This is a genomic window from Brevundimonas sp. 357, from assembly GCF_003938605.1.
GTDB lineage: Bacteria > Pseudomonadota > Alphaproteobacteria > Caulobacterales > Caulobacteraceae > Brevundimonas.
In genome coordinates this window covers 1-43,431 of sequence record NZ_RHWX01000020.1, presented here as the reverse complement: position 1 = coordinate 43,431, position 43,431 = coordinate 1, and the positions used below count along the sequence as shown (strand labels likewise).

The 43,431-nt window shown below is 67.4% G+C and carries 37 protein-coding genes and 1 tRNA gene; 24 read left to right on the top strand and 14 right to left on the bottom strand.

The window, feature by feature from the left end; all coding sequences use genetic code 11:
- The first annotated feature begins 186 nt into the window (after nucleotides 1-186).
- The 13 genes from EGK63_RS15240 (at nucleotide 187) to EGK63_RS15180 (ending at nucleotide 12,863) form a co-directional block, all read left to right on the top strand.
- Complete coding sequence (locus EGK63_RS15240; RefSeq protein WP_125902181.1) at nucleotides 187-483, top strand: YerC/YecD family TrpR-related protein; 297 nt, start codon at nucleotides 187-189, stop codon at nucleotides 481-483.
- Between the two features lie 9 nt (nucleotides 484-492).
- Nucleotides 493-1,374, top strand: a complete 882-nt coding sequence (gene hisG / locus EGK63_RS15235; RefSeq protein ID WP_125902180.1) for an ATP phosphoribosyltransferase — start codon at nucleotides 493-495, stop codon at nucleotides 1,372-1,374.
- Nucleotides 1,374-2,681, top strand: a complete 1,308-nt coding sequence (gene hisD, locus EGK63_RS15230) for a histidinol dehydrogenase (protein ID WP_125902179.1) — start codon at nucleotides 1,374-1,376, stop codon at nucleotides 2,679-2,681. The genes hisG and hisD overlap by 1 nt, the downstream gene beginning before the upstream one ends.
- 160 nt (nucleotides 2,682-2,841) lie before the next feature.
- Nucleotides 2,842-4,275 carry an imidazoleglycerol-phosphate dehydratase HisB gene (gene hisB, locus EGK63_RS15225; RefSeq protein ID WP_125902178.1) on the top strand — a complete coding sequence of 478 codons (1,434 nt, stop codon included), beginning with the start codon at nucleotides 2,842-2,844 and terminating at the stop codon, nucleotides 4,273-4,275.
- A gap of 163 nt (nucleotides 4,276-4,438) precedes the next feature.
- Nucleotides 4,439-5,038: an imidazole glycerol phosphate synthase subunit HisH gene (hisH, locus tag EGK63_RS15220; protein WP_125902177.1), complete on the top strand. Its 600-nt coding sequence runs from the start codon at nucleotides 4,439-4,441 to the stop codon at nucleotides 5,036-5,038.
- Nucleotides 5,035-5,793: a HisA/HisF-related TIM barrel protein gene (locus EGK63_RS15215; protein WP_125902176.1), complete on the top strand. Its 759-nt coding sequence runs from the start codon at nucleotides 5,035-5,037 to the stop codon at nucleotides 5,791-5,793. Before hisH ends, EGK63_RS15215 begins: the two co-directional genes overlap by 4 nt.
- A complete protein-coding gene (hisF, locus tag EGK63_RS15210) occupies nucleotides 5,783-6,550 on the top strand; it encodes an imidazole glycerol phosphate synthase subunit HisF (protein WP_125902175.1) in 768 nt (255 codons plus the stop codon). Before EGK63_RS15215 ends, hisF begins: the two co-directional genes overlap by 11 nt.
- Nucleotides 6,551-6,710: 160 nt before the next feature.
- Nucleotides 6,711-7,337, top strand: a complete 627-nt coding sequence (gene hisIE, locus EGK63_RS15205; protein ID WP_125902174.1) for a bifunctional phosphoribosyl-AMP cyclohydrolase/phosphoribosyl-ATP diphosphatase HisIE — start codon at nucleotides 6,711-6,713, stop codon at nucleotides 7,335-7,337.
- 41 nt (nucleotides 7,338-7,378) lie between these two features.
- A complete protein-coding gene (gene zwf, locus EGK63_RS15200) occupies nucleotides 7,379-8,845 on the top strand; it encodes a glucose-6-phosphate dehydrogenase (protein WP_125902173.1) in 1,467 nt (488 codons plus the stop codon).
- 71 nt (nucleotides 8,846-8,916) lie between these two features.
- On the top strand, nucleotides 8,917-9,618 hold the full coding sequence (gene pgl, locus EGK63_RS15195) for a 6-phosphogluconolactonase (protein ID WP_125902172.1): 702 nt from the start codon (nucleotides 8,917-8,919) through the stop codon (nucleotides 9,616-9,618).
- Nucleotides 9,618-11,507, top strand: a complete 1,890-nt coding sequence (gene edd, locus EGK63_RS15190) for a phosphogluconate dehydratase (RefSeq protein WP_125902171.1) — start codon at nucleotides 9,618-9,620, stop codon at nucleotides 11,505-11,507. Before pgl ends, edd begins: the two co-directional genes overlap by 1 nt.
- A gap of 11 nt (nucleotides 11,508-11,518) precedes the next feature.
- Nucleotides 11,519-12,487, top strand: a complete 969-nt coding sequence (gene glk / locus EGK63_RS15185; protein WP_125902170.1) for a glucokinase — start codon at nucleotides 11,519-11,521, stop codon at nucleotides 12,485-12,487.
- Between the two features lie 73 nt (nucleotides 12,488-12,560).
- The gene (locus EGK63_RS15180) at nucleotides 12,561-12,863 is read left to right on the top strand and encodes a hypothetical protein (RefSeq protein ID WP_125902169.1); all 303 of its coding nucleotides are present in this window, start codon (nucleotides 12,561-12,563) and stop codon (nucleotides 12,861-12,863) included.
- Nucleotides 12,864-12,937: 74 nt separating this feature from the next.
- On the opposite strand, the gene hmgA is transcribed toward EGK63_RS15180, so the two are convergent.
- The 4 genes from hmgA to EGK63_RS15160 form a co-directional block, all read right to left on the bottom strand.
- Entirely contained in the window at nucleotides 12,938-14,230 is a 1,293-nt protein-coding gene (gene hmgA, locus EGK63_RS15175) for a homogentisate 1,2-dioxygenase (RefSeq protein WP_125902168.1), read from the bottom strand.
- Nucleotides 14,231-14,353: 123 nt separating this feature from the next.
- Entirely contained in the window at nucleotides 14,354-15,472 is a 1,119-nt protein-coding gene (locus EGK63_RS15170; protein WP_125902167.1) for an acyl-CoA dehydrogenase family protein, read from the bottom strand.
- A 141-nt stretch (nucleotides 15,473-15,613) separates the two neighbouring features.
- Entirely contained in the window at nucleotides 15,614-16,798 is a 1,185-nt protein-coding gene (locus EGK63_RS15165; RefSeq protein ID WP_125902166.1) for an acyl-CoA dehydrogenase family protein, read from the bottom strand.
- Nucleotides 16,799-16,862: 64 nt separating this feature from the next.
- Entirely contained in the window at nucleotides 16,863-17,120 is a 258-nt protein-coding gene (locus EGK63_RS15160; RefSeq protein ID WP_040347054.1) for an Lrp/AsnC ligand binding domain-containing protein, read from the bottom strand.
- Nucleotides 17,121-17,170: 50 nt separating this feature from the next.
- Here EGK63_RS15160 and EGK63_RS15155 point away from each other — a divergent pair, with 50 nt between their 5' ends.
- Entirely contained in the window at nucleotides 17,171-18,010 is an 840-nt protein-coding gene (locus EGK63_RS15155) for an alpha/beta hydrolase (protein ID WP_125902165.1), read from the top strand.
- A 29-nt stretch (nucleotides 18,011-18,039) separates the two neighbouring features.
- Nucleotides 18,040-18,711, top strand: a complete 672-nt coding sequence (locus tag EGK63_RS15150; RefSeq protein WP_125902164.1) for a bifunctional 4-hydroxy-2-oxoglutarate aldolase/2-dehydro-3-deoxy-phosphogluconate aldolase — start codon at nucleotides 18,040-18,042, stop codon at nucleotides 18,709-18,711.
- A 165-nt stretch (nucleotides 18,712-18,876) separates the two neighbouring features.
- Here the strand turns inward: EGK63_RS15150 and ppa are convergent, their stop codons facing one another.
- Nucleotides 18,877-19,434, bottom strand: a complete 558-nt coding sequence (gene ppa, locus EGK63_RS15145; RefSeq protein WP_125902163.1) for an inorganic diphosphatase — start codon at nucleotides 19,432-19,434, stop codon at nucleotides 18,877-18,879.
- Nucleotides 19,435-19,561: 127 nt separating this feature from the next.
- Between ppa and EGK63_RS15140 the strand changes: the two genes are divergently transcribed.
- Nucleotides 19,562-20,248: a DUF599 domain-containing protein gene (locus EGK63_RS15140; RefSeq protein WP_125902162.1), complete on the top strand. Its 687-nt coding sequence runs from the start codon at nucleotides 19,562-19,564 to the stop codon at nucleotides 20,246-20,248.
- 240 nt (nucleotides 20,249-20,488) lie between these two features.
- Here the strand turns inward: EGK63_RS15140 and EGK63_RS15135 are convergent, their stop codons facing one another.
- On the bottom strand, nucleotides 20,489-21,310 hold the full coding sequence (locus EGK63_RS15135) for an N-formylglutamate amidohydrolase (protein ID WP_125902161.1): 822 nt from the start codon (nucleotides 21,308-21,310) through the stop codon (nucleotides 20,489-20,491).
- A 129-nt stretch (nucleotides 21,311-21,439) separates the two neighbouring features.
- Here EGK63_RS15135 and cpdR point away from each other — a divergent pair, with 129 nt between their 5' ends.
- Both cpdR and EGK63_RS15125 read left to right on the top strand, forming a co-directional pair.
- The gene (gene cpdR, locus EGK63_RS15130; protein WP_125902160.1) at nucleotides 21,440-21,796 is read left to right on the top strand and encodes a cell cycle two-component system response regulator CpdR; all 357 of its coding nucleotides are present in this window, start codon (nucleotides 21,440-21,442) and stop codon (nucleotides 21,794-21,796) included.
- Nucleotides 21,797-21,912: 116 nt separating this feature from the next.
- Nucleotides 21,913-21,987 (top strand) — tRNA-Val (locus EGK63_RS15125).
- A gap of 86 nt (nucleotides 21,988-22,073) precedes the next feature.
- Here EGK63_RS15125 and EGK63_RS15120 read toward each other — a convergent pair.
- Both EGK63_RS15120 and EGK63_RS15110 read right to left on the bottom strand, forming a co-directional pair.
- Complete coding sequence (locus EGK63_RS15120) at nucleotides 22,074-23,192, bottom strand: site-specific integrase (RefSeq protein WP_125902159.1); 1,119 nt, start codon at nucleotides 23,190-23,192, stop codon at nucleotides 22,074-22,076.
- A gap of 403 nt (nucleotides 23,193-23,595) precedes the next feature.
- The gene (locus EGK63_RS15110; protein ID WP_243637720.1) at nucleotides 23,596-24,084 is read right to left on the bottom strand and encodes a hypothetical protein; all 489 of its coding nucleotides are present in this window, start codon (nucleotides 24,082-24,084) and stop codon (nucleotides 23,596-23,598) included.
- 166 nt (nucleotides 24,085-24,250) lie between these two features.
- On the opposite strand from EGK63_RS15110, the gene EGK63_RS15105 reads away from it, so the two are divergent.
- The 4 genes from EGK63_RS15105 to EGK63_RS15090 all read left to right on the top strand — a co-directional run bounded on the left by EGK63_RS15105 (nucleotide 24,251) and on the right by EGK63_RS15090 (nucleotide 30,282).
- Entirely contained in the window at nucleotides 24,251-24,556 is a 306-nt protein-coding gene (locus EGK63_RS15105; protein WP_003166169.1) for a hypothetical protein, read from the top strand.
- 101 nt (nucleotides 24,557-24,657) lie between these two features.
- Nucleotides 24,658-25,446 (top strand): ImuA family protein, encoded by a 789-nt coding sequence (locus EGK63_RS15100; RefSeq protein ID WP_125902157.1) that lies wholly within the window; start codon nucleotides 24,658-24,660, stop codon nucleotides 25,444-25,446.
- Nucleotides 25,337-26,896, top strand: coding sequence for a DNA polymerase Y family protein (locus EGK63_RS15095; RefSeq protein ID WP_125902156.1), 1,560 nt, complete (start codon nucleotides 25,337-25,339; stop codon nucleotides 26,894-26,896). The genes EGK63_RS15100 and EGK63_RS15095 overlap by 110 nt, the downstream gene beginning before the upstream one ends.
- Nucleotides 26,893-30,282: an error-prone DNA polymerase gene (locus EGK63_RS15090; protein WP_125902155.1), complete on the top strand. Its 3,390-nt coding sequence runs from the start codon at nucleotides 26,893-26,895 to the stop codon at nucleotides 30,280-30,282. The genes EGK63_RS15095 and EGK63_RS15090 overlap by 4 nt, the downstream gene beginning before the upstream one ends.
- Before the next feature lie 68 nt (nucleotides 30,283-30,350).
- On the opposite strand, the gene EGK63_RS15085 is transcribed toward EGK63_RS15090, so the two are convergent.
- From EGK63_RS15085 to EGK63_RS15060, 6 genes are all read right to left on the bottom strand, one after another.
- Entirely contained in the window at nucleotides 30,351-31,433 is a 1,083-nt protein-coding gene (locus tag EGK63_RS15085) for a PepSY domain-containing protein (RefSeq protein ID WP_040346201.1), read from the bottom strand.
- On the bottom strand, nucleotides 31,433-33,601 hold the full coding sequence (locus tag EGK63_RS15080) for a TonB-dependent receptor (RefSeq protein ID WP_003166172.1): 2,169 nt from the start codon (nucleotides 33,599-33,601) through the stop codon (nucleotides 31,433-31,435). The genes EGK63_RS15085 and EGK63_RS15080 overlap by 1 nt, the downstream gene beginning before the upstream one ends.
- Nucleotides 33,602-33,895: 294 nt before the next feature.
- The gene (locus EGK63_RS15075; protein ID WP_040347066.1) at nucleotides 33,896-34,819 is read right to left on the bottom strand and encodes a LysR substrate-binding domain-containing protein; all 924 of its coding nucleotides are present in this window, start codon (nucleotides 34,817-34,819) and stop codon (nucleotides 33,896-33,898) included.
- 3 nt (nucleotides 34,820-34,822) lie between these two features.
- Entirely contained in the window at nucleotides 34,823-36,679 is a 1,857-nt protein-coding gene (locus EGK63_RS15070; RefSeq protein ID WP_003166174.1) for a CocE/NonD family hydrolase, read from the bottom strand.
- Complete coding sequence (locus tag EGK63_RS15065; protein WP_003166175.1) at nucleotides 36,676-38,274, bottom strand: AbgT family transporter; 1,599 nt, start codon at nucleotides 38,272-38,274, stop codon at nucleotides 36,676-36,678. Before EGK63_RS15065 ends, EGK63_RS15070 begins: the two co-directional genes overlap by 4 nt.
- Before the next feature lie 15 nt (nucleotides 38,275-38,289).
- Nucleotides 38,290-41,160, bottom strand: coding sequence for a TonB-dependent receptor (locus EGK63_RS15060; protein ID WP_040346203.1), 2,871 nt, complete (start codon nucleotides 41,158-41,160; stop codon nucleotides 38,290-38,292).
- Between the two features lie 607 nt (nucleotides 41,161-41,767).
- On the opposite strand from EGK63_RS15060, the gene EGK63_RS15055 reads away from it, so the two are divergent.
- Both EGK63_RS15055 and EGK63_RS15050 read left to right on the top strand, forming a co-directional pair.
- The gene (locus tag EGK63_RS15055) at nucleotides 41,768-43,186 is read left to right on the top strand and encodes an ATP-binding protein (RefSeq protein ID WP_125902154.1); all 1,419 of its coding nucleotides are present in this window, start codon (nucleotides 41,768-41,770) and stop codon (nucleotides 43,184-43,186) included.
- Nucleotides 43,176-43,358 carry a hypothetical protein gene (locus tag EGK63_RS15050; protein ID WP_243637719.1) on the top strand — a complete coding sequence of 61 codons (183 nt, stop codon included), beginning with the start codon at nucleotides 43,176-43,178 and terminating at the stop codon, nucleotides 43,356-43,358. The genes EGK63_RS15055 and EGK63_RS15050 overlap by 11 nt, the downstream gene beginning before the upstream one ends.
- Nucleotides 43,359-43,431 lie beyond the last annotated feature (73 nt).

Below are 43,431 nucleotides of genomic sequence, written 5' to 3'. Positions count from 1 at the left end.
CGCCCTCATGCCCATACTGCCTCAGCAGCGCCGCCGCCGAGCCCCCCGCGTGTCCCGCGCCGATGATCACTACCTTGCTCATGACAGCGCAGATAGAGACGCCGGAAGCGAAGCGCCACCGCCTTTGCACCCATTCCCCACGCGACAGATCGGAAAGCGGGTTGACCGTTCCATTGTTACATCATAATGGAACACGCCATGAGCACCGACGCCGCCAAGACCGCCCTGCTGGACGCCCTGCTCTCGCTGAAGACGCGAGCGGAGGCCGACGCCTTTCTGGCCGACCTGTGCACCCCGGCCGAGCTGCGCGCCATGGCCGAGCGGTGGCAGGTGGCGCGGATGCTGGACGCCGGGGACAAGACCTATCGCGAGATCGCCGCCGAGGCCCCGGCCAGCCCGACCACCGTCGTGCGCGTCGCGCGCTCCCTGAAGGACATGCCGCACCAGGGCTATCGGCTGGTGCTGGACAGACTGAAAGCCTGAGTTGAGATCATGAGTACGGTTCAGGGGCGGCTGCGCATCGCCGTCCAGAAATCCGGCCGTCTGGCCGAACGCAGCCTCGATCTGGTCCGCGATGCGGGCCTGCGCGTGATCAAGGGCAACAACGATCTGCTGTATCGGATCGAGAACTATCCGATCGACCTACTGCGGGTGCGCGACGACGACATCCCGACCTTCGTGGCGGACGGGGTCTGTGATCTGGGTATCGTCGGCGAGAATGTGCTGGAAGAGGTCAGGAACGGCGGGCCGAACGCCGAGGTCGTCATGCCGCTGGGCTTCGGCCGCTGCACGCTGAAGATCGCGACGCCGCCGGGGCTGGACTACGCCGGACCGTCGTCGCTGCAGGGTCTGCGGATCGCCACCTCATACCCCAAGATCCTGCGCCGCTTTCTGGATGAGGCGGGGGTACAGGCCGACATCGTCACCATGCGCGGCGCGGTCGAAGTGGCGCCGCGGCTGAAGCTGGCGGCGGCCATCTGCGATCTGGTGTCGACCGGGGCGACGCTGGAGGCCAACGGCCTGAGCGCGCGCGAGACGGTGCTGGACAGCCAGGCGGTGCTGATCAAGGCGCCGACGCCGCCCGAGGCTGGGCTTCAGCACCTGCTGGACTCCATCGTCGAGCGAATGGCGGGCGTGGTGTCCTCGCAAGGGGCCAAATACGTGATGCTGAATGCGCCGCGCGCGGCGCTGGACCGGATCACCGCCCTGCTGCCCGGCGCCGGATCGCCCACCGTCATGCCGCTGTCCGGACGCGACGACGCTGTGGCCGTCCACGCCGTCTGTCAGGAGGCGGTCTTCTGGGAGACGTTGGAGAAACTGAAGGCGGAAGGGGCTTCGGCCATCCTGGTCCTGCCCATCGAGAAGATGATGTGATGAAGCGTATCGACTGGAACCAACTCGACGCCGCCGGACGCAAAGCCGCCCTGGCCCGCCCGCAGCGCCGCACTGAAGGCTTCGTCTCCAGCGTGGTGCGCGAGATTTTCGACGACGTGCGGGCGCGCGGCGGCGAGGCCGTGACCGACTGGGCGACCCGACTGGACGGCGCCGCCCCGCGCCGCATCGAAGTCACCGAGGCGACCGCCGCCCAGGCCCGCCGCGACCTGCCGCCCGCCGCCGCCCGCGCCCTACGCGTCGCCGCCGACAATGTGCGCGTCTTCCACCAGGCGACGAAGCCCGAGGACACGCCCTTCATCGAGACGACGCCCGGCGTGAAGTCGAAGCTGGTCTGGCGCCCCATCGGCTCGGCCGGGCTTTATGTTCCGGGCGGGACGGCGCCGCTGTTTTCATCGCTGCTGATGCTGGCCATACCGGCGGACGTGGCCGGGGTCGGGCGGCGGGTCGCCGTCACCCCGCCGTCGAAGGAGGGCTCGGTCCACCCCGCCATGATCGCCGCCGCCGCCGAGGCGGGCCTCGATGAACTCTGGCTGCTGGGCGGGGCGCAGGCCATCGCCGCCCTGACCTTCGGCGCCGAACTGGAAGACGGCGTCATCGCGCCGGTCGACAAGCTGTTCGGGCCCGGCAACGCCTATGTGGCCGAGGCCAAGCGCTACGCCTCCTCCTTGCCCGGCGGCCCGGCCTGCGACCTGCCTGCGGGTCCGTCGGAACTGCTGGTCATCGCCGACCGCGACGCCGATTTCGAGATCGTCGCGGCGGACCTGCTCAGCCAGGCCGAACATGACGCCGACGCCCAGGTGATCCTCGTGTCCGACAGCGGCACGGCCCTGAGCGAGATCATCGCCGAGGTCGAGCGTCAGGTCGAAAGCCTGCCCCGCGCCGCCATCGCCCGCGCGTCGCTGGCCGAGGCCCGCGCCATCCGCGTGCGGGACATGGCCGAGGCGTGCGAGGCGGCGAACCTCTACGGCCCCGAACACCTGTCGATCCAGACGCAGGAGGCCGAACGGCTGGTCGAGCGCATCACCGCGACGGGCGCGGTTTTCGTCGGGCGCTGGGCAGCCGAGACGTTGGGCGACTATGCGGCGGGGCCGAGCCACGTCCTGCCGACCGACGGCGCGGCGCGGACGCTGGGCGGCGTCACCACCGCCAGCTTCATGACGACCATGTCGGTGCAGACCGTCAGTGAACAGGGCGCCGCCGCCCTGGCCCCCGTCGCCGCCGCACTGGCCCGGCTGGAGGGGCTGGAGGCCCACGCAAGAGCCGCCGATCTGAGGAGCGCGGGATGACACAAAATCTCTTCCTTCTCCCCTTGAAGAAGAAGGTGGATGCCGGAGGCGCTCGGATGAGGGGTGTGCTGGCTTCGCCCTCCTCCGTCGTGTGCGCGGACACAGCCCCCTCATCCGTCTCGCTGTGCAGGCTGCCTTCTCCCCCGAGGGGAGAAGAATCATGACGCTGCCCGCCCCCTATCCTCCGCTGGTTTGCGGCGGCGAGGGTCTGGATCGTTATCCGGCCGAGCCGACCGCGCTGACGGCTCGCATGGCCGCACTTTACGGCGTCAGCGCCGATCAGGTGCTGCCGACGCGCGGGCTGACGCACGGGCTGGAGCTGGTCTGGCGCCTGTCCGCGCGCGACGGGCTGAAGGTGCAGGCGCCCGACGCCGAGCCCTATACGCAACTGGCCGCCCTCTACGCTCGCCCGGCCGACGACGCCGACACCGTCGCTGTAATCATCCGCGCCCTCGGCTCGCCCGAGGCCGTGGCCGAGATGGCCGAGCGCGTCGCCCCCGCCCTGCTGGTCGTGGACGAAGGCCTGGTCGAGTTCGCCGAGGCGCCGTCCGCTGTGGCGGTGGTGAAGGATCACGCCAATCTGGTCGTGCTGCGCAGCCTGTCGTTTGCCTATGGGCTGGCCGGGGCGCGGGTCGGGGCGGCGATCGCTCAAGCGCAGACGCTGGCGCGGCTGGCCGAGGTGCTGGAGCCCTACGCCCTGCCCGAAGTCTCGGTGCGGCTGGCGATGCAGGCGCTGGACCCGTCGCGGATGATGGAGACGGCCGAACGCATCAGCGCCGTGCGCCGCGAGCGCGCACGCGTGGCCGAGGCCCTGTCGCGCATCATGGCGCTGGAGGCCGGGGTCGGGCCGGTCATCATCGCCAGACCCTCCGACCCGGCAGGCGCCGTGGAGGCCCTGCGCCGCTATGGTCTGGCCGCCGATCCGGCGGGCGAGCGGGTTCGCCTGCCCGTCTCGCTGAAGCCCGAGGTCAACGACCGCCTGCTGGCCGCGCTGGGCGCCGCCAGCCCCGCCGCGCGGCGCAACCGCACGGGTCAGGCCATCCGCGATACGAAGGAGACGCGCATCGTCTGCGCCGTCGATCTGGACAGGGCCGGGCCGGTGAAGATCGAGACCGGCGTCGGCTTCTTCGACCACATGATCGAACAGGTGGCGGCGCACGGCGGATTTTCGATCCGCCTGTCGTGCGAGGGCGACCTGCACATCGATCCGCACCACACGATCGAGGACTGCGCCATTGCGCTGGGTCAGGCGCTGAAACAGGCGCTGGGCGAGCGGCGCGGCATCGGCCGCTACGGCTTCGTCTTGCCCATGGACGAGGCTGAGGCGGCGGTGTCGATAGACCTGTCAGGGCGGCCCTATCCGGTGTTCGAGGGGACGTTCGCCACGCCGATGCTGGGCGATTACCGTACCGACCTGACGGCGCACGTCGTGCGGTCGCTGGCCGAAAATCTGGGCGCGGCGGTCCATGTCCGTGTCACCGGCGACGACGACCACCACAAGACCGAGGCCGTGTTCAAGGCGCTGGGCCGCGCCCTGCGACAGGCGATCCGGGTCGAAGGCGATGTGGTGCCCAGCACAAAGGGGGTGCTGTGATGAAGGCGACGGCTTTCCTTCTCCCCCTGTGGGAGAAGGTGGGCGCCAGAGGCGCTCGGATGAGGGGTGTGCTGGCTTCGCCCTCCTCCATCTCATGCGCGGACACAGCCCCCTCATCCGTCTCGCTCCGCGAGCCACCTTCTCCCACGAGGGGAGAAGGGCGATGAACGTCACCCTGATCGGTTATGGCTCGGGCAATGTGGCCTCGGTGCGGTTCGCGCTGGAGCGGCTGGGCGCGCGGGTGCGGATCACCGACGATCCGGCCGATGTGGCCGAAGCCGAAAGAGTCATCCTGCCCGGCGTCGGCGCGGCCGGTTACGCCATGCAGAGGCTGAAGGCGTTGGACCTGATCGAACCGCTGCGCCGGTTTCCACGTCCGCTGCTGGGCGTCTGCCTGGGCCAGCAGCTGCTGTTCGACGCCAGCGCAGAGGATGGCGGGGCCGACCTGCTGGGGCTGATCCCCGGCCGGGTCGAGGCCATCCTTCCCGCCCCGTCGCGCCCCTCGCCCCACATGGGGTGGAGCCGCCTGACGATCCGTCGCGACGACCCGCTGCTGGACGGGGTGAAAGACGGCGACTGGGCCTATTTCGTCCACGGCTTCGTCTGCCCCGACGGTCCGGCGACCCTCGCCGCCGCCGACTACGGCGCGCCCGTGCCCGCCGTGGTCAACAGCGCCAACCGCTGGGGCTGCCAGTTCCACCCGGAACGGTCGGCCGCGCTCGGCGCGCGTATCTTGAAGAACTTCCTGGAGCTGCCCGCGTGATCATCTATCCCGCCATTGACCTGATCGAGGGCCATGCGGTTCGCCTTCTGCACGGCGATTTCAATCACGTGACCCGCTATGATTCCCACCCCGCCAACCGGCTGGCGGCCTTTGCCGCCGAGGGCGCCGAGTGGATTCACGTCATCGATCTGGATGGGGCCAAGGCAGGCGAGGCGCGTCAGTATGACCTGATCGGCGACATGGCCCGGGCCGTGCACATCAAGGTCCAGTCGGGCGGCGGCGTCCGCTCGGGAAGGGATATCGAGCACCTGCTGGGCGCCGGGATCAGTCGTGTCGTCATCGGCTCGCTGGCCGTCACCGACACGGATCAGGTGCTGAAATGGCTGGAGCAGTTCGGCCCCGACGCCATCGCCCTGGCCCTGGACGTCCGCTACGAGGACGGCTTGCCCGTGCCTGCCCTGAAGGGCTGGACCCAGTCGTCGGGCGTGGATCTGTGGAGCGTGCTGGATCGTTATCCGGTCGGAATGCTGCGCCACATCCTGATCACAGACGTCGGCCGCGACGGCGCCCTGACCGGCCTGAACCAAGAGCTGCTGTCCCAGGCCATCAGCCGACGCCCCGACCTGGACATTCAAGCCTCAGGCGGGGCGGCCAGTCTGAACGACCTGATCGCCGCCAAGGCGATCGGCTGCGCCGGGGCCATTACCGGCCGCGCCCTCTACGCCGGCCGCTTCACCGTGGCCGAAGCCATCAAGGCCGTGAACATGGCTCCGGTCTCGGCCAATGACCGCTAGACGCATCATCCCCTGCCTCGACGTGAAGGACGGCCGCGTGGTCAAGGGCATGCGGTTCGAGGGCCACGTCGACATGGGCGACGCCGCCGAACTGGCCGCGCGCTATCGCGATCTGGGCGCGGACGAACTGGTCTTCTATGACATCACAGCCAGCCCTGAAGGGCGGACGCTGGACTTTGGCTGGGTGCAGGACATCGCCCGGCTGCTGGACATTCCCTTCTGCGTCGCGGGCGGCATCCGCACGGTGGAGCAGGCGGCGCGGTGCCTCGATCACGGGGCGGACAAGGTGTCGATCAACTCGCCCGCGCTGGAGCGACCCGAACTGATCGGCGAGATGGCCGCACGTCTGGGGCGCCAGTGCGTCGTCGTCGGCGTCGACAGCGCCTTTCAGGACGGCGAATGGCGGGTGCACAAATACACCGGCGACCCGAATGCAAGGCGCGGCGCCGGGCGGCTGACCATGGAGTGGATCGTCGAGGCTCAGAGGTTGGGCGCAGGCGAGATCGTGCTGAACTGCATCGATCAGGACGGGGTGCGGCGCGGCTATGACCTGGACCAGTTGGCCGAAGCGCGGCGGCGGCTGACCATTCCGCTGGTGGCGTCCGGCGGCGCGGGCGCGGTGGAGCATTTCCGCGACGTGTTCGTGGAAGCGGACGTGTCAGGCGCGCTGGCGGCCAGCGTGTTTCACTCAGGCGCGATCACGATCCCGGAACTCAAGCGTTACCTGGATGCGCAGGACGTGGAGGTGAGGATATGACGACCATCTGTATCCTTCTCCCCTCGTGGGAGAAGGCGGCTCGCGGAGCGAGACGGATGAGGGGGCGGCCTGCCTCATCTCCCGCCGTCTCGCGTGCTGACACCGCCCCCTCATCCGAGCGCCTCCGGCGCCCACCTTCTCCCACGAGGAGAGAAGGAAGATGAGTCTCGACATCACCTCCATCGACTTCGCCAAAGGAAACGGCCTGATCCCCGCCGTGGTGCAGGACGCCGACACCCTGCAGGTGCTGACCCTCGCCTATATGGACGAGGCGGCGCTGCGCGAGACGCTGGACAGCGGACAGGCGACCTTCTTCTCGCGCTCGCGCGGCGGGCGGTGGAGGAAAGGCGAGACGTCGGGGAATTTCCTCAACGTCGTCTCGGTGACGCCCGACTGCGACGGCGACGCCGTGGTGGTGAAGGTGCGCCCGGTCGGCAACGCCTGCCATCTGAACCGCATCAGCTGCTTCGGCGACGAGGACGCGCCGGGCCTGGGCCGCATCGGGCGGCTGGAGCGCACCATCCATGTCCGCGCGCAGGCCGATCCCGATGACAGCTGGACCGCGCGCCTGATCGCCCAGGGTCCGAAACGCGCGGCCCAGAAGGTCGGCGAAGAGGGCGTCGAAACGGCCCTGGCCGGGGCGGCGGGAGATAATGCGGAACTCGCCAGCGAGGCGGCGGATTTGATCTATCACCTGCTGGTGCTTCTGCACGCGCGTGACATGGTGTTTCAGGATGTACTGGACGTTCTGGGCCGGCGGGCGAAACCGGCTACAGATCAAGGCTGACGGCCCGCTGTGCGGGTCGGCCTCGGACGAAGGAGACCTGAATGGCGGCGCTGATACTGTTCGGAGGCGGGGGCGACCTCGCCATGCGGATGCTGCTGCCGTCGCTGTACTTCCTGGATCACGACGGCCTGCTGCCGGACGGGCTGAAGATCATCGCCGCCGCCCGCACCGAAGAAACGACCGAGGCCTATCTGGAGAAGGCGCGCGCGGCGGTGCAGCCCCGCGCCGAGACCGACGACGCCTGGAGCGAGGACAGCTGGCGCCGATTGACTGAGCGGCTGGAATACGTGGCCGTCGACGCCACCGACGCCGAAAGCCTGAAGCCGTTGAAGGCGCGCTGCGGCAAGGGCGCGATCACGGCCTTCCTGGCGGTGTCGCCGTCCCTCTACGGCCGCATCGTCACGGCCATGAAGGCGGCAGGCCTGGCCGAGAAGAACGACCGCATCGTGCTGGAGAAGCCGGTCGGGCGCGATCTGGAAAGCTTCCGCGAAATCGACGACGCCGTGGCCGACGCCTTTGACGAACGGCAGGTATTCCGCATCGACCACTACCTCGGCAAGGAGACGGTGCAGAACCTGATCGCCCTGCGCTTCGGCAACGCCATCTTCGAGCCTTTGTGGAACAATCTGACCATCGACCATGTGCAGATCACGGTCGGAGAAACGGTCGGTGTCGGCGACCGCTGGCCCTATTATGACGAGTACGGCGCCCTGCGCGACATGGTGCAGAACCATATGCTGCAACTGCTGTGTCTGGTGGCGATGGAGCCGCCCAGCGATCTGGACCCCGACTCGGTACGCAATGAGAAGGTGAAGGTGCTGCGTTCCCTTCGCCCCATCATGGCCGAGGACGCCGAGCGCGTGACCGTGCGCGGCCAGTATACGGCCGGGGAGGTCGAGGGCCGCCCTGTCGACAGCTATGAGACCGAACGCGGCCAGCCGTCGGATACCGAGACCTTCGTCGCCATCCGCGCCGACATCGACAACTGGCGCTGGGCGGGCGTGCCCTTCTTCATGCGCACCGGCAAGCGGCTGGCCGAAAAGCGCACCGAGATCGTCATCCAGTTCAAGCCCGTGCCCCACTCCATCTTCGGCCACGGCGCCAGACACGGGATTGGGGGCGACATCTATGACAACCGACTGGTGATCGAACTGCAGCCGGACGAGGACATCTCCCTGTCGGTGATGAACAAGAAGCCGGGGCTGGAGCAGCGCATGCAGCTTCAGCCGATCCGGATGAGCCTGTCGTGGGGGCAAGACGGCAAGGACGCCGCCCCGCCGCGACGCCGCGTCGCCTATGAGCGGCTGCTGCTGGACGCCCTCAACGGCGACTCCACCCTGTTCGTGCGCCGGGACGAGGCCGAGCAGGCTTGGAAATGGGTCGATGAGGTGGCCGACGCCTGGACGTGTCGCGAGTGCAAGCCGCTGGACTATGCGGCGGGCAGTTGGGGACCGGAGGCGGCCGACCTGCTGCTGTCGCGCACGGGACGGAAGTGGAACGTGCGATGAGAACCCCAAGCACTCTTCCTTCTCCCCTCGCGAGCAGCCTTCTCCCACCAAGGGAGAAGGGAAGTGTCGGCATGATCCAGAGTTTCCCAATCCTCGACGTATGGGCCGAGGCCGTCGCCGATCGCTTGGCCGGGGCGCTGGCGGGAGCTCTGGCCGCCGACGGGCGCGCCCTGTTCGCCGGGTCGGGCGGGTCGACGCCTTCGCCCATCTATGCGCGGTTGGCGCAGGCCGATCTCGACTGGGCCAAGGTCACGACGACGCTGGTGGATGAGCGTTATGTGTCCGAAACGTCGCCGGACTCGAACGCGACCCTGCTGAAAGGCGCCCTGCTGACCGGCCCGGCCGCCGCCGCGCGGTTCATCCCGCTCTACAGCCCCGCCGTGACGGTGGATCGGGCGGCCGTTCTCGCCTCTCGCGCGCTGGACGCCGAGGGCCGCCCGCTGGACGCCGTCCTGCTGGGCATGGGCGAGGACGGGCATATCTGCTCCATGTTCCCCGGCAGTCCGACGCTGACCACCCTGCTGACCCCGAGCCTGAAGCCCGCCGTCTACGGCGTGCCAGCCGGGCGCGACGGCGCGGCACCGCCGCAGGAGCGGCTGACGCTCAACCTGCCGTGGTTGGCCTCGGCGCGGTGCGTCGTGCTGGCCCTGACCGGGGCCAAGAAGCGCGCCGTGTTCGAGCGGGAAGCGGCGGGCGATCCGGCCGTCAGCCCCATCGCCGCCCTGATCGCGGCGAACGCCCCCCTTGAAGTGTTCTGGACGGAGGCCGACTGATGGCGCTCAATCCTGTGGTGGCCGAGGTCACCGCCCGCATCGCCGAACGCAGCCGCAAGACCCGCGCCGACTATCTGCGCCGCATGGACGCGGCGACGGGATCGGGGTCGGGGCGGGCCAAGCTGTCGTGCGCCAACTGGGCCCACGCCTTCGCCGGGCAGACGGTGGCGGACAAGCTGACCGCCATGACCGGCGCCCAGCCGAACCTCGGCGTCGTCACCGCCTATAATGACATGCTGTCGGCGCATCAGCCGTTCGAGCGCTTCCCCGAGATCATCCGTCAGGCCGCGCGCGAGGTCGGCGCCACAGCCCAGGTGGCGGGCGGAACCCCGGCTATGTGCGACGGCGTCACGCAAGGTCGCCCCGGCATGGAGCTGAGCCTGTTCAGCCGCGACGTCATCGCCATGTCGACGGGGGTGGCCCTGACCCACGACGCCTTCGACGCCGCCCTGATGCTGGGGGTGTGCGACAAGATCGTGCCGGGGCTGTTCATGGGGGCGCTGGCGTTCGGACACCTGCCGGTCGTCTTCGCCCCGGCCGGGCCGATGCCCAGCGGTCTTCCCAACGCCGAAAAGGCCCGCGTCCGCGCCGAATATGCGCAGGGGCTGATCGACCGCGCCGAACTGTTGAAGAGCGAGATCGCCAGCTATCATTCGCCCGGCACCTGCACCTTCTACGGCACGGCCAATTCCAACCAGATGATGATGGAGATCGCCGGACTGCACCTGCCCTCGACCGCCTTCGTCCACCCGGACACCGGCTTGCGCGACGCCCTGACGGCGGCGGCGGCCAAGCAGGCGATCGAGCTGGCGCGCGAGGGGCGCGGACGCATGGCCGACGTCGTGTCTGAGAAGACCATCGTCAACATGATCGTCGCCCTGCTGGCCACCGGCGGCTCGACCAATCACGCCATCCATCTGGTCGCCATGGCGCGGGCGGCGGGGGTGCTGATCGACTGGACCGACATGGATCAGCTGTCGTCGGTCACCCCGCTGCTGGCGCGGGTCTATCCGAACGGGTCGGCCGATGTGAACGCCTTTCAGGCGGCGGGCGGGGTAGCCTTCGTCACCCGCGAACTGGTCCAGGCGGGCAACCTGCACGCCGACGTGACCACCGTCATGGGCCAAGGGCTGGAGCATTATTTCAAGGAGCCCCAACTGGAGGACGGCGAATTGGTCTGGCGCGACACAGTGAAGGAGAGTCTGGATCTGAGCATCCTGCGCCCGGCCTCGGATCCGTTCGACCACGAGGGAGGCCTGCGGCTGGTGCAGGGCGATCTGGGCCGGGCGGTCATCAAGATCTCGGCGGTGAAGCCTGAGAACCGCATCGTCGAGGCCCCCGCCGCCGTGTTCGAAACGCAGGAAGACGCGCTTCAAGCCTTCAAGGACGGCAAGCTGAACCGCGATGTCGTGGTAGTGCTGCGCTTCCAAGGACCGCGCGCCAATGGGATGCCCGAACTGCACAGCCTGTCGCCGGCTCTATCCGTGCTGCAGGACAAGGGTTTCAAGGTCGCCTTCGTCACCGACGGCCGCATGTCGGGCGCCAGCGGCAAGACGCCCGCCGCCATCCATGTCAGCCCCGAGGCCCTGGCGGGCGGCCCCCTGGCCCACGTGCGCGACGGCGACGTGATCCGGCTGGACCCTGAGGCCGGTGTGCTGACCACGGTCGGCGTCGGCGACATGGCCGCGCGCCCGGCGGCGACGCGCTCGCGCGCCCATGCCGAGGGCTCGTCCTGGGGCTATGGCCGCGAACTGTTCGGCGCCTTCCGTCAGGCGGTGTCGACGGCGGAGGAAGGCGCCAGCGTCTGTTTCGCCGCCCCCATCGGCGCGAACGGCCACGACGACGGCCCGCCCGATCCCAACCTGGTCGACCGCGCCGTGGACGCCTGAAGGAGAGCCGCATGACCGATCCCCTGCTTCTGGTCGGCGACGTCGGCGGCACCAACGCCCGCTTCGCCCTGGCCCGCATGGTCGACGGTCGCCCCGTTCTGGAGCATTTCGAGAGCTTCCCCGCCGAGATCCACCCGACCTTTCTGGACGGCGTAAAGGCCTATCTCGACGGCTGCCCGGTCAAGCCGACCGGCGGCGTCATCGCCGTGGCGGGGCCGGTGACGGACGGCGCCATCGAGCTGACCAACTCGCCCTGGCGCGTGTCGGAGGGCGAGCTTCAGACCCTGGGGCTGAACCCGATCCGGCTGATCAACGACTTCGAGGCCCTGGCCTGGGGCGCGCCGGTCGTGCCCGAAGACGAACTGGCGTCCCTGGGCGGCCCGGCCCAGGGGGATCCCCACGCCGCCATCGCCCTGGTCGGACCGGGCACGGGCTTCGGCGTCTCCGCCCTGGCGCGCGACGCCCACGGCCGCGAGATGGCCCTGCCCAGCGAGGGCGGCCACGCCTGTTTCGCGCCAGGCGACGAAGTCGAGGATGAAGTCCTGCGCATCCTGCGCCGCCGCTATGACCGCGTCTCGATCGAACGGCTGATCTGCGGGCCGGGCCTGCTGAACCTGCACCGCGCCCTGGCCGAGATCGACGGCCGCGAGACCCACATCGACGACCCCGCCCAGATCACGGCCCAGGCGCTGGACGATCCGAACAGCCCCTGCGGCGCCACCCTGGCCCGTTTCTGCGCCATGCTGGGCGCTGTCGCCGGGGACATCGCCCTGACCACCGGGGCGCGCGGCGGGGTCTATATCGCCGGCGGGATCGTACCGCGCATCCTGCCCTTCATCCAGGCCAGCCCCTTCCGCCGACGGTTCGAGCGCAAGGGTCGGTTCCAGGACTATATGGCCGCCATTCCGACCAAGGTGATCCTGCATAAACACGCCGCCCTTCTGGGCGCCGCGCGCGTGGTCTTCGCCGAGGCGGGCTGAAAATGTGATCACAGGCGCGTGAACCGAATGTGATCCAGCGAGTTTCCTAGGCTCAACCATCTGGAGCACCATCATGCGCAAACTCGTTCTCGCCGCCGTCTCCGTCGCCGCCCTGACCGGCCTGGCCGCCTGCCAGAATCCGGCCGAAAAGGAAGCGGACGCCCGCGCCGACGCCGTCGAGGCTCAGGCCGATGTGACGGCGACCCAGCTTGAGAACCAGGCCGACGCCGCCCCGACCGCAGCCCAGGCTGACGCCCTGAACGCTCAGGCGGACGCCGTGGAGAAGAAGGCCGATGAAAAGGCCGACGCCATCAAGGCCGAGGCCGGCAACGTCGATGGCGGCATGACCACCTCGAACACGCCGCCGAAGTCCTAAGCAGGTCTCACATAGAACAAGGGCCCCGTCGCGATCGCGGCGGGGCCCTTTTCATATCGGATTTGAGGAAGGCTTCAGACCTTGCCCTTTTCGAAGCCGGTCCAGCAGTCGTCGTAGTCCAGTTGCATCAACGGCGTCTGTTCCGCCCAGGCCGTGGTGCGGATCGGCATCCGCGTCTCGAACATGAAGGCCAGGGTGTTCTCGATCTTGTGCGGCTTGAGGTCCGCCTTGGTCGCGCCGTCCCAGCTGGCCTGATCCGGGCCATGGCCGCTCATGCGGTTGTGCAGGCTGGCGCCGCCGGGGGCGAAGCCGCCCGCCTTGGCGTCATACTCGCCGAAGATCAGCCCCATGAACTCGCTCATGACGTTGCGGTGGAACCACGGCGGACGGAAGGTGTTCTCGGCTACCATCCAGCGCGGCGGGAAGATGACGAAGTCGCAGTTGGCCGTCCCCGGCGTGTCGCTGAGCGAGGTCAGAACAGTGAAGATCGACGGGTCCGGGTGGTCGAAGCTGACCGTGCCGATGGTGTTGAACCGCGCCGTGTCATAGCGATAAGGGGCGTAGTTGCCGTGCCAGGCCACCACGTCCAGCGGGCTATGGTCGAAGGTCGTGGCCCACAGCTGGCCGCCGTATTTCTGCACGCACTCAGTCGAGCGATCCACATCCTCGAAGGCGGCGACCGGCGTCTCGAAATCACGTGGATTGGCCAGGCCGTTGGAGCCGATGGGGCCGAGATCCGGCAGGCGGAAGGGCGCGCCGTAGTTCTCGCAGACATAGCCGCGCACCTCACCGTCGACCTCGACGCGGAAGCGCACGCCGCGCGGGATGACGACCACGTGGCCCGGCGCCGCCTCGATAATGCCCATCTCGGTGACGAAGCGCTGCGCCCCCTGCTGCGGCACGATCAGCAGCTCGCCGTCGGCCGAATAGAAGACGCGATCGACCATCGAACGGTTGGCGACATAAAGGTGAACGCCCACGCCCGTCCCGGAATCGGCGTCGCCGTTGCCGCCATAGGTGGTCAGCCCCTCGACCCAGTCGGTCGGCTGGTCCGGCATGGTCAGCGGATCCCAGCGCATCCGGTTGGGATTGGGCGGCGTCTCGGTGAAGGGGCCGGAGCGCACGCGGCCTTGCGCGAACGGCTGATACGGCCCGTGCTGGGCCGAGGGCCGCAGGCGATAGAGCCAGCTGCGCAGATTGTGGTCGCGCGGAGCGGTGAAGGCCGCGCCCGACAGCTGTTCGGCATAGAGGCCCAGCGCCGGGCGCTGCGGCGAGTTGCGGCCGACCGGCAGGGCGCCGTCCACCGCCTCGGTGGCGAAGTGGTTGGCGAAGCCTGTCTGATAGGCGGGCGCGTTGGATCGCGTCATGTCGTTTCTCCCTTGCCGGGAGGTGTAAGCGATCCTCGCCCCACCGTCACCCCGAGCCGCACGGCTTTGCCCTGGATCAAACGAGAGTCAGCATCATCCTTTTCCCTCAAGGGGAGAAGGGGTTCAGAAGCCTTTCGCGCGAGCGAGGCGTTCGGCGTGGAAGCAGGCGTCGCCGAGAAGTTCGTTCAGCACCCGCACGCGCTTCATGAACAGGCCGACGTCGAACTCGTCCGTCATGCCGACGCCTCCGTGCATCTGGACCGCCTCCTGCACCGCCAGTTCGGCGACGCGGCCCGCCTTGGCCTTGGCGATGCCGGCGGCCTGTTCGGCGTCGGGGCGGCCCGCGTCGATGGCCTGAAGCGCGGCCAGAGTGGCGGCCTTGGCCAGCTCCAGCTCGGTGAACAGGTGGGCGGCGCGGTGTTGCAGGGCCTGGAACTCGCCGATCAGCTTGCCGAACTGCTTGCGGGTTTTCAGATAGTCGAGGGTGATCTTGAACGCCTGATCGCCTGCCCCAACCAGCGACGAAGCAGCGCAGGCGCGGCCCAGCGTCAGGGCGGCGTCCAGCGGCCCCCGTCCGTCGCCTACAGCGCGGATCACGGCGTCGGCGTCGACCTGAACCTCGCTCAAGGTCACGCGGGCGGCGTTGTGGGCGTCGACCATGACCGTGCGCTCGACCGACACGCCTGGCGTCGCCGGGTCGATCAGGAACAGGGTCAGGCCCTCATCCGTTTGCGCGGCGACGATCAGGGCGTCGGCGATATGGCCGTCCAGCACGAAGCTCTTGGCGCCATTTAGCTTGAAGCCGTTGCCGGACCGTTCGGCGCGCGCAGCGATCTTGGTCGGGGCGTGTTTCGGCCCTTCGTCGACGGCGAGACTGAGGATGGCCTCACCCGCCGCGATCCTGCCCAGCCATTGCTTCTGTGTCTCTGATCCCGCCGTCTTCAGCACCGTCGCCGCCAGCACGGACGAACCCATGAAAGGCGAGGGCGTCAGGGTGCGGCCCAGACTTTGAGCGATGACGCCCGCCTCGACGGCGCCGAGGCCCGATCCGCCGTCTTCCTCAGGAATGACGACGCCGGCGAAACCCATCTCGCCGAAGGCCCGCCACAGGTCGCGTGAGACGCCGTCCGGGTCGCGGCTGTCGCGCAGTTTCCGCAGGTGGGCGATGGGCGCGTTTTCGCTCAGAAAGCCGTCGGCGGCGTCCTGAAGCATAGTCTGCTCTTCGGTCAGGATCAGGGGCATCAATCCTACTTTCTCTTCGTCATGCCCGGACTTGATCCGGGCATCGGGCGTGGTGGCGAGCGGGCGGCGTCCAGTCCGGCACAGCCCTCGATCCTCGGGTCAGGCCCAAGGATGACGGCGGCCATGGAGGCGGGTTGGGCGTCACGCCCCCGGCAGTTGCAGCAGGTGTTTGGCGATGATGTTCAGCTGGACTTCGCTGGTGCCGCCCTCGATGGAGTTGGCCTTGGTGCGCAGCCAGTCGCGGGCGGCCTGACCGTCGTTCGAGCGCTCGCCTTCCCATTCCAGCGCGTCCGATCCGCCCGCCGCCATGGCCAGTTCGTGGCGGCGCTTGTTCAGTTCGGAGCCGTAGTATTTCAACATGGAGGCGATCGCCGGGTGGGCCTGTTTCGCCTTCATCTGATCGCCCGCCCGCTCCATCGCCAGACGGAAGGCGGCGGCGTCGATGTCGTAGTCGGCGATGCGGGCGCGCAGCAGCGGCGCGTCCAGTCGCCCGGCCTCGTCCAGCCCCAGATTATCGGCCGCGACCTGTCCCAGCGGGCGGCCGACGCCAGTGTCGCCCATGGCGCCGATCATGGTCCGCTCATGCGCCAGCAGGGCCTTGGCCACGTCCCAGCCGCGGTTCAGCGCGCCGATCAGGTTCTCCTTCTCGACCCGCACGTCGTCGAAGAAGGTCTCGCAGAAGGGCGACTTGCCGCTGATCAGTGTGATGGGCCGCGTCGTCACGCCCGGCGTCGCCATGTCGAACAGGACGAAGCTGATGCCCAGATGCTTGGGCGCCTCGGGGTCGGTGCGGACCAGGCAGAAAATCCAGTCGGCCTTGTCGGCGTAGGAGGTCCAGATCTTCTGGCCGTTGACGATCCAGTGGTCCCCCTGATCGACAGCGCGGGTCTGGATGGAGGCGAGGTCGGACCCGGCGCCCGGCTCGGAATAGCCCTGACACCAGCGGATCTCGCCGCGCACGATGGGCGGCAGGAAGCGCTGCTTCTGTTCTTCCGTACCGAAGGCCAGCAGGGCCGGGCCCAGCATCCAGACGCCGAAGCTGTAGAGCGCTGGATGGGCCTTGATGCGGCGCAGCTCGGCGGCCAGCACCTTGGCCTCTTCGCGGCTCAGCCCGCCGCCGCCGTACTCGCGCGGCCATTCCGGCGCAGTCCAGCCGCGTTCGGCCATGTGCTCCAGCCAGGCCTTATGCGCAGGGGTCGGATAGACGGCGTTGCGCCCGCCCCAGACCATATCCGCCTCAAGCGGCGGCGCGCCGCGACATTCCGGCGGACAGTTCGCCTCCAGCCAGGCGCGCGTCTGCGCGCGGAACGTCTCCAGATCGGCCATGGCCGCCCTCCCTCGCGTTCTTGCTTGGAGAGGACGCTAGCCGGTCCTTTTTGGAAACGGAACCCTACTTCTTCGAGGGCAGGAAGGGCGAGAAGGTGATGACGGTGAAGGTGTCGCGGATGTGCGGGCGCGTCTGCACCTGCTTGGTCACGAAAGTGCCGATGTCGGCGTCCTTGGGCAGCTGGAACTTGGCCAGCAGGTCATGCTGGCCCGATGTCGAATAGACCTCGCTCACATTCTCGACATTATCGACCAGATCGGCCGCAACATCGTTGGCGTAGCCCAACTCGCATTTGATGAAGACGAAAATGGCGGTCATCATGGCCTTCAAGCCTCCCGTTCAAGCGGAGGTCTCTAGCGGATGGAGACGACATGGGTAAGGCTTTGTCGCCCGAGGCGACGCAAGTAGAACGGGCCGCGGCCTATGAGGCGGCCTATAACAACCGCGCCCGGGTGCCGGGACACCCCGCCATTCTGGACCGCTGGCGCAAGGACTCGCTGCGGGTGATCGACGCCCGGCGGCCAGAGACGATCGAATACGGCCCGTCCGAACGGCAGAAGATGGAATGGTTCGACGCGGGCGCGGGCGCGCCCGTCGCCGTCTTCATGCACGGCGGCTACTGGCAGGCGCTGGACCGCGGCTGGTTCGCCTGGGTCGCGCCCGCCCTGCTGGAGCATGGGATCAGCGTCGTCGTCCCCGGCTACGACCTGGCGCCCGGTGTTTCGGTCGGCAAGATCATCAGCCAGATGCGCGAGGCAACGGAGTTCGTCCGCGCCCGCACCGGCAAGCGGCCGCTGGTGTTCGGCCATTCGGTCGGGGGGCATATGGCGGCGGGGATGCTGTCCGAAGGCCGGGCGCGCGCGGCGCTGGCGATCTCGGGCGTGTTCGACCTGGAGCCGCTGGTCCATACCTCGCTGAACGAGGCGCTGGGACTGGACGCGCCGGTCGCGCGCGCCCTGTCGCCGATCCACTGGCCCGCGCCGAACGGGGCGACGCCCGGCGGCACCGCCCTGGACTGCTGGGTGGGCGGCAACGAAAGCAATGAGTTCGTGCGCCAGAGCCGCGAGATGGCCGCCGCCTGGGGCGGCAAGGGCGCCGACACCCATGTCGAGATCGTCGAGGGGGCCGACCATTTCACCGTGCTGGACTCGCTGGCCGATCCCGACAGCGCCATGGTGAAGCGGTTGGTGGAGCTGGCCACCGCCGAATAGGCTTCGCCCCTCAGAGTGAAGGAGTTCCCATGCGCCACGACCGCCTCGCGGTGCTCACCGCCCTTGAAACCCAGGGCGTGGTGCCCGTCTTCTATCACCCCGACATCGAGGTCTGCGCCGAGGTGATTCGGGCCTGCGCGCGCGGCGGCGCCAAGGCGATCGAATTCACCAATCGCGGCGACTTCGCCTGGGAGACCTTCACCGCCCTGTCGAAAGAGTTCGCGCACACCGATCCCGACATCATCATGGGCGTCGGCTCGATCCTGGATGCGCCGACGGCGGCCCTCTATCTGGCGTCGGGCGCGCGCTTCGTCATCAGCCCCTGCCTGGTCCCCGAGGTCGCCAAGGTCTGCAACCGTCGCCAGGTGGCCTATTCGCCCGGCTGCGGCTCGGTGCGCGACATCTCCGAGGCGCAGGAGCTGGGCTGCGATATCGTCAAACTGTTCCCCGGCGCATCCGTCGGCGGGCCGGAATTCGTCAAGGCGGTGCTGGGGCCGATGCCCTGGAGCAAGATCATGCCGACCGGGGGCGTCGACCCGGATGAAGCCTCCATCGCCAAATGGTTCGGCGCCGGCATCGTGGCGACCGGCATGGGCTCGAAACTGATCACCGAAGCCGCCATTCAGGCGAAGGACTGGGCCGGCATCGAGGCCAAGGTGCGCCAGACTGTCGAGGCGATCGCGGCGTTCAGAAAGAAGTAGAAACGGCTCTCCCTCCCCTTCATGGAGAGGGTTAGCCGAGGCCGTCAGGCCGAAGTCGGGTGGGGCGGCCGGGTCATTCAGGCGCCGAGGTCAGGATCGCCTCGTCCACAAAAAAGACCCCGCCGTTTCCAGCGGGGCCTTTTCATATTCAGATGCCGACGACAATCAGGCGGCGGCTTCGCCCTTGGCGGCCAGCTTGGCCTGGTGGGCGGCCATGCCGGCGGCGATCAGTTCGGCGGCTTCGCCGGCGTCGCCCCAACCGTTGACCGTGACCGACTTGCCCTTCTCCAGATCCTTGTAGCGGGTGAAGAAGTGCTCGATCTGCTCGATCAGGATGGCGGGCAGCTGACGATAGCTGGAGACCTCGGTGTAGTAGGGGTTCAGCTTGTCGACCGGCACGGCCAGGATCTTTTCGTCGCCGCCGGCTTCATCGACCATCTTCAGCACGCCGATCGGGCGCGAGCGGATGACGCAGCCCGGCACCACCGGGGTCGGGTTCAGCACGATCACGTCGCAGGGGTCGCCGTCGTCCGACAGGGTGTGCGGCACGAAGCCGTAGTTGCCCGGATAGTACATGGCGGTGTGCAGGAAGCGGTCGACGAACAGGGCGCCCGATTCCTTGTCCATCTCATACTTCACCGGCAGGCCGCCCTGCGGGATCTCGATGATGACGTTGATGTCCCACGGCGCGTTGGGGCCGACCGGGATGGCGTCGATGTTCATGATACGCTCTTGTTGCAGGTGCGAACGGGGAGAGAATTGACGCGCGTGATAAGCTTTGCGCGGCTTTACGGCAAGCGTCGCGGCGATCACGCTTGCCTTGCGACGGCCGACGTGGCGTCAATCAGGCATGAGTCTGTTCGATTGGATCGCCCTGTTCGTCTTTGTCGTCGCCTGGCTGGGCTACGGCCCGCTGATCCGCCTGGTGGCGCGACGCAGCGGCTCCCTCAACATGGACATGCTGTCGGTGCGCGACGCCTGGATGCGCGCCATGACCCATCGCGAGATGCGGCTGATCGACAGCCAGCTGATGGGTCATTCGATCAACTCCGCCTCCTTCTTCGCCTCGACCAATCTGCTGCTGATCGCCGCCGTGGCGGGCGTGCTGTTCGGCGGCGAGGCGGCCATGCGCGGTTTCGCCGCCGTCGGCGCCGAACCCGTCGCCCCGCGCCTGATGGAGGCCAAGCTGGCCGTGGTGCTGCTGTGCCTGGCCCGCGGCTTCCTCGACTTCATCTGGGCGCTGCGCCAGTTGAACTACACCGTCGCCCTGATCGGCGCCGCGCCGGAAATCCACGAGGAAGCCGACCGCGTCGCCTATGGCCGCGCCGTGGCGCGCGTGCTGAACCCCGCCCTGACCAGCTTCAACCAGGGCGTTCGCGGCTATTATTTCGCCCTGGCGGCCGCCGCCTGGCTGTTCGGGCCGCTGTGGCTGATGTTGGGGGCCGTGTCGGTGTTCGCCCTTCTGGCCTGGCGTCAGCTCGCATCGCCCGCCGCCGGCGCCATCCGGCAGGCTCGCCGCCTGCTTGAACGGGGCTGACAATCTCGCAACTGCGAAATCAACGGCACGCGCCGCATTTCAGGATCATGGGATTGAGCGGCAAACTCGGTAACATCCCGTGATTGTATAAGATTGAATCGAGACTTGTATTTTTGTGCGCTGCAAACTAACTTGGTTTTCGACGCTTTCGAGCGTCTTGCCCTTCCTGGGCGTTTCCTCCCTATAGACTTTCAAAGCCGCGCCGTTTGGCGCGGCTCTTTTTTGCCTCCAGCGCAGCCGTCAGGCGCGCCAGTCGACGCAAAGCTCGGCGATCACCCGACGCAGGGCCGAGCGGCAGCGCTTCCATCCCGGCGACGGCGCCCAGGCCGCCTCGTCCCAGTACAGGCCCCGGCTCAGTTCGATCTGCACCGCCTGAAACCCGTCCTCCGGCCGCCCCCAGATCTGGGTCGCATAGCCGCCCGCATAGGGCCGGTTCAGCCCGACCGTCAGCCCCTGCGCCTCGAACAGCCGCCGCAGACGCCGCATCAGCAGCGCCTCGCAACTGGTCCCATGCCGGTCCCCCAGCACCACGTCCACGACCCCGTTCGTCGCCCGTGCGGGCATCGAGTGCCAATCGATCAGCACCGCCCGCCCGAACTCGGCCCGCGCCGCCTGCATCATCTCCGCCAGGGCCGCATGATAGGGGGCGTGCACCCGCGCCACCCGCGCCTCGGCCTCGCTTCGCGTCAGCTGACGCCCATAGAGCGGCGTCCCGTCCCCCGCCAGCCGCGCCACCACGCCATAGCCGGCCTGAGCCTTGGCGCTGGCGCGCGGCGCGACCGCATCGACGATCAGGGCCGGATCCCACTCGTCCGGCGCCCGGTTCAGATCGACATAGGCCCGGCCGATACGCGCGGCGATCAGGCTCGCCCCCTCTCCTGGCCCGCAGTCGATCAACTGATCCACCGCCGCGTCTTCGGCGCTGCGGACCGCCCGCGCCGAAGCCGTCGCCCCCATGTCGTCGGGATAGAGATCACCCGAATGCGGTGAGGCGAACACCAGGGGCGTCGCCCGCCCGGCGTCCGCCGGAACGATCCAGAAGGGCGGCTGAGGCGCATCCATGCCTTCGCCATAGCCTGCTTCGCAGCGGAAGGCGCGCCCCGATGCCGCGATGCCCCGTTCGTCTTCATCGCCGGTTTACCCGGCCGGGCCTAGGCTGGCCGCCAATTCCCCAACGGTTTCGATACGATCATGGCGCGCATTCTTCTGGCCGAAGACGACAATTCTCTTCGCGGCTTCCTGACCCGCGCCCTTGAGCGGGCCGATCATGAGGTCGTGGCCTGCGAGAACGGCGACGACGCCATCGACGCCCTGGACCAGGGCCCCTACGACCTGCTGCTGACCGACATCGTCATGCCGGGCGCCGACGGCATCGAGGTCGCCCGCGTCGCCGCCGCCCGCCAGCCGGGCCTGCGCATCATGTTCATCACCGGCTTCGCCGCCGTCGCCCTCAGCGCCGCCCAGGCCTCGCCCCAGGCCAAGGTTCTGTCCAAGCCCGTCCACCTGCGCGACCTGGTGAACGAGGTCGAACGCATGATCGCGGTCTAACCAAAAGAAAAGTCGAAGAAAGGCGTCAAAGCCCCTTGCAGGCCCCGCAAACTGCGGGTTATAGACGCCGCCTTCCCGCCCACCGACACATCAGTCGGCCGGGCCGCAGAACAGGCGGACGCGTAGCTCAGCGGGAGAGCACTACGTTGACATCGTAGGGGTCACAGGTTCAATCCCTGTCGCGTCCACCATTCTTTTCCTTAGGCTTTTCGGAACAGCACCCCACTCGGGAGGTCGTCCTGCCCAGGAAACGCCCATGAAACGCTCCCCGCCCAGGTCATCGCCGACCAATCGCTGAGCGCGCCTCTTCCATGTAGTTCGGACTGTGGTGCCCATAGACCCTGGTGATCAGCCCCTCGCTGGTGCCCGTGAAGCCGGCGACCTGCCAGGTCGGAACGCCCTTCTGAAGCAGCCAGGTGATGCAGGTGTGCTTCAGCGTGTGCGGCGTCACGTCCGCACCCAGGCCCGCCCGCTCCTTGGCGCTTTCAAAGCCGCTGCGCTGACGCTGGATGATCTCCCCATCGTATTCGCAGGGGCCGTGGATCGTCAGTCTGCGCCACCGCCGCAGGTGCGGCATCAGCCGATGCGGGATCGGACAGGGCGGCCGACGCTTCCGCGTTTCCCGTTCCGCAGTTCCCCGACGATGGATGGTTTCCGTGACCAGATCGACCGAGCCTGCCGTCGGGCTTCGCGTCCAGCGCAGGGCCAAAACGGCCGAATGGCGCGTCGCCGTATAGAGGGCGATCAGAATGAAACGGGCCACATGGTAGTTAGGCTCGGCGACACGCCGCCACCCCTTGACGCCGCCCTGTTCGTCAACGCCGACCGCTTCATACCCCAAGGCCCCGCGCAGAAGCCGCGCCGCTTCCATCCGCGTAAGCCAGCGCTCATTGGGCTGTCCCGCGTCCGGCTTGGCGATCGGGATCGGCCGATCCAGTTTTCCATGCCGATGGAGCAGGTTCAGCGCGGCCGCCAAGGTCTCGAGTTCACGTCGGGCGGTGGCCTCCACCACCGGCCTTCGCCCATGGGCGCCGCCGGTTCTCGCCTTCACGTACTTCCGGCAGGCTTCGATGTTGATCGCGTCGCAGGTCAGGTCTCCCACCCCCTCCAGCAGACGGTCGACATGATAGGGCTCGGGACCGGAATGATCGTCCCGCAGAGATTCCAGATAATAGGTCAGCGCATCGGCGACGGCGACCTTGGACGGATGTCCATCGCCGAAGTCAGGCCGGTGCTTGTCGGCTAGATAGCGGCCGAACGCCTCTTCAGCGCCTCGCTGGTCCGACTCGCCAAAGCCCGTGCCGATTTCACGTCCACGGTCGAGGATGACATAGCGGGCCTCTCGACCCTTTCGTTCGCGCAGATAGAGGCGCGGGGGTTGGGCGGGACGCGGCACAGTTCCCTCATCGCTTCGATGGCGGCCAGAGTGGTGAAATCCTTGTTGCCGATCCGTTCGATGACCAGGCGCCCCCGGCTGGCCTCCAACCGCAGGGTGCGCACCGAGACGGAGCCGTCAGGAAAGGCGAGACGCGCCGCCACGGACAGGCGAAGCGGGGTCGAAGACGTGATGGCGTCAGACCTGCGGTCGTGAAGATAACGCTCTACATGGGACAAAACAGCGAACTCGATCGTCAGAGACGACAATCGCTAGGGGCGCCCAGCGGGATGCCGGGACAGACGCCTCTTCGGGCGTCAGTTGTCGTCCACACACACATACAACGAACAGCGTTCCAGGCGCAACAAGAAAAAACACCTATCTTGTTGTTTTTGTTAAGAAATGATCTGCGCCTGGCAACACATTACGTCTTCTGATCTTTCCGCAGCCAGTCCGCAGCGACGAACGCCTTGTCCAGAAAGATCGCCACCTTCTCCCATTCGGCCCCCGCACGACCGCCCTGCGCAGCCTTCCGGCGCACTTCGGCCAGAAGCTCCTCCCGTTCGATGTAGGCTGCGATCCTTTCCAGGTCAGGCCGCCGCGGCGGCGGAGCCGACCGAGCGCGTTCTTTGGCTTGCTCCCGCGTACAGGCGCCCTTGAGGCGATTGGCGCGGTCGCTGATCACGCGAACATTCCCAGGCACATAGCCTTGGGCGGGCCTGATGCGGTCCAGCGAAGGCGATCCGCTCGACCGTTCGGAACCTGCCGCCAGCGGCACGCCGAGCACAGGACAAACGGGCGGCACCACCACGTCGCGACGGCGCAGGTTGAACGGGAGACTCAGACGCGCCGCCCTTTCTCGCGCCCTTTCCAGCAGGGCCGCAACCGGATCGCGACGCCGCCGCTGGCGCATATAGGCGCTCATATAGAGGGCGTTGCAGCGCCGACAGTTGGCGCGCTTCAGCTGCGCTCCGTGAATGGGACAATTCAATTCGAATTGGTTCTTCATGGACAGATAAGACTCCACGTTGATAATGAGTCCATGAATTCAAAATGAGTCTAAAGAGTCAAATTTAATTATGAAGACACCTCGTGCGCGCTCCCCCAACCATCCCACAGGTGCCCAACTGCGCGGCGCCCGAGGCCTTCTGAATCTGTCGGTCCTGGACCTGTCGGAGCGCACCGGCCTGGCCGTGAACACCATCAAGCGCGCCGAGGCGACGAACGACTTCGCGCCGATCAACCGCGCCAACGCCAACCTGTTGGTCACGGTGCTTCAGAATCTAGGCGTGGTGTTTCTGCCTGCGGACGAGGTGGTCGGGGCGGGCGTTCGGCTGGAAGCATCAGACACGCCGGCATTTGCGCGACGGCGAAGTGGGGATTGAGGCCAACCAAACGCCAGAATCGGTCGTTGTCAGTGACCGTATCGAGCCTTGTCTCCCGCTTCGCTTGACTCCCCCAGGGGGTTGGTACGCATATAGAACATATGGAGAACATTTGTTCACGGCCTGACGCTCTGGCGGCGCTGAAGACTCGCCTGGAGGCCCTGGATAGGGCCGGCGGTCGTCGCGTCGGCGCAGGCGTGCGCGCGGGAGGCGACGACGCCTTTGCGTCTCTGGCTACGGGCGTTCTGCATGATCTCTACGCCGCTGCGCCCGCCGACGCGGCGGCGGTCAACGCCTTCGGGCTGGGCATGGCGCTGCGGGCGGCGGCGGGGCGGCCCATCGTCTGGGGCCTGCATGAGATGATGGCCCAGGAGGCGGGACGGCCGCATGGGCCGGGCCTGCATGAGATGGGCTTGTCGCCGCGCGACCTGCTGCTGGTGCGGACGCGCGACGTGCAGACCCTGTTGGCCGTCGGCGAAGAAGCCCTGCGCAGTCCCGCCGTGGGCGCCGTGCTGTTGAGCGCCTGGGGCGAGGCCAAGGCGTTCAGCCTGACGGCCAGCCGCCGACTGGCGCTGGCGGCCGAGACGGGCGGTGCGACCCTGTTCCTGGCGCGGGCAGGCGCCCTGCCCTGCCCCAGCGCGGCCGAGACCCGCTGGTCCGTGGGCTCTTACGCTTCGGAACCCCTGGAAGGCGGGGCGCCGGGGCAACCGTCTTTTTCGGCGACCCTGCTGCGGCGGCGCGGCGGCGGGGCGACCGGGACCTGGATCATGGAGTGGGATCGTGAACAGCGAACCTTCCGCCCGCCCGCGCCGCTATCTGGCGGTCTGGTTCCCTTGGCTGCCCAGCGACCGGCTGCGGCGTCAGGAGCAGCGGGACGGCGCGCCGCCTGAGGATGCGCCGCCGGTCGTCCTGGCCGAGAAGATCAAGGGCGCGCTGCGGCTGGCGGCCGTCGATCCGGCGGCGGCGCGAGCGGGACTGACCCCTGGCCTGGCCCTGGCCGACGCGCGGGCGCGGACCCCCGCCCTGCGCGTCGTCGCCCATCGCCCTGACATCGACGACGCCCTGCTGGGGCGGGTGCTGGAGGATTTCGGCCGCTTCACCCCGATGATCGCGCTGGACCCGCCGCACGGCCTGATGCTGGACGTGACCGGCTGCGCCCACCTGTTCGGCGGAGAGACAGGCCTGATGCGGACGGTTCAAGTGCAAGCCGAACGCGCCGGACTCAAAATCCGGTGCGCCTTGGCCGGCACGCCACAGATCGCCCGCGCCCTGGCTCGCTTCGGCCCCGGCGGCCGGTTCGAGCCCGGCCAGGATCGCGCCGCCGCGCGCCGCCTGCCGGTCGCCGCCCTGGAGCTTTCGGACAGGGAGGACGAGGCCCTGCGTCGCCTGGGCCTGAAGCGGCTGGGCGATCTGGACGACCGGCCTCGCGCGCCCCTGGCCGCCCGTTTCGGCGTCGACTTCCCGACCCGACTGGCGCGGGTTCTGGGCGACGAGGACATACGCATCACCCCGCATCGCCCGCCCGCCCCCGTGGCCGTCGACCGCGTCTTTTTCGAGCCGATCTCGGCACCCGAGGACGTGGAGCGGGTCCTGTCCGACCTGCTGATCGAGGCCATGGACCGGCTGGATCAGACCGGCCTGGGCGGCCGCGCCTTCGAGGCCGGCTTCTATCGCGTGGACGGCGAGACGCGCCGCATCGTCGTCCACACCGGCCGCCCGACCCGCGACGCCACCGCGACCCTGCGGCTGTTCCGCGAGCGGATGGCGGCCCTGGCCGCCCCGCTGGACCCCGGGTTCGGCTTCGACCAGATGCGGATGTCCGTGCCCTGGACCCAGGCTTTGGCGCCGACCCAGCAGGGGCTGGAACGCGAGACGCCCGGCGAAGAAGCCTTCAGCCGCCTGATCGACCGGTTGACCGCGCGTCTGGGGCCGGAGGCCGTGCTGCGCTTCGAGCCCTTCGCCTCGCACATTCCTGAACGTGCGGCGCGACTGGTCCCGGCCGCCGCCCGTCATGGCGACGAGACCTGGCCCGACCTCGATTCCGACGATCCGCCCCTGCGCCCCCTGCAGATGTTCGACCCGCCCCAGCCGGTCGAAACCCTGGCCGAGGTCCCCGACGGCTATCCGCTGAAGTTCCGTTGGCGCCGCGTCCTGCACGAGGTGACGCGCGCCGAAGGGCCCGAGCGGATCAGCGGCGAATGGTGGCGCGCGCCGAACCAGCGCACCCGCGACTATTACCGGGTCGAGGACCGGGACGGCCGTCGCTTCTGGCTGTTCCGCCAGGGTCTCTATGGCGAGACGCTCGAGCCGCGCTGGTTCATCCACGGCCTGTTCGCATGAGGAGGCTCGACCCTTGCGGCGCGTACGCCGAGTTGGCGACGGCCAGCAACTTCTCCTTCCTGCGCGGCGCCTCGCATCCCAAGGACCTGGTGCTGACGGCGATCCTGCGCGGCCATGCCGGGCTGGGGCTGGCAGACCGCAACACCGTGGGGGGCGTGGTGCGGGCCTGGAGCGCGCTGAAAGAGATTCGCGTCGAGGGTCTGGCCCCGCCGGACAGGGTGCGCGACGGCGGCAGTCCCGGCGAGATCGCCTTCATCGAGGACCCGCTGAACGATCCGGCCCTGTCCGAAGAGATGAAACGTCGCGCGGCGGGCTTCCACCTGCTGACCGGGACGCGGCTGGTCTTCAACGACGGGACGCCCGACGTCATCGCCTATCCGGAGACGCGGGCGGGCTGGGGTCGGCTGACGCGCCTGCTGACCCTGGGCAATCGCCGGGCGAAGAAGGGCGAATGCGAGATCGGTCTGCGCGACCTGCTGGCCGATCCCGATGACCTGCTGCTGATCCTCGTCCCGCCCGATCGACTGACAGGGCTGGAAGAGGTGCTGGCCCGCATGAATGAGGCGGCGCCGGGCGCGGTCTGGCTGGGCGCCGCCCTGCACAGGCGCGGCGGCGACCGGCGGCGGCTGGCCCGGCTCAAGGCCATGGCGGAGCGGGCGAAGGTTCCCCTGCTGGCGCTCAACGACGTCCTCTACGCCGCTCCCCATGACCGCGACCTGCAGGACGTCCTGACCTGCATCCGCGAAGGCGCGACCATCGAAACCGCCGGCCGTCGGCTGGAGGCCAACGCCGAACGCTGGCTGAAGCCCGAAGATGAAATGGCGAGGCTGTTCAAAGACGCGCCCGAAGCGGTGACTGAGACGACCGCCTTCCTGTCGCGCGCGACCTTCGATCTGGCCGAGCTCAGCTATCAATATCCGAAAGAGCCTGTTCCGCCCGATTGGAGCCCACAGGCCTGGCTGGAAGAGCTTACGGGGCGGCACGCCGCCATGCGTTACCCTGACGGCGTTCCCGACAAGGTCCAGGCCCTGCTGGACAAGGAACTGGCCTTTATCGCCCGCAAGGACATCGCGCCCTATTTCCTGACCATCTTCGACATCGTCCGCGTGGCGCGTGACAAGCGCATCCTGTGTCAGGGGCGCGGCTCGGCGGCGAACTCGGCGGTCTGCTATGTCCTCGGCATCACCTCGGTGGATCCGATGGAGTCCGATCTTCTGTTCGAACGCTTCCTGTCCGAAGATCGAAACGAACCGCCCGACATCGACGTGGATTTCGAGCACGAACGACGCGAGGAGATCATCCAGCATATCTACGAACGCTATGGCCGCCATCGCGCCGGCATCGCCGCCACCGTCATCCATTTCCGTCCCCGCAGCGCCATCCGCGAGGTGGGCAAGGTCCTAGGTCTGACCGAAGACGTCACCGCTCGGCTGGCCTCCAGCCACTGGGGCAGTTGGGGGACCGAGATCGGCGATCGCCACGTCGTTCAGGCGGGACTGGATACAGCCAACCCGATGATCGCCCGCGCGGTCGAGATGGCGTCCCGTCTGCTGAACTTCCCCCGCCACCTCAGCCAGCACGTCGGGGGCTTTGTCCTGACCCAGGACCGGCTGGACGAGATGGTTCCCATCGGCAACGCCGCCATGCCCGACCGCACCTTCATCGAATGGGACAAGGACGACATCGACGCCCTGCGCCTGATGAAGGTCGATGTGCTGGCGCTGGGGATGCTGACCTGCATCCGCAAGGCCTTCGACCTGATCCGCGCGCATGAGAAGGAGGATTGGGAACTGCACACCCTCCCGCGCGAGGACCCGGCCGTTTACGACATGCTGTGTCGAGGCCAGTCCATCGGCGTCTTCCAGGTCGAGAGCCGGGCCCAGATCAACATGCTGCCGCGGCTCCGGCCACGTTGCCTCTATGACCTTGTCATCCAGGTCGCCATCGTCCGCCCCGGCCCGATCCAGGGCGACATGGTTCACCCCTATCTGCGTCGCCGCAACGGTGTGGAGGAGGTCGTCTATTCCTCACCCTCCCCAGATCACGGCCCGCCCGACGAACTGGAACAGGTGCTGCACAAGACCCTCGGCGTGCCCCTGTTTCAGGAGCAGGCGATGAAACTGGCCATCGTCGCCGCCGAGTTCAGCGACGGCGAGGCCAACGGCCTGCGCAAGGCCATGGGCACCTTCCGTGGCGACGGCAGCCTTCACACCTATGAGACGCGCATGGTCGGGCGGATGGTCGAGCGCGGCTATGATCCGGTCTTCGCCCAGCGGTGTTTCGAACAGATCAAGGGCTTCGGCTCTTACGGCTTTCCCGAAAGCCACGCCGCCAGTTTCGCCCGGCTGGTCTACGTCTCTTCCTGGATCAAGCACCGCCACCCGGCGGCCTTCGCCTGCGCCCTGCTCAACAGCCAGCCCATGGGCTTCTACGCCCCCGCCCAGATCGTGCGCGAGGCGCAGGAGGTCGGCGGGGTCGAGGTGCGCCCGATCGACGTCTCGCACAGCGACTGGGACAACAGTCTAGAGGGGTCTGAGAAGACGCCCGTCCTGCGTCTGGGCCTGCGCCAGATCGACGGCTTCAGGGAGGATTGGGCGAACGCTCTGTCAGCGGCGCGGGCCGAGGCGCCCTTCGCCGATATCGAAACCCTGGCCCGCCGCGCCGAACTGCCCGCCGCCGCCATGCGCAAGCTGGCCGACGCCGACGCCTTCCGTTCCCTGGGACAGGATCGACGCGAGGCCCTGTGGGCGGTGCGGCGATTGCCCGACGACAATCCCCTGCCCTTGTTCGCCGCCGCCGAGGCGCGCGAGCGCGGCGCCCGCGAACTGGGGAGCGAGCCCAACGCCCATCTGCCCCTGATGCCGCTAGGCGAACACGTCGCGGCCGACTATCAGACCGCACGCCTGTCGCTGAAGGCCCACCCCATGGCCGTCCTGCGCCCCGTCTTCGCCGCCGAGCGAGTCCTGACCTGCGCCGAAACCGAGGCGAAACGCGGCGGCTCGCGGGTGCAGGTCGCCGGCGTGGTCCTGGTGCGTCAGCGGCCCGGCAAGGGCAACGCCGTCTTCGTGACCCTGGAGGACGAGACCGGCATCACCAACGTGGTCCTGTGGGCGCGGATGCTGGACCAGTTCCGGCGCGAGGTCATGGGCGCCCGCCTGATGCAGGTCGAAGGCGTCGTCGAGAAAAGTCCCGAAGATGTCGTCCACGTCGTCGCCCGCCGCATCATTGACCGCAGCACCGAACTGTCCCGCCTGTCAGAAGACCACGAAACCCACGTGCAGTTGGTCCGCGCGGACATCGTCGCCCATCCGCAACCGCCGCGCCAACCGTCGCACCGGCATCCGCGCGACGTGCGCATCCTGCCGGGGTCGCGGGATTTCCACTAAGCGCCAGGAGCGGTCGTTCATGCCGCGCCCGAAAGTTGGCTTCCACAAGCCGTTACCGGTCCTCGTCGTTAGGCCTTCTTGCGTCGCCGCTTCGGCAATCCGCTCGGATTGCCCCAGAAGGTGACGACGGCCAGAGATCCCAACAGCGTCAACGCTAAGCCAGCCACAGTCACGATCAGCCGATAAGCCACTCCCCCGACCTTGGCCGCATGGATCGGATACTGGGCGTTCGCGACCCGCAAGCCGAGCGGCAGGGTCAAGGCGTCACGCGCGCCGACGATGCGACCGTCCGCCGGGTCAAACCAGACTTGGGTACGGCCATTGGGCAGCCATTCCGCCGCGCGCCGCATGCGCAGGCTGATCAGCCCCCCAGGCTTCGTGGGCAGGGACAGAATGCGCGGGTCCGCATCAGGAAAACGGCCTTGCGCCGCCGCCATCATCGCCGGCCAGTCGAGATCGACGGACAGGGGGCCGCCTTCATGTTCCGGCGGCGCCATGATCGCCTTCAAATTTTCCCTCGGCGACAGGACTTTGGCTAGGCCTTCGTATAGCGGGGACAGGGCCAGAATCGCGCCGGTCGTCAGGATCACGGCCAGCAGCGGCGCGCTCCACGCGCCCATGTCGCGGTGATGTTTGACAACTCCCGCCCGTTTCCAGGTCTTGGGCAGGGCGGCGAAGACAAAGGTTCTTCGCGTCGGCCACCACAGGATCACCCCTGTGACGACGAAGCCAAGACCGGCCAGGCCCGCGATCCCGGCGATGGTCTTTCCGACATCGCCGATCAGCAGATAGTGATGCAGGTCGAACAGCCACAGTTCCGGCCGCGCCCACAGGCTGTCCCAGCGCGCCACCACCTGCCCCGACTGGGTCGCATAGGCCCCGCGCGTCTTCTCTTCATAGTTCAGGCGATGGATGCCCAGACGATCGTCGGCCAGGATGACCGAACGCGGCCGGTCGGACGCCGAAAACGCCTGCTCCAGCGCCGCCCCGATCAGCCGGGGGTCCGAAATCCGCGCCTCTGTCGCATGAGGCACGACGGCGCGCAGCCAGTCGTCCTTGAACACCAGAACGGTTCCGGTCAGCCCCAGGACGAACAGCAACAGGCCGACCAGCCCCCCGGTCCAGCGATGCGCCAGTTGGACCAGACGCATCAGAAGCGACGGTCCCACCCGAGGGTGAAGGAACGGCCCCGACCGGCGAAGTAGCGCAGGTTGTCGGTCGGATTGCTGGTGTCTGAGCTATAGGTCAGATAGTCCTCGTTGAAGAGGTTCTGCACCGCCAGCGACACGCCGCCGAACGAGAAGTCGTAGCGCAGATAGGCGTCGGCCACGGTGTAGCCTTCGAAGTTGTTGCGCGGATCGCCGCCCTCGAAGTCACGCGCCAGATAGGCCTGGACCTGTAGACGCGCCGACAGCGGGCCGTTGGCGTAGACGGCTGCTGCGTTGATCCGGTCCGGCGAGATATTGGCCCCGTCCAGATCCTGGTCCACCCGGCCGTCGTCGTTTGTGTCGGTCTGGCCGCGCAGGCGGGCGTAACCGGTCGAGACCGTCAAGCCTTCAATCGGCGTGCGAGCGCGCAGATTCAGTTCCAGCCCCTCGATCTCAACCGCCTGACGCTGGACATCATAAACGCCGTCAGCGTTGCGAACCAGAAACTGGCCCAGGTCCGACGAGGACCAGAAATAGGTGGCGCCGACCTCGAACGGACCGCGCTTCACTTCCAGGCCGATCTCCTGATTGTCCGAAACCACAGGACTGATGTCGAGGAAGCTGTCGACCTTGACCCCATCGACGTTGATCGAGCGCAGGATGCGGCCGACGTCCGGCACAGTGTAGCCCTCGGCGTAGCTGGCGTAGGCGCGCACGCCGTCCATCGGCTCATAGACCACGCCGCCGTTGACTAGCGTCGCTTCGAACTTGGGCTTGCCGCCCGTCACTCGACGCGAGCCGTAGGAAGCCAGGGTGGTGAAGTCGTTGACCGACAGCTCGACGTTTTCCTGACGCACGCCGCCGGCCAGACGCACCTTGCCGTCGAACAGGCGCATATTGGCCTGAACGAAGGGGGCGACGCTCTGGAACTCGGTCGGCGGCACCCAGGCGCGGTTGGTGGCGATCAGAAGCTGTTCAGTGCGATCCTTCATCGCGTCCAGGCCCAGGGTCGCGGTCAGACCCGGCACGCCCGGCACGGCCCGTTCATAGCTGGCCCGCGCGCCCAGCTTGCGCGAACGGTTCGACGATTGATCGAACAGGGTGCCGATGGGGGCGATGCTGGCGTCCTGCATGGTAGCGGAACGGTCGCCGCCGAAGGTGTCGCGCGTACGGTTGAAGAAGACCTGGGCGCTGAAGTCACCGCCCCACAGGTCACTGTCGGTCAGCGAGGCCGAGACCGTCTCGACCCGATTGCCGGCGGGTTCGCCCTCGATCTGGCCGCGCTCGCTGCTGGCCGGACGGCCGATGCTGCGATCGCCAGGGACACGGACATAGTCGCCGTCGCCCTTCAGCTCGAAACGGTTGGCCAAGAGGTCCAGGCGCACCGTGTCGGTCAGATCCCAGCCGAAGCGACCGAAGAAGGACAGGGCCTTGGAATCCTGCACCTCGCCCTGGGTGTTATCGACGCCGACGCGGCGACCATTGGCGTCATAGAAGGCGCCACGCTGGTCATAGGCCACGCCGAAGACGCCGTCGAAATCGCCGTGGCGATAGGCGGCCAGTCCGCCCAGCTTGGCTCCGATCCCGTCGCCCTCAGGTCCGCCCGAACTGGACACCTGCGCCAACATCCGGCCGGTCAGGCCGTCCTCGGTCGGCGCCCCGATTGTCACCTGATTGACCACCCCGCCGGTGGCGCCGATGCCCTGCAGGGCGTTGGAGCCGTAGATCAGCTCGACCCGGTCCACGAAGAAGGGGTCGATCGTATAGCCGTCGCGCGAGCCGTCGCGGATCGGCGTCGACTGCGGAATCCCATTGATGGCGTAGAGCGGCGAACGGCCGCGCAGGCTCTCGCCCGAACCCGTCAGCTTCTGCCGGGTCGGCGAAAAGGACGGCGACAGGGTCGCGACCGCATCGATCACCGAGCCGCTGATGGCCACCTGCTCCGACAGGGCCTTGCGGTCGATGACGTCCACCGTCATCGGCAGGGCGCTAGCCGGCAGGACGGTCCGCGCCGCCGTCACCACCACCTCCTCTACCGTGCTGACCTGCGGCTCCTGTCGCGCCGTCTGGGCGGCGGCAGTCGAGGCGAAGGCGGTTCCAGCCAGTAGAGCAGAGACGGCTGCAAAGCCGGATGATCGACGCAGCGACAAGGCGGGCGAGACGAAGGGCATAGGGAGGCTCCTGAGGAAGGCCTCGCGCTTAAATGCAATTGCGAGCTATTTGCAATACATGATCTAGCCTAAGTGTCTCATTTGGCTGGTTCCAGTTCCCGTCATCCCTCCCTGAACCACCCCAACACGCCCGTCGCGTGTCTCCGCTGTCGGCATTGCGCCAGAAACGGCCATTGCTCGCCGTCAGTAAGCGGACATTCGGGTCCATTGCTGGAGGCCGTTTTGCCCAAGCCTTGATTGTGATTAACGAGGCCGATTTCGGGATGAAACCTACGGACCGAAATCGCCCCCAAGCTAGTCCACAGCCGGTTCTTGAGCCGGTGGCAGCAGTCTAAGAAACTCCTCGGCCAGACGCGACGGCTTGACGCTGCTGGACACCACGAAGGCGTATTCATGCAGAATGTCTGGATTGAACCGACGCAGCACGGTTTGATCGCGCACATAGGCCTGCGCCAGTCGTTCGTTGACGATAGCTACGCCGACGCCGCGCGCAGCCAGGGCGCAAGACGAGGCCACCGTGTGGGTTTCAACGCAGATTCGGGGGATGACGCCGGCCTCGGCGAAGGCGGCCTCGACCTGGGAGCGGAACCGCCGCCCTTGCCCTAGCATCACCAGAGGCGTGTTCTTCAGGTCCTGCGCCATGATTTCGGGCAATGCCGCCAAAGGATGATCAGCCGGAAGGACGCAGGCGGTCTTACTGACCAGAACCGTGCACGAGTCCAGATCGTCGCGGTTCAGCGGCAGTTTGACGAACCCGGCGTCGACGGCGCGCGACGCGATCATGCTCTTGGCCGTCTCCACTCCGTGCGAGTCGATCGAGAGATGAACGCGCGGATAGCGTTCCAGAAAATCGGCGATGACGTCCGGAAGCACCGCTTCCAGAAAGCTGGGCGGGGCGACCAGGCGCAGCTGGCCGACGCGAAAATCCGAGATGTCGCGGGCCAGCTCCTGAACCCGGTCGACGTTATCCAGCGCGCGCTCGACCTCTTCGTACAGCAGCAGCCCGTCCTGCGTCGGAATCAGCCGTCCCCGGTCACGGTAGAAGAGCTCAAAGCCGAGATCCTGCTCCAGCTGGGCCAACATCCGGCTGGCGGCCGGCTGAGTCAGGCCCAGGACGCGTGCGCCCGCCGTCACCGACCCCAGTTGCAGGATCGCCTGAAACGTCCGCATGGCGCGCAGACGGATCGGTCGCCGGGCGCCGGCCGAGACCAGCGCCATCATTCAGCTCCCGCGCGCCGGAACGATCGGCAGGACCAGCCGCGACAGACAGGTCGGCCCGGTGTGGATGCGGTTGATCGCGACCACCGCCCCGCTGGCCTCGCCTGCCGGGGCGCCCGAGCCTGGATTGACGTCGAAGTGGGGGAAGTTGCTGCTGGCCATGTCCAGGCGGATACGGTGGCCCGCCGCGAACAGGTTGCTGGTCGGAAACAGCTGGATTTCGACGTCATAGACCTCACCCGGAACCAACGGGCGCGGCGCCGCGAAGGAGTCCCGGAACCGTAGGCGCAGCACGCCGTGGGTCAAGTTCAAGGCGTAGCCTTCTGGATGGTCGGGGTTGGGCGGATAAACATCGACCAGCTTGACCGTCACATCCGTGTCCAGCGCCGAGGACGACACCCACAGGCGCGCAGTGATCGGCCCGGTGACCTCGACGGCCGCCGTCAGAGGCGCTGTCTCGAACGTCAGGACGTCGTCGCGGTCGGACAGGGCGCGTCCGACGACCGTCGCGCCGAACAGGCCAGGCGTCTCTCGCTGGTCATAACCACCCGCCGCCATGACCGGCGCGCCCGAGGCGATGGCCCCGCCGATGGTCGGCACGGGATCAGCCGGATCATGACGCCAGCTCCGCTCGCCCGGCGGCGGCGCTTCGGTCGACAGGCCGCCGTCGGCGTGCAGGTGAAAGTCGGTGAACACCGTACCCGGCAGGGGCCAGCCGGCCTCGGCCCGCCAACGGCCGCCGTGGTCCAGCCGCCCCTCCGCGGTTCTGCGCCCGCTGCCGCCGCCCATGACGAACAGATTGACCGGCGCCGCCAGGGCGTCGGGCGCGACCCGCCCCTTCAGCCAGCAGTCGAACCAGGCCCGGCGCAGGGCGAGGTAGTCCGGCGCCAGATTGCCGTCCAACGTCGCCGCAGGACCGAAATCCACGTCGCCCGCGTGGCGGACGGAGCGCTGGCCATGCGTCCACGGTCCCATGACCAGCTTGACCGGCCCGGCCTTGCTGCGGCTGAACCGGGCGTAGTTCTCCGTCGCCGACAGGGCGTAGGGATCGTACCAGCTGCTCATGAAAACCATGGGCGCGTCGGTGAACCCACCCTCATGGCAGGCGGCGCAGAAGTCGGGCGCGCGCCAGAAGTCGTCGAAGGTCTCGCGGCGCCACATGTCCCGAATAAAGGCGTCGTATTCGGGGGCGGCGGCCAGCGGCGTCCGCCCCGGCCGCCATGGGTTGACCGCCATCCAGTCGCGCACGTCCTGAGCGTTGAGGGCCTCCAGCCGCGCAGGGTCGTCCTGACTGAGCGGGGACAGGCGAGCGTGCTTCATGGCCCAGGTCAGTTGTTTCAGCTCAAAGGCCCCTCCCTGACGCACCCCGCTGTGGAAGGCGCTGGAGAATCCGCCAGAGTCCATGAACATGGCCCGCAGCCCAGGCGGGTTCAGACAGGCGGCCGCTGCCTGAACATGGGCGCCGTAGGACAGGCCCAGGGTGCCGATCCGGCCGTCGCACCAGGGCTGCTGCACCAGCCAGCCCATGACGTCGAAGCCGTCCTCGGCTTCATTGGCGTATTTGGTGAAGACGCCCTCGGAGCCGTAGCGCCCCCGGCAGTCGACCAGCACATAGGCATAGCCGTCCTGCGCGAACTCGGCTGCGATCGCAGGCTTGGAACGCGGGGTCGGATCGGCGGCGCTGCGGTCGGCGTGGTTGGTCCCGCGCCGGTCATAAGGCGTGCGCTCCAACAGGACGGGCAGCGGTCCCTCATCGCCCTCAGGCAGATAGACGTCGGCGGCCAGGCTGACGCCGTCGCGCATGGGGATCATGACGTCGCGCAGGATGCGGACGCCCGGCAGATGCGGCAGATCGGTCATGGCGTAACGGCTGAAGCGGCCACAGCAGGCTGCGGCAGGTGATAGGCGGCCGGCGCGCCCGGTCCGACCGGCAACTGGAGCCCCACCCATGTAAGGATCAGCAGCATCCCCGCCACGCCGAAGGCGGCGCTGTAGGGCAACATCAGGGCGATCATCGACCCCACGCCGAACTTGGGCTTCCACTGCTGGCACATGATCAGGACCAGGGGGAAGTTGCTGGCCAGTGGGGTGACGATGTTGAAAATGGAATCGCCCATCCGGTAGGAGGCGGTGGTCATCTCGGGCGACACGCCGAGCAGCATCAACATGGGAACCACGACCGGCGCCATGGCGGCCCACTTGGCGGAAGCCGAACCGATCACCAGGTCCAGAACCGACGACATCAGCAGCAGGCCGACCAGCAGAAGCGGCAGCGGCAGGGCCAGGGCCTTCAGGCTCTCGGCGCCCTTCACCGCCAGAACCGGCCCCATGTTGGACCAGCTGAACATAGCCACGAAGTGGGCGGCGAAGAAGGCGAGCACGATATAGGGCGCCATGCTCTTCAGCCCATCGGCCATCATCTTCACCAGATCGCGGTGCGAACGAATGGTCCCCGCCGCCGCGCCATAAGCCCAGCCCGTCGAGACGAACAACAGCATGAAGGCGGCGATCAGGGCGCCGTAAAAGGGCGCCAGGCGGCGCGGCCCCACGGCCTCATGATCCACCAGGGGGCTGAAACTCGGCCATAGGGTCAATGCGGCGAACAGGCCGACGACCACCAACGCCGCCAGACCTGCGCGACGCAGGCCGCGTTTCTGCGCCGGCCCCAGAACACCCAGGCCCGCAGCCTCGGCTTCGCCCGCCGTGCTGTCGCCGTCCCAGACGCCCAGGCGCGGCTCGACCACCCGGTCGGTCAGAAACCAGGCGATGGGGGTGAAGACCACGCCGATGGCCAGGGTGAACCACCAGTTGCCCAGCGGATTGACCCCGAAACCGGGGTCCAGCAACTGCGCCGCCGGGGCGGTGATGCCCAGCATCAACAAATCGAACTGACCGGGGATTACATTGCCCGCAAAGGCGCCCGAAATCCCCGCATAGGCGATGGCGATCCCGGCCAGCGGGTGTCGCCCAGCCTTGGCGTAGACCAGGGCCGCCAGAGGGATCAGCACCACATAGGCCGCATCGGACGCATGGTGTGAAAACAGGCCGATGACGAACACCGCCGGGGTCAGGAAACGTACCGGCAGCCGTCGCACCCCGCCGCCCAGAAGGGCTGCGAACAGACCCGACCGCTCGGCCACCGCCGCCCCGATCATGACGACCAGCACCAGCCCCAAAGGCGGGAAGCTGGTCAGGGTCTTGGGCATGTCGACCAGCAGCCGGGCCACATTGGCCTCGGACAACAGGCTCTGAGCCTGAAGCCGCTCGCCCGTCACCGGATTGACGGCGCTCCACTGGGTCCAGTCCGCCACCACGGAGGCGGCGACCAGCACCCCTATGCAGAACAGCAGGATGAAGACCGGATCCGGCAAGGCGTTGCCCATCGCCTCGATCCGGTCGAGCCAGCCCCGTTTCCGCCGACCGGCGTCGGTCGGCGGAGCCTCGGTGTCCGTCATGAGAAACGCCTGATCCTAGAACTGGAAGCCTAGGCGAACGTAGGCGCTACGGCCCCGCACGTCATAGGTGTACATGTCGAAGTTGATGGGGGCGTTCGCGTAGGACGCCGGCGGCATCACGTCGAAGAGGTTGTTGACCCCCACCGTGATTGTCGTGTCGTAGCGCTCGAACCGATAACCCGCCTCCAGATCCTGATAGAAGACGGCGTCGGTCTTGGCGTCCTTGACCGGGTTCACCACGTCGGTGCTGTCGCCGATGTAGCGGCCGCGCCACGAGGCGTTCCAGGGGCCGTCGCTCCAGCGCAGCGAGGTCTGGCCCTTCCAGTGCGGATAGGTCGAACGCGAACGGTCGCCATTGCCCGCGCGGTCGTCGACGATGGACGGGCCGCCCGCCGGGTCGGGACTGACGGTCGAGAACTCGCTCAGATAGGAGACGTCCACCATGGCGGCGAAACGGCCGACCGAGGTGCTGAACTCATAACGCGCGGTGGCGTCGACGCCCGAGGTGCGGATCTCGTTCAGATTCTGCGCACCCTGCACCAGGTTCAGCACGGCGCCGGTCGAGGCGTCGCGGGTGATCAGCGAGCAATAGGGATCACCGCGCACCGCGCACAGATTCATGATCTGGGCGGCCGACTGGGAGGCGATGGCGTCCTGGATGGTGATCTCGTACCAGTCGACCGTCAGGCTCAGACCCGGAACCCAGCGCGGTTTGAAGGCGACGCCCAGGCTGTAGGTGTCGGCCGTCTCAGGTTTCAGGTTGGTATTGCCCGAGGTCGTGCCGGGGATCAGGGTCTGATGGTTCTGCTGGTGATAGGTCGCAGGCACCCCGGCGCAGCCCGGCAGGCTGGGGTTGGCGGCGCCGCCGCCGTTGCACGGGTCGATGACCTGCAGCAGCACCTCGCGGCCGCCCTGGAACAGCTCCAGGATCGAGGGGGCGCGGAAGCCCTGCGACCAGGTGCCCCGCACCAGCACGTCCTCGACCGGCCGCCAGCCCAGGCCGACCTTCACAGTGGTGGCGTCGCCGACGGTGTCGTAGTTGGAATAGCGGGCGGCCAGGCTCAGATCGAGGCTCTGCGCCATCGGCATGTCGCGCAACAGGGGCGCGGCCAGCTCCACATAGGCTTCATGCAGGCTGTACTGGCCCGTCGTCGGCACGCGCGTCTGAGACGATGTGGCGGCATAGGCGCTCGACAGATATTTGGACGGCGCATTGACCACGGGGTCCGGCGTGTCGGTCGCCTTGTTCTGGCGATATTCATAGCCCGCCGCCACGGCCAGCGGACCGGCCGGCAGCTCATACAGGTCGCCGGTGACGTTGAACGCCAGGTCGTAGATCTCAGTGCTGTTGGACTCGCGCGTGGTGAAGCGGATGTAGTCCGCCGCCTCGGCGCTCATCGGCCCGAACAGATTGACCGGCACGCAGCCCTTCGTGGCGGCGCAGGTCGCCGGATTGCCCAGCCCCAGGAACAGGTTGTCGTAGTTGATGCCGTTCAGCGCCGAAGACTTCATCTCGTTGCGGGCGTAACTGCCGTAGGCGTCCCAGCTCCAGTCACGCTCGAACAGGCGGATCTGGCCGTCAAAGCCCGCGCCGAAGCGGTAGGTCTTCACGTCCTGGATGTTGTCGCGGTTGCCCACGTCGGACATGACCTTGCGCACCCGCCACGCCTGATTGGCGTTGAAGGCCAGGGCGTTGGCGCTCGGCACGCCGTTAGCCGTGCCGAAGGGGTTGTAGGCGTGGTTCGCCGACACGCTGAAGCCGCGCACCGAACCCGCCGTGCCGCCGATATCCAGCGGCACCGGCGCAAACATCTGATCCGACACCCGACGGTTGAACAGCGCCTCGGCATGGAAGCTCAACGTATCGGACAGGTCGCCGCGATAACGGCCATAGAAGCCGTAACGCTCGCTGGGGCCGGTCGTGTAGACGCCCTGCGTCAGCGGGTTGAAATAGTCGCCCGGGAGGCTGGCCACGTGAAAGCTGTTATCCGCCAAGGCGCCCGCGCCGATGGAGCCGAAACCATTGGCCGTGATCGGCGAGGCCGAGCTGGCGAAGCCGGCGCCCGTGCCGAAATAGGCGTTGTTGGCCAAGCCCGGCAGGGTGAACAGACCATAGGGGCTGGTGCCCGGCGCCGTCAGCGGCACAAGGGAAACCCGCGTCAGGTCACGATCTGTCGTCAGGATCGGGCTATCCTTCACATAGCTGGCCGAGAAGACCAGGGCGCCGTTGTCGAAGCGCTTGCCGAAGTTGGCGATGGTCTGAACCTGCTCGCCGTCGCCGCGATCGGTCGAGCCGTAGCGGGCGCTCAGACGCACCCCGTCGAAGTCGCGCAGGGTCTGGATGTTGACCACCCCGGCGATGGCGTCGGCGCCGTAGATGGCCGAGGCGCCGTCCTTCAGCACCTCGATGCCCTCGATCATGCCCAGCGGCATGGTGTTCAGGTCGACGAAGTCGCGGAAGCCGCGCTGGCCCACCCCGTCCACCCAGCGGTGGCCGTCGACCAGAACCAGGACGCGGTTGCCGCTGCCCTCGGCGCCGCCGAGGTAGCGTAGGTTGATCGACGAGGCGCCGTAGGAGGTGCCCTGGGTGCCGTTGCTGTTCAGGCTAACGCCCGCAGAGGGCAGTTTCTGCAACAGGTCGCCGATCGAGGTCGCGCCGGAGCTCTTGATGTCCTCAGCCGTCAGCGTGAGCACGGGCCCCACCGAATCGGCGTCCTTGCGCTGGATTCGCGACCCGGTGACGACGATCTCGCTGACCGAGGTGGCCGCTTCAGGCTGCGCCGCCGCCTGCTCCTGCGCCCAGGCGCTCCCCGCCCCAATCCAGGTCAGAACCGCCAGCGCCGCGCCGTTCCGCAGGCGTCGCGCCTGTCCACTCACCAATGCCATGATAATCACTTCCCGATTTCCGATGCCCTGCGCCGCCCCTTTTTTGGATCGAGACGTGCGATTGGGCCCACAAAGGCCGGGGTGCGAGACCGAATGCAATAATATTGCAGTTCCGTATCGAGTCATGCGCTGACGGCATAACCGAACAGACGGATCGCCATTTTATGACTAAAGATTAAAGGGGATGTGATGGATCCACCAGGTCGTCCTACGCCATGAAATCCGAGTACGCGAACTCTCTGACGTCGCAGATGCGCCATGAGCGGACATAGGTTCCAGTGCGCATTCCGGACGTTCATGCGGCCGGAGGCACGGCATGGTTTCGCCGCTCCGTTCACGGCGCTTTATCCCTACTAGGCCGGTCTGCGACGGTCATTTGTGCTTGCCGACGGAATTGAAGCAGTCGCTGATAACCTTAGCCTGCACTCCAACTCTTCAGACACCTCCGTACGAGCCGCGAAACCACTGCGCTGATCGCTCTGGTTGCAGCCGATCCAACCGTCGGCCTAGACTAAATGTTCGCTGATTCAAGGTTGGGGAAATGGCGCGGACGTTTCGACTTATTCGCGCCGGTGGGCATCCTCCTGGTCACAGGTCATCAGTGCCTATGTTCGACGAACCGATCGTGGAGTTCGTCCACGACGGTCAGCAACAACCGGACGACTGCGCCTATTCGGTCGTCATCGGGAACAACGGTTCCGGCAAAAGCCGCCTCCTCGGCAATATCGCCGGTGAGTTCGTTCGCTTCCATCGGGGTGCCAGCGGGCGTGGCGGGCGATCCCGCAAGATTCGGGTTCTGGACTACGCTGTAGACGGCCGGCCCTCTGTCAACGCCTTTGAAGACGTTTGGGCTCCACGCCCGTCGGTGGACCTTTTTCCAGAGTTGCCATCCCGCCTGATCGCGGTTGCTCTTACGGTCGTGGACAAGTTCCCCCTCGAACCCTCGGGGTCCAGCGACGATGTTCTGGAACGCAATCTGCTCTCCGACGGCGAAGACCCGCAGTTCTATTGCTACGTCGGAATGCGGGACCGGACCAATCGGGCCTCGATCTCGGCCCTGATCTATCGCGCGCTCGACGGCTTGGACCGCGCCCGCAGTGGGCAGGACAACGAACGGCTCAGCCAGGTTTTCGATCTGCTCGGCTATGCGCCCGAGATCCAGGTCAGGCTGGGTCTCGGAATCACTCCAGACGTTGCGGAGTTCGCCCGAGGCGAACGGGATTTGGAGAAGGTGTCGGACACAGACACGCGACTGCTCACCCGTCTACGCATGGCGTCCAGAAGCAAGCGCTACTCGATCGATTGGCTGCGACGCGCGCTCTACCCGTTCGTTTCCGCGACCAAGGCGAAAACGATCAGCTACAACATAACTTTCGACGGCGCCCTTCGGTCGAGCCCGTTCGACAAGGAGGCACTGCGGCTATTGCGGCGACTGGGCGCCCTGACGCTTAAGAGCGTCATCGTCCGACGCCACGATGGTTTTGAGCACGATCTGAGAGACGCCAGCTCCGGCCAGATCACGATGCTGACGGTTTTCCTGTCTGTGGCCGCGAACCTTCAGGACGGCAGCCTTGTCTTGATCGACGAACCGGAGACGAGTCTGCATCCTGACTGGCAAAGCCGGTACATCAACCTGATGCGCGAGGTCTTCTCAAACTTCAGAGGCTGCCATTTCGTCTTCAGCACCCATAGTCCGCTGATTGTGGCTGACATGCCCGAGGGGGCGAGCGTCTATTCAATGGATCGGCGTGAGACGGTATCCAGCGCCGAGCTGATCGGACGCTCACCGGATTATGTAATGGCGAGAGCATTCGATGTCGTCGAGCCGTCAAACCTCTATCTGCGCGATGTCTTGGCCGAGGCGCTCCGCTTGGTTGGCGAACGCCAGATCGGGTCCGAAGCCTTCGAAAAGCAGCTGACGGAATTAGTCCGGCTGTCAGAAACGATGGACGATGGCGAACAGGTCAAGCGCATCGTGAAGGATCTGCAGGACGCCAAAGCGGAGCTGTCGCCCGATGGCGGTTAAGGCGATCGTTTTTAGTGACGCGCAAGCTGGCCTGATCAAGACCGCTTTCGACGAGGCGCTGGAATGGGGCAGCGAAGAGCTGACCGGCCTTCGGGGCGAGATCAAACGCTTCTATCTCACGGAACAGGCCCGGCGCTGTTGCTACTGCCGCAAGCAGATCCAGACCAACTGACGTGCCCCTGAGTTTTCATCCAGCGGCGACCAGAGTCCTTGGGTTAGTTACGCCTCGCAGCGTGGGGTGAGCA

Coding starts and splice junctions, on each gene's coding strand:
- EGK63_RS15240 (WP_125902181.1), top strand. CDS start 187: ATGGAACACGCCATGAGCACCGACGCCGCCAAGACCGCCCTGCTGGAC.
- hisG (WP_125902180.1), top strand. CDS start 493: ATGAGTACGGTTCAGGGGCGGCTGCGCATCGCCGTCCAGAAATCCGGC.
- hisD (WP_125902179.1), top strand. CDS start 1,374: ATGAAGCGTATCGACTGGAACCAACTCGACGCCGCCGGACGCAAAGCC.
- hisB (WP_125902178.1), top strand. CDS start 2,842: ATGACGCTGCCCGCCCCCTATCCTCCGCTGGTTTGCGGCGGCGAGGGT.
- hisH (WP_125902177.1), top strand. CDS start 4,439: ATGAACGTCACCCTGATCGGTTATGGCTCGGGCAATGTGGCCTCGGTG.
- hisF (WP_125902175.1), top strand. CDS start 5,783: ATGACCGCTAGACGCATCATCCCCTGCCTCGACGTGAAGGACGGCCGC.
- hisIE (WP_125902174.1), top strand. CDS start 6,711: ATGAGTCTCGACATCACCTCCATCGACTTCGCCAAAGGAAACGGCCTG.
- zwf (WP_125902173.1), top strand. CDS start 7,379: ATGGCGGCGCTGATACTGTTCGGAGGCGGGGGCGACCTCGCCATGCGG.
- pgl (WP_125902172.1), top strand. CDS start 8,917: ATGATCCAGAGTTTCCCAATCCTCGACGTATGGGCCGAGGCCGTCGCC.
- edd (WP_125902171.1), top strand. CDS start 9,618: ATGGCGCTCAATCCTGTGGTGGCCGAGGTCACCGCCCGCATCGCCGAA.
- glk (WP_125902170.1), top strand. CDS start 11,519: ATGACCGATCCCCTGCTTCTGGTCGGCGACGTCGGCGGCACCAACGCC.
- EGK63_RS15180 (WP_125902169.1), top strand. CDS start 12,561: ATGCGCAAACTCGTTCTCGCCGCCGTCTCCGTCGCCGCCCTGACCGGC.
- hmgA (WP_125902168.1), bottom strand. CDS start 14,230: ATGACGCGATCCAACGCGCCCGCCTATCAGACAGGCTTCGCCAACCAC.
- EGK63_RS15170 (WP_125902167.1), bottom strand. CDS start 15,472: ATGCCCCTGATCCTGACCGAAGAGCAGACTATGCTTCAGGACGCCGCC.
- EGK63_RS15165 (WP_125902166.1), bottom strand. CDS start 16,798: ATGGCCGATCTGGAGACGTTCCGCGCGCAGACGCGCGCCTGGCTGGAG.
- EGK63_RS15160 (WP_040347054.1), bottom strand. CDS start 17,120: ATGATGACCGCCATTTTCGTCTTCATCAAATGCGAGTTGGGCTACGCC.
- EGK63_RS15155 (WP_125902165.1), top strand. CDS start 17,171: ATGGGTAAGGCTTTGTCGCCCGAGGCGACGCAAGTAGAACGGGCCGCG.
- EGK63_RS15150 (WP_125902164.1), top strand. CDS start 18,040: ATGCGCCACGACCGCCTCGCGGTGCTCACCGCCCTTGAAACCCAGGGC.
- ppa (WP_125902163.1), bottom strand. CDS start 19,434: ATGAACATCGACGCCATCCCGGTCGGCCCCAACGCGCCGTGGGACATC.
- EGK63_RS15140 (WP_125902162.1), top strand. CDS start 19,562: ATGAGTCTGTTCGATTGGATCGCCCTGTTCGTCTTTGTCGTCGCCTGG.
- EGK63_RS15135 (WP_125902161.1), bottom strand. CDS start 21,310: ATGGATGCGCCTCAGCCGCCCTTCTGGATCGTTCCGGCGGACGCCGGG.
- cpdR (WP_125902160.1), top strand. CDS start 21,440: ATGGCGCGCATTCTTCTGGCCGAAGACGACAATTCTCTTCGCGGCTTC.
- EGK63_RS15110 (WP_243637720.1), bottom strand. CDS start 24,084: ATGCGCCAGCGGCGGCGTCGCGATCCGGTTGCGGCCCTGCTGGAAAGG.
- EGK63_RS15105 (WP_003166169.1), top strand. CDS start 24,251: ATGAAGACACCTCGTGCGCGCTCCCCCAACCATCCCACAGGTGCCCAA.
- EGK63_RS15100 (WP_125902157.1), top strand. CDS start 24,658: ATGGAGAACATTTGTTCACGGCCTGACGCTCTGGCGGCGCTGAAGACT.
- EGK63_RS15090 (WP_125902155.1), top strand. CDS start 26,893: ATGAGGAGGCTCGACCCTTGCGGCGCGTACGCCGAGTTGGCGACGGCC.
- EGK63_RS15085 (WP_040346201.1), bottom strand. CDS start 31,433: ATGCGTCTGGTCCAACTGGCGCATCGCTGGACCGGGGGGCTGGTCGGC.
- EGK63_RS15080 (WP_003166172.1), bottom strand. CDS start 33,601: ATGCCCTTCGTCTCGCCCGCCTTGTCGCTGCGTCGATCATCCGGCTTT.
- EGK63_RS15075 (WP_040347066.1), bottom strand. CDS start 34,819: ATGGCGCTGGTCTCGGCCGGCGCCCGGCGACCGATCCGTCTGCGCGCC.
- EGK63_RS15070 (WP_003166174.1), bottom strand. CDS start 36,679: ATGACCGATCTGCCGCATCTGCCGGGCGTCCGCATCCTGCGCGACGTC.
- EGK63_RS15065 (WP_003166175.1), bottom strand. CDS start 38,274: ATGACGGACACCGAGGCTCCGCCGACCGACGCCGGTCGGCGGAAACGG.
- EGK63_RS15060 (WP_040346203.1), bottom strand. CDS start 41,160: ATGGCATTGGTGAGTGGACAGGCGCGACGCCTGCGGAACGGCGCGGCG.
- EGK63_RS15055 (WP_125902154.1), top strand. CDS start 41,768: ATGTTCGACGAACCGATCGTGGAGTTCGTCCACGACGGTCAGCAACAA.
- EGK63_RS15050 (WP_243637719.1), top strand. CDS start 43,176: ATGGCGGTTAAGGCGATCGTTTTTAGTGACGCGCAAGCTGGCCTGATC.